The 57,671-nt window shown below is 38.8% G+C and carries 52 protein-coding genes and 3 pseudogenes (2 of these 55 cut by a window edge); 33 read left to right on the top strand and 22 right to left on the bottom strand.

Annotated elements, in window-relative coordinates:
• The 4 genes from ilvD (HLH14_RS11980) to HLH14_RS11965 form a co-directional block, all read left to right on the top strand.
• On the top strand, positions 1-1,088 hold the 3' portion of the coding sequence (gene ilvD, locus HLH14_RS11980; RefSeq protein ID WP_086193977.1) for a dihydroxy-acid dehydratase. The gene continues 742 nt to the left of window position 1, outside the view; the window shows 1,088 of its 1,830 coding nt (coding positions 743-1,830); its start codon lies off the left edge, out of view; the stop codon is at positions 1,086-1,088.
• A 388-nt stretch (positions 1,089-1,476) separates the two neighbouring features.
• A complete protein-coding gene (gene ilvD, locus HLH14_RS11975) occupies positions 1,477-3,162 on the top strand; it encodes a dihydroxy-acid dehydratase (RefSeq protein ID WP_086193976.1) in 1,686 nt (561 codons plus the stop codon).
• A gap of 70 nt (positions 3,163-3,232) precedes the next feature.
• Complete coding sequence (locus tag HLH14_RS11970) at positions 3,233-4,543, top strand: hypothetical protein (RefSeq protein WP_086193975.1); 1,311 nt, start codon at positions 3,233-3,235, stop codon at positions 4,541-4,543.
• On the top strand, positions 4,524-4,811 hold the full coding sequence (locus tag HLH14_RS11965) for a chorismate mutase (protein ID WP_067725683.1): 288 nt from the start codon (positions 4,524-4,526) through the stop codon (positions 4,809-4,811). Before HLH14_RS11970 ends, HLH14_RS11965 begins: the two co-directional genes overlap by 20 nt.
• Before the next feature lie 78 nt (positions 4,812-4,889).
• Here the strand turns inward: HLH14_RS11965 and HLH14_RS11960 are convergent, their stop codons facing one another.
• Positions 4,890-5,381: a peptidoglycan amidohydrolase family protein gene (locus HLH14_RS11960; protein WP_086193974.1), complete on the bottom strand. Its 492-nt coding sequence runs from the start codon at positions 5,379-5,381 to the stop codon at positions 4,890-4,892.
• Positions 5,382-5,882: 501 nt separating this feature from the next.
• On the opposite strand from HLH14_RS11960, the gene HLH14_RS11955 reads away from it, so the two are divergent.
• Entirely contained in the window at positions 5,883-6,620 is a 738-nt protein-coding gene (locus HLH14_RS11955; protein WP_171533141.1) for a sulfite exporter TauE/SafE family protein, read from the top strand.
• Between the two features lie 35 nt (positions 6,621-6,655).
• Here HLH14_RS11955 and HLH14_RS11950 read toward each other — a convergent pair whose 3' ends face one another.
• The 4 genes from HLH14_RS11950 to HLH14_RS11935 form a co-directional block, all read right to left on the bottom strand.
• On the bottom strand, positions 6,656-7,558 hold the full coding sequence (locus HLH14_RS11950) for a LysR family transcriptional regulator (RefSeq protein WP_086193972.1): 903 nt from the start codon (positions 7,556-7,558) through the stop codon (positions 6,656-6,658).
• A 104-nt stretch (positions 7,559-7,662) separates the two neighbouring features.
• Positions 7,663-8,964 (bottom strand): solute carrier family 23 protein, encoded by a 1,302-nt coding sequence (locus tag HLH14_RS11945; protein ID WP_086193971.1) that lies wholly within the window; start codon positions 8,962-8,964, stop codon positions 7,663-7,665.
• A gap of 301 nt (positions 8,965-9,265) precedes the next feature.
• Entirely contained in the window at positions 9,266-11,950 is a 2,685-nt protein-coding gene (gene ppc / locus HLH14_RS11940) for a phosphoenolpyruvate carboxylase (RefSeq protein WP_086193984.1), read from the bottom strand.
• A gap of 161 nt (positions 11,951-12,111) precedes the next feature.
• Positions 12,112-12,735, bottom strand: a complete 624-nt coding sequence (locus HLH14_RS11935; RefSeq protein WP_086193983.1) for a TetR/AcrR family transcriptional regulator — start codon at positions 12,733-12,735, stop codon at positions 12,112-12,114.
• A 146-nt stretch (positions 12,736-12,881) separates the two neighbouring features.
• Here HLH14_RS11935 and HLH14_RS11930 point away from each other — a divergent pair, with 146 nt between their 5' ends.
• The 4 genes from HLH14_RS11930 to dnaJ all read left to right on the top strand — a co-directional run bounded on the left by HLH14_RS11930 (position 12,882) and on the right by dnaJ (position 18,874).
• Positions 12,882-13,988: an efflux RND transporter periplasmic adaptor subunit gene (locus HLH14_RS11930; RefSeq protein WP_086193970.1), complete on the top strand. Its 1,107-nt coding sequence runs from the start codon at positions 12,882-12,884 to the stop codon at positions 13,986-13,988.
• Positions 13,989-13,996: 8 nt separating this feature from the next.
• Positions 13,997-17,143, top strand: coding sequence for an efflux RND transporter permease subunit (locus HLH14_RS11925; protein ID WP_086193982.1), 3,147 nt, complete (start codon positions 13,997-13,999; stop codon positions 17,141-17,143).
• 133 nt (positions 17,144-17,276) lie between these two features.
• Positions 17,277-17,654 (top strand): hypothetical protein, encoded by a 378-nt coding sequence (locus HLH14_RS11920; protein WP_067725693.1) that lies wholly within the window; start codon positions 17,277-17,279, stop codon positions 17,652-17,654.
• A gap of 107 nt (positions 17,655-17,761) precedes the next feature.
• Positions 17,762-18,874, top strand: a complete 1,113-nt coding sequence (gene dnaJ, locus HLH14_RS11915) for a molecular chaperone DnaJ (RefSeq protein ID WP_067725695.1) — start codon at positions 17,762-17,764, stop codon at positions 18,872-18,874.
• Between the two features lie 69 nt (positions 18,875-18,943).
• Here the strand turns inward: dnaJ and HLH14_RS11910 are convergent, their stop codons facing one another.
• Together HLH14_RS11910 and HLH14_RS11905 are read right to left on the bottom strand one after the other, a co-directional pair.
• Positions 18,944-19,192, bottom strand: a complete 249-nt coding sequence (locus tag HLH14_RS11910; RefSeq protein ID WP_086193969.1) for a hypothetical protein — start codon at positions 19,190-19,192, stop codon at positions 18,944-18,946.
• Between the two features lie 28 nt (positions 19,193-19,220).
• Positions 19,221-19,367 (bottom strand): hypothetical protein, encoded by a 147-nt coding sequence (locus HLH14_RS11905; RefSeq protein ID WP_171263082.1) that lies wholly within the window; start codon positions 19,365-19,367, stop codon positions 19,221-19,223.
• Positions 19,368-19,472: 105 nt separating this feature from the next.
• Between HLH14_RS11905 and dapB the strand changes: the two genes are divergently transcribed.
• The 3 genes from dapB to HLH14_RS11890 all read left to right on the top strand — a co-directional run bounded on the left by dapB (position 19,473) and on the right by HLH14_RS11890 (position 22,257).
• Positions 19,473-20,294, top strand: coding sequence for a 4-hydroxy-tetrahydrodipicolinate reductase (dapB, locus tag HLH14_RS11900; protein WP_086193968.1), 822 nt, complete (start codon positions 19,473-19,475; stop codon positions 20,292-20,294).
• Between the two features lie 58 nt (positions 20,295-20,352).
• Entirely contained in the window at positions 20,353-20,997 is a 645-nt protein-coding gene (locus HLH14_RS11895; RefSeq protein WP_086193967.1) for an START domain-containing protein, read from the top strand.
• A 369-nt stretch (positions 20,998-21,366) separates the two neighbouring features.
• On the top strand, positions 21,367-22,257 hold the full coding sequence (locus tag HLH14_RS11890; protein WP_067725703.1) for a LysR family transcriptional regulator: 891 nt from the start codon (positions 21,367-21,369) through the stop codon (positions 22,255-22,257).
• A 100-nt stretch (positions 22,258-22,357) separates the two neighbouring features.
• Here the strand turns inward: HLH14_RS11890 and ahr are convergent, their stop codons facing one another.
• The 12 genes from ahr to HLH14_RS11830 all read right to left on the bottom strand — a co-directional run bounded on the left by ahr (position 22,358) and on the right by HLH14_RS11830 (position 33,073).
• Positions 22,358-23,380, bottom strand: coding sequence for an NADPH-dependent aldehyde reductase Ahr (gene ahr / locus HLH14_RS11885; RefSeq protein ID WP_171533140.1), 1,023 nt, complete (start codon positions 23,378-23,380; stop codon positions 22,358-22,360).
• A gap of 30 nt (positions 23,381-23,410) precedes the next feature.
• Positions 23,411-23,983: a DNA-3-methyladenine glycosylase I gene (locus HLH14_RS11880; RefSeq protein WP_171533139.1), complete on the bottom strand. Its 573-nt coding sequence runs from the start codon at positions 23,981-23,983 to the stop codon at positions 23,411-23,413.
• 21 nt (positions 23,984-24,004) lie between these two features.
• Positions 24,005-24,250, bottom strand: coding sequence for a hypothetical protein (locus HLH14_RS11875; protein WP_171533138.1), 246 nt, complete (start codon positions 24,248-24,250; stop codon positions 24,005-24,007).
• Positions 24,251-24,267: 17 nt separating this feature from the next.
• The gene (locus HLH14_RS11870) at positions 24,268-24,771 is read right to left on the bottom strand and encodes a M23 family metallopeptidase (RefSeq protein ID WP_171533147.1); all 504 of its coding nucleotides are present in this window, start codon (positions 24,769-24,771) and stop codon (positions 24,268-24,270) included.
• 101 nt (positions 24,772-24,872) lie between these two features.
• Positions 24,873-25,907 carry an A/G-specific adenine glycosylase gene (gene mutY / locus HLH14_RS11865; RefSeq protein ID WP_171533137.1) on the bottom strand — a complete coding sequence of 345 codons (1,035 nt, stop codon included), beginning with the start codon at positions 25,905-25,907 and terminating at the stop codon, positions 24,873-24,875.
• A gap of 117 nt (positions 25,908-26,024) precedes the next feature.
• The gene (locus tag HLH14_RS11860; protein WP_067725715.1) at positions 26,025-26,387 is read right to left on the bottom strand and encodes an HIT family protein; all 363 of its coding nucleotides are present in this window, start codon (positions 26,385-26,387) and stop codon (positions 26,025-26,027) included.
• Positions 26,388-26,473: 86 nt separating this feature from the next.
• On the bottom strand, positions 26,474-27,214 hold the full coding sequence (locus HLH14_RS11855; protein WP_067725717.1) for a dienelactone hydrolase family protein: 741 nt from the start codon (positions 27,212-27,214) through the stop codon (positions 26,474-26,476).
• A 359-nt stretch (positions 27,215-27,573) separates the two neighbouring features.
• Positions 27,574-28,275, bottom strand: a complete 702-nt coding sequence (locus tag HLH14_RS11850) for an FKBP-type peptidyl-prolyl cis-trans isomerase (protein WP_067725719.1) — start codon at positions 28,273-28,275, stop codon at positions 27,574-27,576.
• 49 nt (positions 28,276-28,324) lie between these two features.
• Complete coding sequence (locus HLH14_RS11845; RefSeq protein WP_171533136.1) at positions 28,325-29,029, bottom strand: FKBP-type peptidyl-prolyl cis-trans isomerase; 705 nt, start codon at positions 29,027-29,029, stop codon at positions 28,325-28,327.
• Positions 29,030-29,341: 312 nt separating this feature from the next.
• A complete protein-coding gene (locus tag HLH14_RS11840; protein WP_171533135.1) occupies positions 29,342-31,558 on the bottom strand; it encodes a polysaccharide biosynthesis tyrosine autokinase in 2,217 nt (738 codons plus the stop codon).
• A 17-nt stretch (positions 31,559-31,575) separates the two neighbouring features.
• Entirely contained in the window at positions 31,576-32,004 is a 429-nt protein-coding gene (locus tag HLH14_RS11835; protein WP_067725723.1) for a low molecular weight protein-tyrosine-phosphatase, read from the bottom strand.
• Position 32,005: 1 nt separating this feature from the next.
• Positions 32,006-33,073: a polysaccharide biosynthesis/export family protein gene (locus tag HLH14_RS11830; protein WP_213033038.1), complete on the bottom strand. Its 1,068-nt coding sequence runs from the start codon at positions 33,071-33,073 to the stop codon at positions 32,006-32,008.
• Between the two features lie 298 nt (positions 33,074-33,371).
• On the opposite strand from HLH14_RS11830, the pseudogene HLH14_RS11825 reads away from it, so the two are divergent.
• The 16 genes and pseudogenes from HLH14_RS11825 to HLH14_RS16265 all read left to right on the top strand — a co-directional run.
• Positions 33,372-34,167 (top strand): annotated as a pseudogene (locus tag HLH14_RS11825) (DegT/DnrJ/EryC1/StrS family aminotransferase); the annotation flags it as partial.
• A gap of 72 nt (positions 34,168-34,239) precedes the next feature.
• Complete coding sequence (locus HLH14_RS11820; protein ID WP_067725725.1) at positions 34,240-36,108, top strand: polysaccharide biosynthesis protein; 1,869 nt, start codon at positions 34,240-34,242, stop codon at positions 36,106-36,108.
• Between the two features lie 127 nt (positions 36,109-36,235).
• A complete protein-coding gene (rfbB, locus tag HLH14_RS11815) occupies positions 36,236-37,294 on the top strand; it encodes a dTDP-glucose 4,6-dehydratase (RefSeq protein WP_171533134.1) in 1,059 nt (352 codons plus the stop codon).
• Positions 37,294-38,172: a glucose-1-phosphate thymidylyltransferase RfbA gene (rfbA, locus tag HLH14_RS11810; protein ID WP_171533133.1), complete on the top strand. Its 879-nt coding sequence runs from the start codon at positions 37,294-37,296 to the stop codon at positions 38,170-38,172. The genes rfbB and rfbA overlap by 1 nt, the downstream gene beginning before the upstream one ends.
• A complete protein-coding gene (locus HLH14_RS11805) occupies positions 38,169-38,570 on the top strand; it encodes a sugar 3,4-ketoisomerase (RefSeq protein ID WP_171533132.1) in 402 nt (133 codons plus the stop codon). The genes rfbA and HLH14_RS11805 overlap by 4 nt, the downstream gene beginning before the upstream one ends.
• A complete protein-coding gene (locus HLH14_RS11800; protein WP_067725732.1) occupies positions 38,567-39,289 on the top strand; it encodes an N-acetyltransferase in 723 nt (240 codons plus the stop codon). Before HLH14_RS11805 ends, HLH14_RS11800 begins: the two co-directional genes overlap by 4 nt.
• A 408-nt stretch (positions 39,290-39,697) precedes the next feature.
• The gene (locus HLH14_RS11795; RefSeq protein WP_067725734.1) at positions 39,698-40,813 is read left to right on the top strand and encodes a DegT/DnrJ/EryC1/StrS family aminotransferase; all 1,116 of its coding nucleotides are present in this window, start codon (positions 39,698-39,700) and stop codon (positions 40,811-40,813) included.
• A gap of 1 nt (position 40,814) precedes the next feature.
• Positions 40,815-42,071 carry an O-antigen translocase gene (locus HLH14_RS11790; RefSeq protein ID WP_067725952.1) on the top strand — a complete coding sequence of 419 codons (1,257 nt, stop codon included), beginning with the start codon at positions 40,815-40,817 and terminating at the stop codon, positions 42,069-42,071.
• Positions 42,068-43,219, top strand: coding sequence for a glycosyltransferase (locus tag HLH14_RS11785; RefSeq protein WP_171533131.1), 1,152 nt, complete (start codon positions 42,068-42,070; stop codon positions 43,217-43,219). The genes HLH14_RS11790 and HLH14_RS11785 overlap by 4 nt, the downstream gene beginning before the upstream one ends.
• A 16-nt stretch (positions 43,220-43,235) precedes the next feature.
• A complete protein-coding gene (locus tag HLH14_RS11780) occupies positions 43,236-44,303 on the top strand; it encodes an EpsG family protein (RefSeq protein WP_171533130.1) in 1,068 nt (355 codons plus the stop codon).
• Positions 44,304-44,319: 16 nt separating this feature from the next.
• Positions 44,320-45,462 (top strand): glycosyltransferase family 4 protein, encoded by a 1,143-nt coding sequence (locus HLH14_RS11775; protein WP_171533129.1) that lies wholly within the window; start codon positions 44,320-44,322, stop codon positions 45,460-45,462.
• 87 nt (positions 45,463-45,549) lie between these two features.
• Positions 45,550-46,170: a sugar transferase gene (locus HLH14_RS11770; RefSeq protein WP_171533128.1), complete on the top strand. Its 621-nt coding sequence runs from the start codon at positions 45,550-45,552 to the stop codon at positions 46,168-46,170.
• Between the two features lie 19 nt (positions 46,171-46,189).
• Positions 46,190-47,086: a UTP--glucose-1-phosphate uridylyltransferase GalU gene (gene galU, locus HLH14_RS11765; RefSeq protein ID WP_171533146.1), complete on the top strand. Its 897-nt coding sequence runs from the start codon at positions 46,190-46,192 to the stop codon at positions 47,084-47,086.
• 14 nt (positions 47,087-47,100) lie between these two features.
• Positions 47,101-47,187, top strand: a pseudogene (locus HLH14_RS15995) (hypothetical protein); the annotation flags it as partial.
• 131 nt (positions 47,188-47,318) lie between these two features.
• Positions 47,319-47,522, top strand: a pseudogene (locus HLH14_RS11760) (NAD-dependent epimerase/dehydratase family protein); the annotation flags it as partial.
• 45 nt (positions 47,523-47,567) lie between these two features.
• On the top strand, positions 47,568-47,660 hold the full coding sequence (locus HLH14_RS16265) for an IS3 family transposase (RefSeq protein ID WP_378321247.1): 93 nt from the start codon (positions 47,568-47,570) through the stop codon (positions 47,658-47,660).
• 137 nt (positions 47,661-47,797) lie between these two features.
• On the opposite strand, the gene HLH14_RS11755 is transcribed toward HLH14_RS16265, so the two are convergent.
• The 3 genes from HLH14_RS11755 to HLH14_RS11745 are packed head-to-tail and all read right to left on the bottom strand — an operon-like array spanning position 47,798 to position 51,551.
• Positions 47,798-49,999: a polysaccharide biosynthesis tyrosine autokinase gene (locus HLH14_RS11755; RefSeq protein ID WP_171533126.1), complete on the bottom strand. Its 2,202-nt coding sequence runs from the start codon at positions 49,997-49,999 to the stop codon at positions 47,798-47,800.
• 18 nt (positions 50,000-50,017) lie between these two features.
• Positions 50,018-50,446 carry a low molecular weight protein-tyrosine-phosphatase gene (locus HLH14_RS11750; RefSeq protein WP_171533125.1) on the bottom strand — a complete coding sequence of 143 codons (429 nt, stop codon included), beginning with the start codon at positions 50,444-50,446 and terminating at the stop codon, positions 50,018-50,020.
• Position 50,447: 1 nt separating this feature from the next.
• Positions 50,448-51,551 carry a polysaccharide biosynthesis/export family protein gene (locus tag HLH14_RS11745; protein WP_378321244.1) on the bottom strand — a complete coding sequence of 368 codons (1,104 nt, stop codon included), beginning with the start codon at positions 51,549-51,551 and terminating at the stop codon, positions 50,448-50,450.
• Positions 51,552-51,855: 304 nt separating this feature from the next.
• On the opposite strand from HLH14_RS11745, the gene tviB reads away from it, so the two are divergent.
• The 5 genes from tviB to HLH14_RS11720 form a co-directional block, all read left to right on the top strand.
• Positions 51,856-53,133: a Vi polysaccharide biosynthesis UDP-N-acetylglucosamine C-6 dehydrogenase TviB gene (gene tviB / locus HLH14_RS11740; protein WP_171533124.1), complete on the top strand. Its 1,278-nt coding sequence runs from the start codon at positions 51,856-51,858 to the stop codon at positions 53,131-53,133.
• Between the two features lie 155 nt (positions 53,134-53,288).
• Positions 53,289-54,806 (top strand): MATE family efflux transporter, encoded by a 1,518-nt coding sequence (locus tag HLH14_RS11735; protein ID WP_171533123.1) that lies wholly within the window; start codon positions 53,289-53,291, stop codon positions 54,804-54,806.
• A gap of 50 nt (positions 54,807-54,856) precedes the next feature.
• A complete protein-coding gene (locus HLH14_RS11730) occupies positions 54,857-55,858 on the top strand; it encodes a nitroreductase family protein (RefSeq protein ID WP_171533122.1) in 1,002 nt (333 codons plus the stop codon).
• Entirely contained in the window at positions 55,851-56,978 is a 1,128-nt protein-coding gene (locus HLH14_RS11725; RefSeq protein ID WP_171533121.1) for a polysaccharide pyruvyl transferase family protein, read from the top strand. Before HLH14_RS11730 ends, HLH14_RS11725 begins: the two co-directional genes overlap by 8 nt.
• Before the next feature lie 6 nt (positions 56,979-56,984).
• Positions 56,985-57,671, top strand: the 5' portion of a protein-coding gene (locus HLH14_RS11720) for a glycosyltransferase family 2 protein (RefSeq protein WP_171533120.1). 288 nt of this gene lie beyond the right edge of the window; the window shows 687 of its 975 coding nt (coding positions 1-687); the start codon lies at positions 56,985-56,987; the stop codon falls past the right edge of the window.

The raw sequence follows: 57,671 nt of genomic DNA, 5'->3' as shown, positions 1-57,671 counted from the left end.
AACAAGACGATTACAGCGTTCTTCCTCGTTCAATTGCCACCAAAGCATCGTATGAAAATGCCATGACTTTGGATATTGCGATGGGTGGTTCAACCAATACGGTTCTGCATTTGCTGGCTGCTGCAAATGAAGCGGGCGTTGACTTTACTATGGACGACATCGATCGTTTATCGCGTAAAGTCCCTGTACTGTGCAAAGTGGCGCCTGCAAAACAAGACGTGCATATGGAAGACGTACATCGTGCCGGGGGCATTATGTCGATTCTTGGCGAGCTTGATCGCGCAGGTCTGTTAATCACTGATGTTCCAACGGTTCATGAAAAAACCTTAAAAGATGCTTTGGATAAATGGGACATCATTCGTACTGAAGATCCTGAAGTGTATCAATTCTTCCGTTCAGCACCAGGCGGTGTACCAACGCAAACAGCATTCTCGCAAGATCGCTACTATCAAACTTTAGATGGTAACCGTGAAACCGGTGTAATCCGTAATGCAGAACACGCCTTCTCGAAAGACGGTGGTTTGGCTGTACTTTACGGCAACATCGCGCTGGATGGCTGTATCGTAAAAACTGCCGGTGTCGATGAATCTATTTTGAAATTCAACGGCACAGCACGTGTCTTTGAAAGTCAGGATGCTGCTGTAGATGCAGTATTAGGTGGTGTCATTAAAGCCGGTGATGTAGTGGTGATCCGCTACGAAGGTCCACGTGGTGGCCCGGGTATGCAGGAAATGCTGTATCCAACCAGTTACCTCAAATCGAAAGGTTTAGGTAAAGAATGTGCCTTATTGACTGATGGTCGTTTCTCTGGCGGTTCATCAGGTCTTTCTATTGGTCACGTATCACCAGAAGCTGCTGAAGGCGGTGCAATTGGTTTGGTTGAAGATGGCGACATCATCGAAATTGATATTCCAAATCGTACTATTCACTTGGCTGTGGATGAAGCAACCATGGCTGCGCGCCGTGAAGTGCAAGAGCAAAAAGGCTGGCATCCAGTGGAAGAACGTCCACGTAAAATTTCGAAAGCATTGAAAGCATATGCTATGCACACCACAAGTGCGGCGAAAGGCGCGGTACGTGAAATCTAAGCTGTAATTTTTACAGATTAAAAAAGCACTCTAAATGGGGTGCTTTTTTTATTTGAGATTTATACGTTCAGCACGACGGAGTCTTAAAGGAAATTGTTTAATTGCAGTTTATAACCTTCGGTTCGACCTACTTTTGTTTTGGCAAAAGTAGGCAAAACCATTTTCATCTGCAAAACTCGTCCGAAACTAGCATTTTTCACTTATATCGCAGAAACAGTAAATATTAATTGTAGTCCTGCCTCGGACAGTTGCAGATAACTTTGGCATGTATCAAATGCTAGAGAAACAGCTGAAAGCTGTATTGCGCAGTTTTAATTCTATACAATGATCTTAGAATAAATTGCTACAGACTGAAGCGTAAAATCGGTCATCGTCAAGGAATAAAATAATGAGTAAAGATAATATCCGCGAGCATTCCGCACCGGTTTATGAAGGGATTGAAAATGCACCGGCACGTTCCATGATGCGTGCCACAGGTTTTAAAGATGCAGACTTTACCCGTCCATTTATCGGTATTGCTTCGACTTGGGCCAATGTCACGCCATGTAATATGCACATTGATGGTTTGGCACGTGAAGTGGAAAAAGGCGTCAATGCTGCTAACGGTAAAGGGATTATCTTCAATACCATTACTATTTCTGACGGTATTTCCAATGGTACCGAAGGCATGAAATACTCACTGGTCTCTCGTGAAATTATTGCAGATTCGATTGAAGCAGTAGTCGGCTGTCAGGCTTATGATGGCGTGATTGCGATTGGGGGTTGTGACAAAAACATGCCGGGTTGCATCATGGGACTTGCGCGTTTAAATCGTCCGGGTCTGTTCATTTATGGTGGAACGATTAAACCGGGCGCGGGTCATACCGACATGATCTCTGTATTTGAAGCCGTGGGTCAGTATGCCAAAGGTGAGATCAACGAAATTCAAGTGAAACAGATTGAAGAAGTGTCACTGCCTGGTCCAGGTTCATGTGGTGGAATGTACACTGCAAACTCGATGGCATCTGCCATTGAAGCACTCGGCATGAGCTTGCCTGGTTCATCTGCACAAGAAGCGGTTTCAGAAGAGAAAAAAATTGACTGTCTGCGTGCGGGCGAAGCGGTGATGAACCTGTTACGTCTGGACATTAAACCGCGTGACATCATGACCAAGGCGGCATTTGAAAACTCCATTAAAGTGCTGATTGCACTGGGTGGCTCGACCAATGGTGTGCTGCATTTATTGGCCATGGCACATACTGCAGGCGTTGAATTGTCACTGGATGACTTCGTGCGTATTGGGCAAGACATTCCTGTGGTGGCAGACGTGCGTCCATCAGGTAAATATCTGATGTCTGAACTGATTGCGATTGGCGGTATTCAGCCTTTAATGAAACGTATGCTCGATGCCGGTATGCTGGATGGTTCTTGCCTAACTGTGACTGGTAAAACTCTGGCGGAAAATCTGGCGGATGTTGAAGATTATCCTGAAGGTCAGCAAATCATCCTGCCATTTGATGCGCCGATCAAAAAAGACTCGCACCTTGTGGTATTGAAAGGCAACTTGTCACCAACCGGTGCAGTAGCAAAAATCACCGGTAAGGAAGGTCTGTATTTTGAAGGGCCGGCACGTGTATTCGAAGGTGAAATTGGTGCGATGCGCGGGATCTTGGACGGTGAAGTGCAAGAAGGCGAAGTGGTGGTGATTCGTGGCGAAGGACCGAAAGGTGGTCCCGGTATGCCAGAAATGCTCAAACCCACCTCTGCCATTATTGGTAAAGGCTTGGGTAAATCAGTTGCACTGCTGACAGATGGTCGTTTCTCAGGGGGGAGTCATGGTTTTGTGATTGGTCATGTGACCCCTGAAGCCTATGAAGGCGGTCCCATCGGTTTGGTCAAAAATGGCGATAAAATTTCCATTAATGCTGAAACCCGAGAAATGACATTGCATATTTCCGATGAAGAAATGGCAGCACGTAAAGCCGCTTGGGTGAAGCCAAAACCCAATTACACCTATGGAGCTTTGGCGAAGTTTGCCAAATTGACCACAGGGGCTGAAAAAGGGGCAGTTACGGATCTAAATTTAGATGTATAATTGATCATTCCCTAACAAATTGTTATAAACCCTTGTAGCACTACAAGGGTTTTTTTTCGAGGCTTATCTCATGTCACTGTTGCGCCGTTGGTTTGATCCACTTCGATCGCGTTGGTTTTACCAAAAGCCGACTCGTAAAGTGGTGTTATCTACGGAACAGGGTTTAAGTATCCATTTACGTCTGGATGATGTGTACAGTTATTTGGCTGTGCAGCAGTTACCTGAACTTGAAGAAATTTTGAGTGATGAACTCAAACCTTTAAAAGTCATTATTTCCAGCCGAACGGCAGAACCCCCCAATTATATGTCTGCAATTGAGTGGCAAAATTACTGCTTAAACGATGCCAAAATTCTATCTAAACAGCATCGCTTTAGTTTCCATGAAACCCCAGAACAACCGCCCACTGAGGCATTAAAACAAGCAGAAACCATCCTTCGCAATACCCCATTACGCGGCCAAGATTTTCTCTATTTACTCGAAGATGTATTTCACATGCTGTGGCAAAAACAGTATGGAAAATTACGTACATTACATGCCATGGCCAGCCGACATCATAGTGCTCAAGACTTTCCAGAACGTATTTTTAACGATGATGAAGTTCTTGCCAGCTATTTCGAATTTGGCGAGCGTAAATACCATGCGGTCGATGATTTGCTTCGCCTGATGCGTCGTTTAAAACAACAAAAATTGCTGACCGGAAATCCAATCTTCCTGATTAATCATATTGATTGGTGTGAACATTTAATTAGTGATGCTGAAGAACTGAATGAAATTCAGGCGCTAGACCCTGAACTGGATTTGTATATTGCGCTTGAAGATCCAATCTCTTGGTTATTGTTGGCCTATATTAAAGAAGAACTGGCGAACTATTATAATATTCACCTGAATGTCTATCCGCTTTCTTATCATGGACGCGATCTATTTGACTGGAGTTTGGCGACTCGTCTTTCAAAACGAACAGAAGTGACATTTACCCCGTTTTGCCGTCCCACACAGCAAGCCACTTTTGAGATGGCACAATTGTTTTATAGTGTGCCTGAAGAGCAGCGTGTTGAAGCGATGTATAGCATTTTGCAGGCGGTATGGACCAAAGGCAAGGACATGTCGTTTAAATCACATTTCGATCAGATGCAGCGTGATTTAGAGATCGATGAATTAACCCATGAAGATATTACTGCCAAACTGAAAGAAAATGACATACTCTGTGAAATGAAATCACAGCCTGATTTCCCTGTGCTTGAACTGCGCATCGATGGTCAAAGTTATGTGTTTAATAGCTTGTATCGGGTCTGGATGATTGAAAGTATTTTTAGTAATGTTTTAGAAGACCAATATAAAAGTGAAAATGATGATAGAAAAGATGAAGAAAGAAAAATGTGAGTCTTTAGAACAAGTCCGTGAAAAGATTGATGCCATTGATACTGCACTGATCGAAATGATTGCAACGCGTCAATTTTATGTTGATCAATCGGTACGCTTTAAACGTACTGTGCAGGATGTACAGTCACCGGAACGTGTTGAGCAGGTGATTAGCAAAGTGCGCGCACAAGCGGTTGAATTGGGAACCGATCCGGATTTGGTTGAACACTTATATAGAGAAATGATTCAGCGTTTTATTCAACGCGAGTTGAAAGAGATTAGACCCTAATTTGATTGAGTCTAATGCCCAACATACTATAAAAAAGACACCTTAAAAGGTGTCTATTCGAACTGCGCTGTCTATCTATTACACAAGTCGGTAATAGGTATAGTTCACCTGATCATTCTTATAAACCGCATGACTGTTTTGGCGGAAATCAGAAACCCATTGGCGACCTGTATAGGCAGCAATATGACCATAAACATGCTTTTGGGTTCTATGAATAATATAAATATCGCCTTCTTTCGGATTATTAAAAGAGGGATTGATTTTTTTATAGCCAATCGTCTGAAGCGTATTTCCCCAATCTGCAGCTGCCACTGGATGGTTCACAATTCTGGCACCTGCTGACTGTAGTGCAATACGAATACTTCGTGCACATTTTTTAGTACTGGAAGCTGACGACATACTATGTAACTTTTGCGTGAATTTACGCACATCAAGATAAGGGATACCTTTATTCTTCTGTGGATTCTTGGCTCTTAAACCTGCTTGATTATCTTGATATTTCTGGGAGATCACTGCAGTGTTCTGGTTTGCAGCATTAATCATATTGCTATGATGTGCATCATAAATCATTCTTAAATCTCTACCTTATCTTCAATTGCTTTTAGAAAAAAATAGACAGCATTTTTCAGAACTGAAATACCAATATTTTTTCCTTAAAGTTATTTAAACGATATGTTATTACATAGCGTCTACTCATCAGGAGTGCGTACTTTAAAGTGATTTTGTTCGAAAATCCACCCGTTTTGCTCTTCAAAAAAGAAAATATGGGGCGAAAAAAGCGCTAAAATTGCTACGAGCAGGCCAGAAAACAAACACAAGATAGCTCATAAATCATACAGTTAAGATAAGCTTAACAATATGTTATTAATTGATGTAATTTTTATGTAAACATGCAATTAATTGATCAATTAACAATCAAAACTTAACATTTTGTCATATTTATAGTCCATGTTTTTAACATTCAAGTATCAAAAAGCCTCAATTTTTCCTTGAGGCTAACTCCAAAAAACAATGATTTTTCAACTTTCCCGATTCATTTAGCATAGCGCTACGATTTGGAGAGTGCTGAGCATGGTTGGGTTTGTCATTGCAGTATTTGCTATTGCCGGCATGATTAAAGGCACTATTGGCCTAGGTTTACCCGCTGTTTCCATGGGCTTGTTGACGATTTTTATCAGCCCATTTCAAGCTGCAACTTTGCTTATTGTTCCCTCGATGGTCACCAACTTTTGGCAACTGTTTGCAGAAGGTCATGTACTCAAATTGGTTCGCCGCTTTTGGCCCTTATTGCTCGGTATTATTGTCGGTTCGATCTGGAGCATTTTCCCTACACTCGGACATGGTGAATTTCAAAGTGAAGCTTTGCTCGGTGGAATGCTGGCATTGTATGGGTTGTACGGTCTATTTTCTAAAAATATGCCGAACCTTGCACCGCATGAAAAATGGCTATCTCCGATCATTGGCTATCTAGGTGGTGCGCTGACGGTGGCAACCGGTGTGGTGGTGATCCCGGTGGTCCCTTACTTGCAATCGCTACATTTAAAACGTGATGATCTGGTGCAATCATTAGGTTTGGCTTTTACTACTTCGACCATTTGCCTTGCAGTTTTTTTGCATCAGAATCCAGTCGAGGATATTCCCATCGACTATAAAATGTCGTTGATTGCGTTGCTACCGGCATTGGTTGGTATGTGGTTGGGCACAAAAATTCGCTATCGCATTCCAGAACAAAAATTCCGTAAAGTGTTCTTTTGTAGCTTGGTGGTTTTTGGTGGCTATATGCTGTTGCATCAGTTTGGAATCATCTAAATTCGTGCTTAAACAGCGATAAGTAATAACTTACATTAAATTAATAATTTGGACGTTTTTGAAAGTAAAAACTGACTGAAATGTTGATAGGATACGGGTAATTGATCAAAGTTTTTAGCGGCCAATAACAGTTTACGGTTCGCCCAGTCTCCTGTTAATTCAATGTGATGAAATGCATAAACTGTCTTTAAACGAATGGCAGCGCGTTTCGGCATAATCGCAATACCGACCCCATTGGCAACCACTTGTGCAATCGCTGCAAAATTGGGTAAGCGTAAACGGTATTGAATTGCACAGCCGAGTAATTTTGCCTGCGTTTCAATGGATTGTTGCAGGGAATGATATTGCATTAAACCGACAAAGGGATAATTCAGGATATCCACTAATTTTAGTTCGGATTTGTCTTTTAGTTCGTGATTCATCGGGCAAATCAGCACTAAAGGATCATCGGAAAATTCCAGCGTTTGTAAATGATCAGAATTAAAAAAGCTCGAAATTAAGCCCAATTGTGCCGTGCCTTTTTCCAGTGCCTGAATAATATCGTTCGTTTCAGCTTCTTTTAAATCAATCTGTATATTGGGGTTTTCGACCAGATATTGCGGAAGGAGTAGGGGGAGATATTCACTTTGTGCCGACGAGTTACACCAGAGCGTCATTTGCGAATTTAAGCCTTCGGAAAAAGGTGCCATGACCTGCTGCAATTGCCTGCTTTGCTGGATGAGCAACTGTGCCTGCTCTGCAAAAGCTTGCCCCGCGATGGTCAGTTTGACCCCAACAGCATGCCGGGTAAATAGAGGTACTGCAAACTGTTGTTCTATTTTTTTAATCCGTTCACTGGCGGCTTGCAGGGAAATAGAAGAGCGTTCTGCACCTTTGGTTAAACTGCCTGTGTCCACAATATTTAAGAACAGCTGTAGATCAAAAAAGTCCAGTCGCATAGAGGGTGTCATCTAAGTGTAATTCACCTCATCATACTAAAATTTTTTAAATATCTGACATAAAAAAAGCAGCCTTGCGGCTGCCTAAAAATGTGTATTTATATTTATGATTTATCGCCTAAGCTAAAGAACCAGTTGAGAATCAGTGCTGCAAATGTAGCGGTACCAATACCACCGAGGTTAAAGTTACCGAATTGCAGCGCAAAGTCACCCGTTCCTAAAATAATGGTCACCGCAGCCACCATCAGGTTTTTGTTTTTAGAGAAATCAACTTTGTTTTCAATCCAGATTTTCGCACCGGCAATGGTGATCAAACCGAATACAACAATAGACGCACCAGTTAAAATTGCAGTCGGAATGGTGTGAATAATTGCACCAAACTTAGGAGATAAACCTAAGAACACGGCAAATACACCGGCAAATACAAAGATGATGGTGGAATAGACACGGGTCACTGCCATCACGCCAATGTTTTCGCCATATGTGGTCATCCCCGGCCCTCCGACACCACCAGATAATGTGGTGGCAATACCATCTGCAATAAAGGCTTTACCAATATGCGGGTCGAGGTTTTCACCGGTCATTGCGCCCACAGCTTTAATATGACCCAGGTTTTCTGCCACCAGAATCAAAGCAATCGGGGCAATGATGAGCATGGCATTGATATCAAATACAGGCGAATGGAAAGTTGGGACACCAAACCAGTCTGCCTGTTGAATCGGGGTAAAGTTAATTGCTGTGCCGTAACCCATCACATTGGAAACAATGTAATACGTCAGGTAAGCCAGTAATAAACCCACCAATAACAAGAGACGTTGCAATAAACCTTTGGTGAATACGGCAATCGAGCCCATACACAGCACGGTCACCAGTGACATCCACATGTTAAAGTCATTGCCTGCCACACCTTTCACCGTAACGGGTGCAAGATTTAAACCGATAATCATCACCACAGCACCGGTGACGACTGGAGGCATCAGTTTTTCAATCCAATTGGTGCCGGTCGCCATGACAATAAAGCCAAAAATGGCATACAGCACACCACAGGCCATGATGCCGCCAGCAGCTACGGCTAAATTGGCATTTGGTGCACCTGTACCAGACGCGGCATAACCGGTAGCGGCAATCACCACCCCAATAAAAGCAAAACTTGAACCTAAATAACTCGGTACGCGACCACCTGTGATTAGAAAAAACAGAATGGTACAAATACCCGACATTAAAATGGCCAGATTCGGATCAAAACCCATTAAAAAAGGTGCAAGAACCGTTGCCCCAAACATGGCAAAAGCATGTTGTACACCTAAGACCACACTTTGAGCAGGAGGGAGATACTCATTGGTACCGACTGGACGTGCATCGATTTGACCTGAATAAGGACGCCATTTGGGAAACCAGCTGGACATAAAATGAGCGCTCAAAAGATAAATTGTGCACATCATACTCTTGTTTTTTAGAAGATTTAATCTCTTTAACAATATTTTTGTTCAAATTAATGTACTGACTTTTCTTGTTTTTTTACCGGATGGTAAAAGTTTTATTATTGTAAAATTAGCGTTAAATCAGCGCATTAATAGAGTAATTGAGCCAGCCCATTATTCATAACTGATACTTATTTTACTTATAAACAATATGATATTTTCTGCTAATAGGTGAGCAATAAAAAAGCACATCCTGAAGATGTGCTTTGCGGTGCAGATGAAATGCTTAACCAGTATTACGTAAACCTGCGGCAATTCCGGCAATACTGACCATCAAGGCGTGATCGACTGGGGTATGTTCGGCCTGACATTCCGCTAAATAGCGACGACGACGTTTCATCAGCTCGGCCTGTAATAAATGCAGTGGCAGTAAATACGGTTTACGCACTTTCATGGACTGATCCAGTACCTCGTTACTGCTGAGCAGTTGCGATTCACCTTTTAAAGCCAGTAGCGTTTGTACCGCATCTTTTAAGCGTTGGCGCAGTTGTTCACCCAAGATTTTTAAATCTTCATCATCGGTTAAATGCGATTCATAATATAAAGCCACATGACTGTCTGCTTTAGACAACACCATTTCCAGCATATCAATCAGGGTCTGGAAATAAGGCCATTGCTGCAACATTTCATCGAGCAAGGCTTTTTGACCTTGATCAATCACTTGATTAATCGCAGCACCTGTACCAAGCCAAGCCGGAAGCATCAAGCGAATTTGGGTCCATGCAAACACCCACGGAATGGCACGTAAGGATTCAATGCCCCCGCTGACTTTACGTTTCGCTGGGCGTGAACCGAGTGGCAACATCTGCAATTCAAGTTCTGGAGTGACAGTACGTAAGTATTTTACAAAATGCGGATTCTCGCGCACCGTTTCACGATAGACCTGTACCGATAAATCGGTCATGGTATGCATCAACTGACGCCATTCATCTTTAGGCACTGGCGGTGGCAACAAGGTTGCTTCCAAAGTAGCTGCGGTATAAATCTCTAAATTTTGAAGTGCGATACCTTCCAGACCAAACTTAAAGCGAATCATTTCACCTTGTTCAGTGACACGAATTGCACCTGAAATAGAACCCGGTGGTTGTGAAAATAAAGCTTGCTGAGTGGGTGCACCACCACGGCTGATCGAACCACCACGACCATGGAACAGGGTAAGTTGCACAGCATGCTTTTGCGCAACTGCCGTGAGTTCTTCTTGCGCCCGGTATTGCGCCCAGTTGGCAGACATAAAGCCGGCATCTTTGGCAGAATCCGAATAGCCGATCATCACTTCATGTTTGCCCTGAATATGCTGTTTGTACCAATGCATATTGAACAGGGTATTCATGGTGTCGGCTGCGCCATCCAGATCTTTCAGCGTTTCAAATAATGGAACCACACGTAAAGGATGTTTAATACCGGCTTCTTTTTGTAGTAATAACACCGCCAATACATCGCTTGGATATTCAGCCATCGAGATAATATAAGCACCCAAGCTTTCTTCAGGCTGTTCTGCCAAGGTGCGCATAGTGGCAAACACTTCTTGTACATCGGGATGTTCAATCAGGCTTTGTTTAGGCTCATTTAAATGCTTCGGCAGCAATGGACGTTTGCTTTGTAATTCTTGCAACAGGAAGTTTTGACGTGCTTGTTCGGTCCAGGTTTCAAAATTGCCCAAACCTAAATATTCAGTAATGGCTGAAATGGCTTGGCGATGACGACCTGATTCCTGACGAATATCCAGTTTTAGCAATTCAATGCCAAAACAGTTCACGCGATGAATAAAGTCGAGCAGTTTGCCATTGGCAATTTCAGGCAAGTTGCAGGCAATCAGTGAACGGTAGCAAAGTAACAACGGCTGTAATAATTCATCTTTGCTTTTAATCACCAGACTGTCGTCGGCCTCTTGTCCTTGTAATTTTTGAGCCAGCCAGTGACGGGTTGCTTTTAGACGCTCACGAGTATCACGCAGATATTCACGGTATGGTTCGGGATGTGAATGTCCCAGCGCCTGCATCAATTCATTACTTGCGTTCTGAATCGACAATTCCCAACGCAAGTCTTCAATATCACGCAGGTACAAATCAGCCGCTTTCCAGCGTGAGAGCCAAAGCACTTCTTGGGTAATGTTATGCGTAACATTCGGGTTACCGTCGCGGTCACCGCCCATCCATGAAGCAAAACGAACTGGTGCAATACTTAAAGGTAAACGCTGACCGCAGTGCTCTTCCACCATTTCATCCAGTTCACGAACGAACTTCGGTACTGCATTCCATAGGGTTTGTTCAATGGTGGTAAAGCCCCATTTCGCTTCATCGACCGGGGTTGGGCGGTGCTGACGAATTTCATCGGTTTGCCAGGCTGAACAAATCAATTGTTTGAGTTCTTCGAGTACCGCTTTACGTTCACGTGGCGTCAGTTTTTGTTGATCTGCCTTAAATAGGCAATCATTAATATCGTCATATTTTTGAATCAGGGTACGCCGGCTGACTTCTGTCGGATGTGCCGTGAGCACCAATTCAATTTTCAGTTCACAGATTTGCTTGAATAAGGTGTCTGATGAAATTTCATGCTCTTTAAATTTTTGGAACAGATGATCGAGCGGATTCGGTGAAGGGGCATTTTCATCAAATTCACTCTTACGACGGCTACGAACCACATTGTATTGTTCGGCAATATTGGCAAAATTCAGAAAATGGGTAAATGCACGTGTCAGGGGGAGAATTTCCTCATCTTCCAGACTTAAAAAAAGTTGTTCGAGTTGTTTTTCTGCTTCAACCTGACCATCACGTGCACCTTTAGACAGGGCACGAATTTGTTCGACCTGATTAAACAAATCTTGTCCTGCATGTTCCTTGAGGGTCTCTCCCAGTAAGTTCCCAAGTAAGCGTACGTCCTCACGCAGTGGAGCATCAATTTGTTGAATCATTTTTTTCATTCTCCTAGGCTTCTCTTTTGAATATACCCCGATTCGATGACATTCCAAGTAGGGGGCAGACAAAAGTATGTAATCTGTTGCTGCTAAAAATAGCAATTGATCTGCCAGTTGAGCTTTTCGGAAAATGAAGGGCGATTTTTTAAATGATCGTTTTAAGTAGTTTTTTGATATTTCAGCATAAACAATTCGATGCTACTCAAGATAATTTGCTGTTTTTCTTCAGCAGTAGGAACATCCCGAACGCCGAGCAGGACTTCATGATGGCGCATGCCAAACAGCAAAGACACGATCAGCATCGTCAGCGTTCTTAATTCTTCAGCTTGAATAAAACCCAGATCAATCGCTTGTTGAAAGAAGTTTTCCCACACAGCATTCATGCGCAGGTGCGAAGCCTCATAAAACTTTTGTGCCAATGGATTTTGTGCAGCCGCCAGTTCCACCAATAACCGTTCCAGTTTAATGGCTTCAGGCAAGTTGGTGATATTGAGCGCCAGCTCGCAGGCATGCACGAATGCATGATGAAAATCACTGTCGGGCTGCAAATTCAATGGACGCGCGCTGATCAGTTCCTCGCAGGTCACCGCAATGGCACAGACAAATAAATTGGCTTTATCCTGAAAGTGATTATAGACCGTCAGTTTGGTCACGCCTGCTTCTTGCGCAATCTGATTCATGCTGGAACCATGATAACCACATTTTAAAAATAGATTTCTTGCCGCATTTAAAATTTGCTGACGTTTTTCCAAGTCCTTCGGGCGACCGACATTTATTTGCACAATTTTTTCCAAAAAAATCAAAAAGGTCATTGCTTTGACCGATGAGTTCTAATTAATGTACCAGTGAGTATATTAATTAAAAAATAGACAATTTAAGATACTCGTTATTTTGCCCTAAAAAACATTTTTAAATAAGAGCGAATTTCATGAGCATAATTAAGACCGCAGTTGTCAGCATGATCATCGTTTGCAGTGTGACCTTATGGGGATGCAGCACGGATGCAACCGAAACAGAACAAGTCCCCTTTGTCATGGTGACTCAACCGAATAGCACCCATAACGAGCAGAAAAGTTATGCCGGTGATGTACAGGCACGTCAGCAGACGGCTTTGGCATTCCGGGTTGGGGGGCAAATTATCGAACGTTATGTCGATGTCGGTGATCAGGTCAAAGTCGGTCAAGTGCTGGCCAAACTGGATGTGAAAGATGCACAGCTACAACTGAATGCGGCCAATGCTCAACTGGAAAGTGCGCAATCTGCAGCAAAAAATGCCGAAGATGAACTGAAACGCTTTAAGCAGTTACTCCCCATGAATGCGGTCAGCCGCTCGCAATATGATGCGGTTGAAAACCAATATAAAGCAGCGCTCTCGAACTTAAAACAGGCGCAATCCAATTATGACGTCAGCCGTAACCAAACCGGTTATAACCAGTTGGTGGCGAATAAAAATGGCGTGATTACTGCGCGTAATATTGAAGTGGGGCAGGTGGTTGCTGCAGGACAAGCAGCCTATCAAATGGCGATTGCCGGTGATCGTGAAGTGGTGATTGGGGTTCCTGAACAAGCGATTTCCGAGATTAAAGTCGGTCAAACCGCATGGGTAACCTTGTGGTCTAAACCAGAAGATAAATTTGCAGCCTATGTTCGTGAAATTTCACCCGCAGCCGATCAGTCCCGTACTTTTAGCGTGAAGGTTGCATTACGTGAAGGCAATGCTGCGATTCAACTGGGGCAAAGTGCGCGGGTATTTTTTAACAACACCCAAAACAATGTATTAAGCGTGCCTTTATCCAGTGTCTCTGCCAATGATCAACATGCCTATGTTTGGGTGGTGAAACCGGATCAGACCATTCAGAAAGTCTTTGTGACCTTAGGTGCTTATGGTCGTGACAGCGTACCGGTATTGTCCGGCTTGAATCCGCAAGATTATGTGGTGATTGGCGGTGTGCATTTATTGCGTGAAAAACAAAAAATCCAGCCGATTGACCGTGAAAACCGTGCCGTGAAAATTCAGGCAGGAGCACCCTCATGAAACAAGACATGAAGTCTGAATCACGTTATAACCTGTCGGAATGGGCACTGAAAAATAAAGGCTTAATCCTTTATTTTATGCTGCTGTTAGGCATTGTCGGAATCGTCTCATACTCCAAACTGGCACAAAGTGAAGATCCACCGTTTACCTTTAAGGTGATGGTGATTCAAACCTATTGGCCGGGTGCAACTGCTGAAGAGGTTTCCTTACAGGTCACCGATCGTATTGAAAAAGAACTGATGAGCACCGGCAACTATGAACGCATCATGGCGTTTTCACGTCCGGGTGAATCGATGGTGACTTTTGTGGCTAAAGATTCGTTACGCTCAAGTCAAATTCCCGATGTGTGGTATCAGGTCCGCAAAAAAGTTGGGGATATCAAACAGCAATTACCCAGTGGTGTACAAGGGCCGTTCTTTAACGATGAGTTTGGCGATACCTTCGGCAATATTTATGTCCTGACCGGCAACGATTTTGACTATGGGGTGTTGAAAGAATATGCCGACCGCTTACAACTGCAATTGCAACGGGTGAAAGATGTCGGCAAGGTCAATCTGGTGGGCTTGCAAGACCAGAAAATCTGGATTGAACTCTCCAATACCAAAGCAACTCAACTCGGTATTCCGGTCACGGCTATTCAGCAAGCCCTGCAACAACAAAATACCGTGGCCAGTGCCGGGTTCTTTGAAACGGGCACTGACCGTATTCAGATGCGGGTCAGCGGTCAGCTGCAAAATGTTGAAGAATTAAAACAAATACCACTCTTGGTGGCAGGCAAGACCATTCAACTGGGCGATGTCGCAGAAGTCTATCGTGGCTTTAGCGAGCCGGCTCAACCGCGTATGCGCTTTATGGGTGAAAACGGGATTGGCATTGCGGTCTCGATGCGTAAAGGTGGAGATATTCTGGCTTTAGGTAAAAACCTCGAAACCGAGTTTTCCCGTTTACAAAAGTCTTTGCCTTTAGGCATGCAGCTGCAAAAGGTTTCCGATCAACCGGTGGCGGTGAAACACAGCGTTAATGAATTCATGAAAGTGTTGGCTGAAGCGGTGATTATCGTTTTACTGGTTAGCTTCTTCTCACTCGGCTTCCGTACCGGACTGGTGGTGGCATTTTCGATTCCCTTAGTATTGGCGATGACTTTTGCCGGGATGAATTTATTCGATGTTGGGCTGCATAAAATTTCATTGGGTGCACTTATTTTAGCACTGGGTTTATTGGTCGATGATGCCATTATTGCCGTCGAGATGATGGCGATCAAAATGGAGCAGGGCTATAGCCGGCTTGAGGCTGCGGGCTTTACCTGGAAGACCACCGCTTTCCCCATGCTGACAGGGACTTTAATTACCGCAGCAGGTTTCTTGCCGATTGCAACCGCAGCATCCAGTACCGGTGAATATACGCGTTCCATTTTTCAGGTGGTAACCATTGCGCTGATTGTGTCATGGTTTGCGGCAGTTCTTTTTGTGCCGTATTTGGGCGATAAACTGCTGCCGGACTTTGAAAATCTGCCACAAAAAGCGCCATGGTATCAGCGTCTTTGGGCACGTTTGCGTAAGCAACCTGAACCTCAACCAATACAGCATCATGCCGGTGAACATCATGATCCGTACCAGACCAAATTTTATCAAAAATTTAGAAATTGGGTGGATACTTGCCTGACCTATCGTAAAACGGTGATTGCAGCCACGGTGGGGATTTTTGTGTTGTCGGTATTGATGTTTAAACTGGTGCCGCAACAGTTTTTCCCACCCTCCAACCGTGCCGAAATTTTGGTGGATTTGAAACTGGAAGAAGGGGCATCGCTCACTTCAACTGAAAATGCGGTGAAAAAAGTCGAAAAACTCTTATCGACCAAAGAGGGCATTGATAACTATGTGGCCTATGTCGGCACAGGTTCAACCCGTTTTTATTTGCCACTGGATCAGCAATTGCCACAGGCCAGTTTTGCCCAGTTTGTGGTTTTGGCTTCATCCTTAGATGATCGTGATGAAATTCGTCAATCTTTAGATCAGGAAATTCGTAAATTGTTGCCGGATGTTCGTACCCGCGTATCGCTATTAGAAAATGGTCCGCCAGTTGGCTATCCATTGCAGTATCGTATTTCAGGTGAAGACTTGCATTTGGTCCGTCAGTGGGCGCATAAAGTTGCTGCTGTAATCGGTGATAATTCCAATACCAGCAATGTGCATTTGGACTGGGGCGAGCCAAGCAAAGTCATTCATTTAAATATCGACCAGGACCGTGCCCGCCAAATGGGGGTGTCGAGCTTGGATTTAGCCAATTTCTTAAATAGCTCCATTAGTGGTGCAACCATTCATCAATATCGTGAAAAACGTGAATTGATTGAAATTCGTCTGCGTGGTGATCAGGCTGAACGGATTAATGTTGAGGCCTTATCCAGTCTGGCAGTACCCACAGCAAATGGGGGTTCCGTTCCGCTGGCGCAAATTGCAAAAATTGAATATGACTTTGAAGATGGTCTGATTTGGCATCGTAACCGTTTACCGACTATTACCGTGCGCGCCGATATTCGCAGTAAATTACAGCCGGCAACTGTGGTCGGTGAACTGGCTGAAAAAATGGATAAACTGCGTGCTGAATTGCCAAGTGGTTATCTGGTTGAAGTGGGCGGAACCGTGGAAGAGTCGGCACGCGGACAAAACTCGGTGAATGCCGGTATGCCATTTTTCTTGGCGGTGGTGATGACGTTATTGATGATTCAGCTCAAGAGCATGTCACGTGCGTTCATTGTCTTGTTAACGGCACCGTTGGGTTTGATCGGGGTGGTGTTATTCCTGTTATTGTTCAATAAACCTTTTGGTTTTGTGGCGATGTTAGGCACGATTGCACTTTCCGGCATGATCATGCGAAATTCTTTAATTTTGATTGATCAGATTGAACAGGATATTCAAGAGGGACATGATCCATGGTCTGCGATTGTTGATGCAACCACGCGCCGTTGTCGTCCGATTGTGTTGACGGCATTGGCTGCGGTACTGGCGATGATTCCTTTATCGCGCAGTATTTTCTTTGGTCCGATGGCGGTTGCCATTATGGGCGGATTGATTGTTGCAACCCTGCTGACGCTGTTCTTTTTACCTGCATTGTATGCACAATGCTTTAAAGTTAAAAAAAATAAGCAAAGCACATAATTTTTTGACAATAACCAGGTGCGAAATATTGAAAATTTCAATATAGTAGCACTGGATATTTGTATACATTTCTATAAAGCAATTTACTGCATATTAAAATACTAAGCGTGTAGTAAATGGGGTTAAAAAGCACATGAAGCAAGATAACTTAAGCCGACTTCGCCGTTCCATTGCGACTTCTTATGTCTTCATGTTTTTTGCTTTATTTACTGTGATTAGTGGTGTATTTGCCTACTGGTATGCGCGCAAAGTCACACAAGTGGATGGAGTGGAAGTGTGGCTTGAAGCTCAAGCGCTTTGGGTGATGCGAAATATTGTGATTTATTCTATTTTGGTGTTATTTGCTGCACTTTGGTTTATTCCGCTGATTTTCTTTTATTGGGATAGCGCACTTTGGGTAACCGGTTGTACGGTTGCTGGTGTAGTATTTACGATGATCGCCTTTTTGTTTTTGCTCAATGCTTGGCTTAAAGGTATCTCTCGATTTTTCAAAAATAAAGCCGTTTTCTAATCTGGCTAAATTTTTTCCTAACATTCCCCTTGTAAAATTTGGATTGACCCCCAATTTCAGTCCACAGTTAAGCATTAAATCAAATTCCGTGAGGAGCATCGCCAGATATGGCTAAACGTGATTATTATGAGGTTTTGGGCGTCGCTAAAACCGCTAGTGATGATGAAATTAAAAAAGCCTACCGTAAGTTGGCGATGAAATATCATCCGGACCGCAATCCAGACAACCCTGAAGCTGAAGATAAATTTAAAGAAGCTGCTGAAGCTTATGAAATTTTATCCGACGGCGAAAAACGCAGCATGTATGACCGTATGGGGCATAATGCCTTTGAAGGTGGTATGGGCGGCGGTGGCGGCTTTGGTGGCGGTTTCAATGCAGAAGATATCTTTAGCCAGTTTGGCGATATCTTTGGTGGCGCTTTTGGTGGCGGTGGTCGTCAACAACAACGTGCACGTCGTGGATCAGACCTTCGCTACGTCATGGAATTGACCCTTGAAGAAGCAGTCAAGGGCGTGAAAAAAACCATTACGTTTACTGCACCTGCACCTTGTGATGCGTGTGATGGTAAAGGTTCAAAAAATCCTAAAGATGTAGAAACCTGTAAAACCTGTCATGGTGCAGGTCAAGTGCGCATGCAACAGGGTTTCTTCTCTGTTCAGCAAACCTGTAGCACCTGTCGTGGTCAAGGTACCATCATTAAGAACCCATGTAATAAATGTCATGGTTCTGGTGTATCAGATCGTCAACAAACGCTGGAAGTTACCATTCCTGCGGGCGTGGACAATGGCGACCGCGTACGTTTAACTGGCAAAGGCGAAGCAATTCGTGATGGTCAGTCAGGCGATTTATACGTTGAAGTTGTGGTTCGTGAACATGAAATCTTCCAACGTGATGGTGCAGACTTGTATATGGATGTGCCTGTCAGCATTGCTGATGCAGCTTTGGGTAAAGAAATTCAAATTCCAACCCTCGATGGTCGTGTAAGTTTGAAAATTCCTGAGGGAACTCAAACTGGTAAAATGTTCCGCTTACGTGGTAAAGGGGTTAAACCTGTGCGTACCAGTATGCAAGGCGATTTACTCTGCCGCGTCGTGATCGAAACACCGGTGAATTTGACTGCTCGTCAACGTGAGTTGTTAAAAGAATTGCAAGAAACGATGGATGGTGAGGACAGTAAATCATCTCCAAAGAAAAAATCGTTCTTCGGTCTGTTTGATTAATTTCAGACACAGTTTGAAAAAAGGGGGGAATATTCAATATTCCCCCCTTTTTTATGCGCGCTTAATCAGTTATTTGATGATGGGTTGATCAATCGCATCGACATCTACCATTTGCGCTGAGAGTTCGCCAGTCGATTCCTGCTTGGTTGCTGCCTGATTATTTTTAGCTGGAGCCGGTGTAGCGCTATGGGTACGAATATTTATTTTTACTTGCGATAAGCTTTCTAAAGTATCTCCCGCTTGGATTGCAGGTTCTGCCCACGCTGTGCTGACGATGGTTGCCATAAAAATGGTTAACGCGATTTTTTTCGAATGCATGCGGATCTCCTTATAATTCATCTTTTGATCATTCGTGTCGCGTAGTCTGCGCAGTGATGTTTACAGGGAGATGAAAATCAGCAGCAAAATCATTTATTTTTAACGCTGAACTTTCAATACAGCAACCGGCTGGGGCTGAGCCATTTCCTTGTGCTTTGGCATAAGCATTCGCCATGACCTGTTTCTCTTTTTTAAATAAAAAATTTCAGGCTGAAACTTAGTCTCGGTACAGAGTTTTGATATAGTAAGAACAATTTAGAAGCAACATTAGGAATATGTTATGTCAGCAGCTCCACGCATTGGTGTATTGGGTGCAGGCGGTCGTATGGGACGCATCCTCATTCAAGCCGTAAAAGAAGCGGGTTACCAGCTTGCAGCGGCAGTTGAACGCCCTGAAAGCAGCTTGATTGGTGCAGATGCAGGCGAGCTTGCCGGTATTGGTGCTGTGGGGGTTAAGGTTGTTGGCAATCTACAAGACGTATTAAAAGACTGTGACGTGGTCATTGATTTCACAGCGCCTGTCGCGACTGAACAGCATTTAAAATTGTGCCGTGAAGCAGGGGTTGCCATTGTGATTGGTACCACAGGCATGAATGACCAACAAAAAGCATTTTTAGATGACAGCGCGACTCAAACCCCTGTGGTCTATGCAGCGAATTATTCGGTTGGGGTAAATGTATCAATCAAACTGTTAGAACTTGCGTCTAAGGTTTTTGGTGACACGGTAGATATTGAAGTGATCGAAGCACATCACCGTCATAAAGTGGATGCACCATCGGGTACAGCATTGATGATGGGTGAAGCGATTGCGGGTGCTTTGGGTCGTAACTTAAAAGAAGATGCTGTGTATTGCCGTGAAGGGCATACAGGTCCGCGTGAACGTAAAAGTATTGGTTTCCAAACTATCCGTGGTGGAGATATCGTAGGTGAACATACTGCAATGTTTATTGCGGATGGCGAACGTGTTGAAATCACGCATAAAGCAACCAATCGCATGAACTTTGCTTCAGGTGCTGTACGTGCTGCTGCATGGGTCGTGGGTCGCGAAGCACGTAAATATGACATGAAAGATGTACTTGGATTTAATGATATTCAAGTATAAAAAATCATCAAAATCATTTATAACAATACAACAAAATTAAAATAAGATGTTCAACGGAATGAAAAAAGTGATATTGATGGCTTGTACTGTAGCAATGTTGGCTACAGTACAGGCTAAACCTGTTGATAATGCTAAGCTCAGCATTAATAAAAATAATATTAAAGTTTGGACCTTTCAAAATAGTCAAAACCCGGTATTTTTATACAAAGCTGAAACCACCTACGATACTGCGCTCGAAAAAGCAGTCAGTCTGATTTTAGATGTCGACCATGCGGTGAAATGGGTGCCGTATATGGGCAGTATCAAAGTCCTTTCGCGGGATGACAAAAAAGGCGAATTTTTATTGTATATGGTGCTGGATTTTCCTTTTCCGCTGAAAGATCGTGATTTGGTGGTGCAAGGTAAAATGATCAAAGATGCCCAAGGCATTATCACGATTAAAAATAAAGCCGTCGATAAAGGCTATGCCAAAAATCCGGATTATGTACGTTTAACTCATTATGAAGGCGATTGGACTTTTCAGAAACTCGCCAATAATAAAATCAAAGTTTCGACTTATGGTTATGCCAATCCCGAAGGCTCTATTCCTTTGACCTTTGTGAATATGTTTGTACAGCAGCAACCGTATCAGATGCTGCAAAAAATGAAGATGGAACTCGGCAAGCCATCCAGTATTCCTGCCTTGCCTGAAGCTTTGCGTTAATTCAAACCATTAAAAAGTCCGCATGATGCGGACTTTTTTCTTCACAGTATTTTATGAACAGGTCTGATAATCATCCAGTGCTTTGTCAGCTGCAAGTTTCATCTGAATAAGCATCCATATTTACTGAAGAAACCCAGTCTGGAGCATCATGAGTCACAAACATTGCAGGTATTTGTAGTATCGAATTGTCGAAACCACGACAAAAGCCACTGCATTCCAAATAATGAATGCCAATGCAGTCGATGGATTACTGGGTTAATTCAATCTTTAAGTTTTCAAGATAAGCATGATTTTGATGCTTTTATTGTTGCTAAAAAACGCAGTAATTTGCAAAATATTATTGACTGAAAATCAATAAATGAGTGGCAGATGAAATCGACCATCGAAGAACTACACACTTTTGTGACCATCGTGGATAGTGGCTCGATTGTGATGGCAGCAGAGCGTTTAGGCCAGACTACCTCCGGTGTGAGCCGTGCCTTACAACGGCTTGAGAATAAACTGAATGTGACGCTATTGGAACGTACCACGCGTAAGCTGAAATTGACCCAAGAAGGGCAACTTTTTCTGGAAAAATCCCGTAAAATTTTAAATGATTTAGCCGAAGCAGAAGATGCTTTACTCAAGTCAGATATCGATACCTCTGGGCTGATTCGGGTCGATTCTGCAACGCCTTTTGTCTTGCATGTAATCGTACCTTTAATTCAGGAGTTTATGCAGCAATATCCCAATATCGAAATTGAACTGAGTAATCATGATCAGGTGATTGATTTACTGGAACATAAAACCGATGTTGCGATCCGTTTTGGTGAACTACACGATTCAAGTTTACACGCCAAATTATTGTGTCGCAGTCGCTTATATATTGTGGCCAGTCCTGCCTACTTGGAACAAAATGGAGTACCACAATCTCCAGAAGATTTATCGCAACATGCTTTACTGGGTTTTAGCCAGCCGACCCATTTAAATACCTGGCCGATTCAGTTTAATGGGGATGACTTTATAGCTCATCCGAAAATAAAAGCATCCAATGGCGAAACGGTACGGCAGCTGGCTATACAAGGTGTCGGGATTACTTGTTTATCACGGTTTTTGATTGAAGATGATTTACAAACTGGTCGCCTGAAAGCTTTATTTGAAGATCAAATTCATCTGCATTATCAAAAAATTCATGCAGTTTATTATCGACAAGAGCATCTACCCAAACGCGTACGTTTATTTATTGACTTCTTGGCGCAAAAGCTTGCTGTATATTTATAAGATATTAAGAGGTAATTCAGTAAGAATGAATAATAAAAATCTGCCAAGCACTCACAGTGCTTGGCAGATTAAGTTACAAGTGAATTAAAGCGAAAATGAATTAAAAATCAGCTTTTAACACAATCCGGTAACGTGCGTTTCCTGAATGTAGATGTTCAATCGCTTCATTGAGCTGCGACATTGGGAAAACTTCAATTTGTGGCGCAATATTTTTACGCGCTGCAAACTTGAGGAGTTGACGGAGTGCAGCAGGGGAGCCGGTAGGCGAACCTGTGACTGATTTTGCACCGCCAATCAGCATGCCAGCTGGAATTTGCATTGGCTCCAAAACTAGGCCCAACATATGGAGTGTGCCATGCGGTGCCAGACTGTTTAAGTAAGCAGGCCAATCTAAAGTGACATTCACCGTGCAGAGTAATAAATCAAATTTTCCGCGTTGATCTTTTAATGCGGCTGTATCGCGACTATTTACCACATGGTCTGCACCCATGGCTTTCAGTTCTTCGCTCTTGTCTAAATTTGATGTGAATGCAGTAATTTCACAGCCCCAGGCTTTCAGCAGTTTAATTGCCATATGACCCAAACCGCCAATCCCAATCACTCCAACATGATGAATGGCTTGAATCTGGTGTTTAAGAATAGGATCAAATACGGTAATCCCACCACAGAGCAGTGGACCGGCACTTTCAGGATCTAAATCTTCAGGCAGCGGGATGATCCATTGCCAACCGGCACGAACCTTGTCGGCAAAACCACCGGCATGTCCAACAATGGTCGCGGTTTGTCCACCAGTACACATGACTTGTTGACCGGATACACAAGGGTCACAGTGCTGACAACTTTCTGCTGTCCAGCCGATGCCCACGCGTTGACCCACTTTCAAGCCTTTGGCTTCTGAACCCAACTGGGTAATGGTGCCAATAATTTCATGCCCTGCAACTACAGGATAAACCGAAGATTTCCAGTCATTATTGATCACTGAAATATCAGAATGGCATAAACCGCAATATTCAACTTTGACTTCAACTTGATGAGCTTGTAATTCTCCAGCATCAAATTGATAGGGTTCAAGTTCTGCACCAGCCTGCATGGCTGCATAAGCATTGATGATGTTGTCACTCATGGGTGAATCCTTTTATTATCTTGTTGTGCTTTAAAATGATTTAAAAGAGCAGTGATTTTCATGATCATCGACCATACCGACAGCCTGCATAAAGGCATAACAGGTGGTCGGTCCGACGAATTTAAAGCCTTTCTTTTTTAAAGCTTTGGAAAGGGCAACACTGATTTCTATTTGGGCGGGTGCCTGACGATAATCTGGAACATCATTGTGTAGGGTTTGATCTGCAACAAAACTCCATAACCAGTCGCTGACATTGATCTGCTGTTGTTGTAATTCTTGAGTTAAATGTTGCCAAGCTATGGCATTGTCACGAATGGCCTTGAGCTTGCCAATGTGCCGAATCAATCCAGCATCTTGGAGTTTATCTTCAAGATCAGCATCACTAAATTGGGCAATATCCGCAATGGCATATTGAAAGAAATGCTGACGATAGCTTTCGCGTTTTCTTAGTACGGTAATCCAGGACAAACCCGCTTGTTGTCCTTCCAGACACAGCATTTCAAATAAATGAGCTTCATCATGAATGGCTTTGCCCCACTCATGATCATGATAAGCGATGTAAAGAGGATCATTCGAGCACCAACCACAGCGTTGAATCGACATTTTTGATGCTCCTGAAGCGGCTTAAAGCTTAAATTCAGCCCATTGATCTTGTTGATTATCCCAGTAATAAAGCTCTGCCTGGGGCAAATCGGTGAATTGAATCCACATATCTGTTCCAGTTTTTTCGGCAAAACCGGTACTAATCAAAAGCGCTTCTTCAGTGATTTCCATCACCCAACCTTGATGGTTTTGTCCAGCCAAAACAATTTTCTGTTGATTGCCTGATTCAGCAAATTCGACCAAACGATTGATCAGCGCTTCTGACATGAATAGTTCCTAAAAAGTTAACGTAAATAAGGGTAGGGGTTGACCACACCACGACCTTTACCATCAAGGTAAATACCATAGTGCAAATGCGGTGCCGTATGACGTGCGTTGCCCGTATTGCCGACATAGCCAATCAGATCACCTTTTTTGACATAATCCCCGACATTTAAGCCGCGTTTATGCTCATCCAGATGGGCATAGTAATGCCAGGTTCCGCCAGGCCCCATAATCCAAACCACTTTACCACCCAAATTGTTATTGCGTAAGTCAGCAATTAAACCTTCTGTGGCACTCAGTACTTTTGTTCCACGTGGAGCCATGATGTCAATGCCTTCATGCTTGCGTCCATTACTTCGTGAAGCAGCCCAGGTATCGCGTAACTGTTTGGCTTTTATATTTTGCACTGGAATAGGCAATGACGATTTCAGCTGCATACTTTTCAGCTTTTGTATCTGAGCAGGCGAAAGGGGTGTCGTTGAGGACTTTTTAGGACTTGATGTACATGCAGCAATCCATAGCATGCTAAAACCAAGTAATAATGCATAAATAAAACGAAGCACTGTTCATCCTTTTTTCATTCTAATCTATGTGAAAATTATTTGAATAACAGTGCCTGACTATGTCATAAATTTATGGCAGAGATCAATTTTTTCATTGCCGTGGGAATGCCCATTTCGGTTGCAATTTGTGTAGCTAACCAGATACCGCCTAATTCAATGGAAAGATGTTCTTGTTGCTCCGCATCCACCTCAAAACAGATGGCTTCAAGTTGCCATGTGAAATGGGTAAAACTATGCGTGATTTCAGCGCGTTGAATGACTTTTTTGAGTCCTAAGGTTTGGCACACACTTTCAAACTCAACTGGATTTTCAATAACCGGCAAGCACCATAAACCACCCCATAAACCACTATTCGGACGTTGCTGCCATAACCATTGATCATTCGACTGAATCACTAAAACCTGTGCTGATTTGACCGGCACAGGTTTTTTCGGTTTTTTAAACGGCAGTTCAGTTTCTAAACCTTGTTGATGCGCTTTGCAGTGTGGCTGCATCGGACAATATAAACACAGCGGTTTTTTCGGGGTGCATACGGTTGCACCCAAGTCCATAATGGCTTGGGTATAGTCGTGATTGCGCTCAACAGGGCAAAGCTGTTCTGCCAGTTGCCACATGGCACGTTCATGTACGGGTTTAGTCAGATCATCTTCAATGGCAAAGAAACGCGCTAATACTCGTTTGACATTGCCATCCATAATTACGCCGTACTGACGTAAACCCAGCGACATAAGTGCACCGCCGGTCGAAGGGCCAATCCCGGGAAGCTCAATCCATTGTTCTAATGTGGCTGGAAAATGACCCTGACGTGCCACAATTCCCGCAGCTTTATGTAAATTTCGTGCGCGTGCATAGTAACCGAGCCCAGCCCAATAAGGCGCAACATCATCCCAACTGGCGAGGCCTAAATCGTTAACTTTTGGAAAGCGAGCTATAAAACGCTCAAAATATTGCAGTACGGTTTTGACCTGGGTTTGCTGCAACATAATTTCAGATACCCAAACCTTATATGGATCATCTACCACTTGCCACGGCAAATCATGACGACCATGGACATCGAACCAGGAAAGAAGAGCATCGGAAAAAGAAAACTGTGACATGCGAACCGCGTATTTGGAATAGATGAATAGTATAGCGAAAACTGTGCAGCATTGCGGTTGCGAACAGACATAAAAAATGATGCCACAGCATCATTTTTGAATCAGTAGGATCTATTTTTATTTACTGGTCATGCCCCAACGCTCATCCAGTTTTAAGGTTTGACCTTCATAGCGTGGAATAATATGAATATGTAAATGTTCAGATGCTTCACCAAACACACTGCCATCATTGAAACCAATATGAAAGCCAGAAGGGTGGTGGCGCAACTGAAGCTCATTACGTGCAAGCTCAAGTAAAGACATTAAGCTTTTACGTTCTTTGTCGGTAACGTCGAAAAAAGAGCTGACATGGCGTAGAGGAACAATGACAGAGTGACCTTTAGATAATGCATTCGGCTCAGGAAAAATCACACCAAAGTCATTTTTATCAATGATGTCATATTCATCAAAGTTGCAATATGGGCAGTTGTTTTCAGTCATTATTCTATCCTCTTTAAAAATACAATTTTTAAAATATCCAGCTCACTGGATGGGTAAAGATGGCACAGCCATATTTACCTTCATTGCTATTCACCAAGTCGCTTGTTTAATAATTCGTACATGGCAGATAAGCCTTGTTGTTCTGCGGCTGCATTATAGCCAAGATCAACACCATTGGCTTTGGCACGTTCATCTGCAAGTGGGTTACTAAAGCCATGTTTGGCACCTTCAAAGATCATCACTTCATGCTCGACTTGAGCCGCCTGCATTTCTTCTTTAAAGCGTGCAACATCATCTAAACTGACCATGCTGTCGAGTTCTCCGTGGAGAACTAAAATTTCAGCTTTTACTTTTCCGGGCTGTGCTGGTGCTTTCGGAATCAATGTGCCGTGGAACGTGACCACCGCTTGTAAAGGTGCACCAGAGCGTGCCAGATCAAGCACAACTTTGCCACCATAGCAGAAGCCTACAGCAGCCAGTTTATCTGCATTTACTTCTTCTTGCGCTGCTAATGTCGCTAAACCTGCAGACGCACGAGTCACAATTGTTTCAGGATCTTCAAAGGTTTGCATCATCCATTCACTGGCTTGTGGTACTGCAGTGGTTACTTTTTTATCACCATACATATCAATAGCAAGCGCTGCATAGCCATGTTCAGCAAGCTCACGTGCACGCTGTTCAGTGTATTCATTTCGTCCCCACCATTCAGGCGCTACAATCACGCCCGCGACTGGTATTTCTGATTCAGGCGCTGCAAAGTATCCAATTAAATGAGTTCCATCTGCAGCAGTGTACTGAATTTCGCGAGTTTTGATTGTTAGAGCCATTGATTCAATCCTTATTATTCGTGAAGAAAGTGTATTGATTAAAATATAGAAATAAAACATCTTTGATGATTGTACAAGATAGCTTTATTTTGATTGCATACTATTATCAATAAATTGCAACATGCTATTAAATAAGATGATTTAAAAATATAAGGATTTAATAAATATAGGTTTTTATTGTTTTATGCTTGTTAAGCAGGGTGATATGCATGGCTTTAAAAAGAAGAAATGCTTTTATATTGAAAGCCAATATTGGGAAATAGATTGATTAAATCATGAAAAATAGCGAGGAGTGAATGAGCATGATTTTTTGCTCAAATTGACCTGCCCGCTACTTTTTAATATGGGTTAAATAAGGGTTATTTAGTCGATTTAGGTAAGACTTCAAGAAGTTCTACATCAAAAATTAAAGTGCTATTCGGTTCGATTACATCACCTGAGCCAATTTGACCATAGCCAAGTTGTGCTGGAATAAAGAAGCGATACTGAGCACCTTCTTTCATCAGTTGTAAGCCTTCAGTCCAACCTTGAATGACTTGGCTAACCTGAAATTCAGCCGGTTGATTCCGTGCAATTGAGCTGTCAAAAACTGTACCGTCTATTAAACGACCTTCATAATTGACTTTGACAACGGAATTGGCTTGAGGGGATTTCCCTGTGCCTTGTTTTAATATTTGATATTGCAAACCTGATTTAGTGGTTTGCACGCCTTGTTTTTTAGCATTGGCTTTTAAAAATTCTGCCCCGATTTTGGCATTGGCATCTGCTTTTTGTTTCAGCTCGATAAGCTGTTTTGCATCACTTAATTTTTTATGTTGGGTGAGGACGCGTGCCATTTCCTCATCGGTGAGGGCAGATTTACCGCCTTGAGCTGCGGTCTTTAAACCGAGCATGAAAGCATCTAAGTCCAAATCTTTTACAGATTCAGCATTGCTGCGCCCCATTAAGTAACCAAAGCTGTAGCCGACTTGTTCATTTAAGCTACTGGTATTGGTCACAGGTTTTGCAAAGCTAGCCGTGGTAAAAAGGCAGAAACAAAGCAATGTTATAGGTGTTTTCATTCTCTTATCCCAAGATAAATAAGGAGAGCAAAAGCTCTCCTTGAATTTTTTATTTTACTTTAATCAGTTCAACATCAAAAATCAGGGTACTGTTGGCAGGAATCATTCCTGGAACACCTTGTTCACCATAGCCCAATTTTGAAGGGATATAAAGAGTCGCTTTACCGCCTTCTTTCATCAATTGAAGACCTTCAGTCCAACCCGGAATGACTTGATTCAATGGAAATTCAATCGGTTCACCGCGTTCAATTGAGCTATCAAATACTTTACCGTCAACCAATTGGCCTTTGTAATGTACGGTCACCATAGAGTTGGCAGCAGGTTGTTTACCTGTACCTTCTTTGATGATTTTGTACTGTAAGCCTGAAGCCGTGGTTTTTACACCTGGTTTTTTCGCATTTTCAGTTAAAAAAGAATCGCTAGCTGTTTGTACTTGCTGTGCTTGCTGAACTTGCTTCTGTTGCATTTCCTTTTGGAATTGCTCATAAGCTTGTTGAAGTTCTTGTTCTGTATAAGCTGGTTTATTTCGAGCGTGACCTTCACGTACACCGGTAACAAAGCTATTGATATTTAATTCAGGTGGTGTTTGATGTGCAACTTCGTAGCCTAAAGCATAACTAATTTTCTCAACAGCAGAAGCATTCTTTGATGCTTTTGATGTTACAGAAGCTGGGTTTTGAGTTGCATAATAAACAGGTATAAGTGCAGCACCGCCTAAAAGAACAGCGACAGCGATGGGTAAGGCTTTACTCATAGGTTTTCCCAAATTCATTTTATATTCAAAAGTTGCATTAATTTTAGCAGACTTTTCTATCCAACACGTTTAGAGGAAGCCGTATTGTACAGAAATCCAATATATTCTTATCAAGCCAGTTATTCTATAACAGACTGAATATATAAAACATTTTTAATACAATTAAATATCAATTTTTTATCTACTTTAGAGAGTGAATTATAAATTTTTTGCTTTGATCCTGATTTGTTTATAAACCAAATTATTTTTAGATTAAGATCATCTTAAAAAGAAAAAGCCAGTGAAAATCACTGGCTTTCACAATAAATAATTTCAATTGAGATGAACCAAATCTGTTTTATCCTTGTCTTTCGAGGCTTTATAGCCATAGGCATAGTTATAACCATAACCATAACCGCGAGTACCACGTTGAATATTATTCAGAATAAAGCCATTCACTTTAACATTGGCCTGTTCAAAACGATTCAAGGTTAATTCCAGTTCTTTCATCTGTGATTTTGCATAACGCGCAATGACTAAATTAACGCCGGCATATTGTGAAATGATAATCCCATCGGTCACGGCCAGTACCGGGGGAGTATCAATAATAATATGGTCATAGTTGGGTGAAAGTTGTTCTAGCATGGCTGCAAATTTTGCCGAGCTTAAAAGTTCGGAAGGATTCACCGGACTCTTGCCACGCGTCATCACCTCTAGATTGTGAACTTCAGTGGGCTTAATAATATTTTCAAGACTTTGCTGGGTATTATTTAAATATTCAGCCAGACCCGGTTGGTTGTCATGGTTGAAATATCGATGCAAATAACCCCGGCGCATATCGCCATCAATGATCAGGACGCGTTTATTACTTTGCGCTAAAATCGTGGCCAGGTTGGTAGAAATAAAGGATTTGCCTACTTCGGGCGCAGGACCTGAAATCATAATGATATTGTTTTTCGCCTGACTCATGGCAAAGTGAATCGCGGTACGCATGCTGCGTAAGCTTTCAATCGCAATATCGTCCCCATTTTTAATCGCTAAAATAGGCACATGTTTTTTCTTTTTCAGCAGTTTAATACGGCTTTCTTGAATCGGTGAATGAGGAACCGTGGCATATACCGGTAAATCCAGCTCATTTTCAATCTGACTGGAATCCTTAATGCCCGAACGCATCATATTGCGCACTAGAGCTACCAAGGTACCCAAGAAACCACCCGCAAAAAGAGAAAGAGCTAATACTATGAGTTCTTTAGGTTTAATAGGTTCAATAGGAAGGACCGCAGTATCCACAACACGCACATTACCAATTTCACCTGCTTTGGCAATCCGCAGTTGCTGGTAAGAATTGAGCAATGCGGTATAGAGCTGGGTTTTAACCTCAACCTCACGGTACAACTGTAAATAGCGACGTTGTAAATCAGGCAGTTGTTTTAAGGTCTCATTCAACTCGCCAATTTTTTTATTAATCGCTCCCAGCTGGGCATTCATTTGCTGCATCGCGGGATGTTCGTTGGTATATTTGGCCGCCATTTCAGCCTGTTGCTGTTCCAATTGTGATTTTTGCGTCTCTAAGGTAATACTTTGGGTTAAATACAGTTCAGATTCTTTGGTTACATCCACGGTATTATATTGCTGACGGAATGTATTAAATTCACGTTCTGCAAGATCCAGCTGCTGTTTTAATTCAGGCAATTGTTCATCGAGAAATTTAAGCGTTTGGGCGGTTTCAGCAGAACGACGTTCAATATTTTGTTGGCTATACGCCACCAGAATGGAGTTCAGAACTTTGGTGATATGTTCCTTGTCCTGACCTTGATAATTCAGACCTAAAATACCGGTCAATTTGCCTTTTTCAGCCACTGAATAATTCTTTGTAATAGCAAGCATCGCCCCAGGCAAAGACATTTTTTGGATATTATAAGTGCCTTTAAGTGGGTCTGGGGTATAGATCGCCACTTTCCAGGTGCCATGGGCTGAAGCATACTGGCTTTCCTGATTGGTCGGGGCACTAAACAGGATTTGCTTGGTTTTTTTATCGGTTAAGGTAAATTTACTGGCATTAAAATCCAGCAGAAGATCCTTGTCCAGGTAATACGCTGGAACTTCAAATTTTCGAACCTCGAAAGACTTGGCATCATCCTGGAATATAACGGATTTGGCCTGATAGTTGGTTTGATAATCATGCGGGCTGAGTAACCGGTCAAAAAAACGGTTTTCTGTTCCGGAAATTTTTACATCCAGATTGAGGTTTTTAATCACCGAACCCAGCACTAACCGTGATTTCAGCAGTTCTATTTCAGCTTGAGCCGGCTGTTTCTGCTCAATCATGCTGGACAGATCACCCAATAACGCGGCAGAGGTGCCTTTGTTTTCTTCGACTTGTACCAATGCATCGACTGAATAAGTATCCGGTGTGGCTCTTAAATATAATAATGCACACAATAAACTTAAAATCACACACAGTGCGATGAGTTTCCATTGAGCAATGAGTGAAAAAAACAGCTCTTTTAAATCAATGGGATCTTCGGTTAAACTATTTTTTTCGTTCATAATTATTATTCAAAAAGTTAAATATGTTGTTTCCAATCAGCAATACAATTTTGTATGAGCTGACACGTCTCATCAAACACAGCCTGATCGTGTTTGTACGGGTCAGGTACATTCTTGCTTTGCCAATACCCCAGACGGAAAGTCTTGCCTTTAGCAAAAGGCCAGATTTGTTCTAAATGCTTTTGCTGATTTTGGCTCATCACCAAAATCAAGTCCGCTTTTTTAATAAGCTCGGTATTCAACTTTTGGGCAATATGCGGCTGCATATCGATGCCTAAATGCTGCATACATAATTGTGCTTTTTTATCTGCAGCATGGCCGATCAAACCGGAAATACCAGCGGACTCAATATGAAGCTGCGGATACTGCTGTTTTAAAAAGTATTCCGCCATCGGGCTGCGGCAGATATTGCCCACGCACACCACAAGAATATTGCGAATATTCATGTTAATTGCCCAAATAATAGGCAGTATTAACAAGGCTGGAAAAAGGAACGATTTGATTAATCACACGTTGCCAACGAGCCAAGCCTGAAGCATCGACATAGACAATATCATTGCTGCGCATTTTGAATTTATTGGCTAAACCAAAATCAGCAATGCTGGTTAAATCCAAGTGATAAATTTCTGTCATCGGGTTGCTTGGACTGCTGCGGACCACATAGATTTTACTGCGGCTGGCAGAGAGCGGATTCAAGCCTAAACTTTCACCCAAAACATCACTTAAGCTCATGCCTTGATCACGAAGTGGAACAGGTTGATTTTGCCCGGATTCCCCCATGACATAAATTTTTTGATTTTCTTTAGAGTTTACATAAATGGTGTCATTGGGTTGAATCAACAGGTTATGTAAAGAGTAGCCTGATTTTTCCAATTCAATGCTATTTAATGTAAAGGTTTGACCCTGGCGTACCAGCGTGATCGAAGTATTGTCACCCAATTGTGTGTTTACACCTCCGGCTAAGCCTAATGCAGTATAGAGACTTACAGGCTGGTCACTTAAGTAAAACTGTCCACCACGCATAACATTGCCTTGCACAGAAAAGCGCTGACCTTGATAGGACAGTACGCGTGCAATCACATCGGGTGTTTTTAAATAACGGGAAAGCTGGCTACGTAATTCCTGATTGACCTGGGTTAATGATTTTCCGGCAGCCTTATAACGACCAATCATAGGAAACTGGATATAGCCATTCTGGTCAATTTGATAACCATTGGCTTGAGCTGATTGCTCACTACTCACTGAACTTGTAGAAGGAGTTATATCTGGATAAGCCCAAAGATAAATAGAAAGAATATCGCCAGGACTTAAATAGTAGTGGCGAGGCTGAACATTAAATAAATGCGCAAAGTTTTGCTGATTATATTGGACTAGTTGAATTGCAGTAAGTGTTTCCTGAGATAAGCGGACGACATTGACTTGAGTGCCTAAATCTGTTTGATAAACGCCTTGTAAAGGTAAATCATAGGTTTGCAGACCAGAAGTAATTGCGCAGCCGGTCATTCCCAATGTCATTGCTGCAATTAAACTATAATGATATAAGTTCACTCTATATAAAATCCCATTTATAAAAATTATTATGTGGTTGTAATTTGTTTATTTTGCTAATTTAAATTTGTATTTTTTATAGCTTTATTTTCTTGAATATATCAAAATTACGATTAAATTATAAGCTTTTTAATTTAAAAAATATGGGGCAAATTGTAAGAAATTTTCTCAGAATTATGTGGATATATGGTTTTTATCTTATTTTATTGATTTTTAATAATAAATTTTATTTTATATTTAGTGAAGCTTGTAGGGTAAGATTTATCTAATCACATCGAATACGAAAGCGATTATTTGTGTGCATTTGATGGACTGGATGTGTGAGATGGATCCAATCATGCAATTGGCTGAGAAAAAAGCTTATTCGTGAGTGAAGATTGTGCCCAAGTGCTTGGCGCGATGTATAAAGGCAAATCTGCCGGTTCAATTGGTCATATCGGTGCATGGTCATTCTGCCAAGATCACGACCACTGACGGTGAAAGCGGTATGGTCACCACCAATGACGAAACGCTTTGGAAAAAATGTGGTTCTATAAAGATCATGATAAAATTTTGACAGCGTGTATCACAAACAGCATCCGTCAGGATTCCGTTAGCTGCATGATTCATTTGGCAGCAACTGGCGCATGATGGAAATGCAAGCTGTGATTGGTCGTCTTCAGTTGAAAAAGATACCGGAATGGACTGGGAAACATAATGCCAGCATGGCATTGATTCAAGCGGCTTTTGAAAAACAGTCCTTATTTTAATGTAGCAAAACCACCATCAGATTATTTGCATGCAGCCTATAAATATTATGTACAGGTGAATATTAATGCCTTCCTAAAAGGCTGGTCTCGTGACCGTATCGTGGCAGAAATCAATGCGCTAAGGGTATCGTATTTTAATAGGTCATGTTAGAAGTGTATTTGGAAAAAGCCTTTGACGGGACACTGTGGCATCCTGAGTAGAGCCTTACCAATGCACAGCAGTTGGGTGGAACAAGTTTAATATTTTTGGTGCATCTAACTGTGTTTGAAAAAAATCTGCAAAAAAAAACGGTTGATACCATTCAAAAGTGATCAGCTAAATTTAAAATTATGGGGACGTATACTCTACGCCATAATGTATTTATTTCTTCCTTCGAGCCCTTTGTGAAAGACATTATTGGATATTTAGCATCTTTGCCGCGTCGTCAAAAACAGATCGTGTTAATGGCGATGGATATCTGTGTTTTTCCATTCATGATGTGGTTAGCCTATGCTATTCGTCTGGCGCGCCCGAATGTTGAAGTGATGCAAGGACTGGATTTTTGGTATTCTTATGTTGGGATTTTGGGTATTCTGATTTTTGCCTTGCTCGGCATTTATAGTGCGATTGTCCGTTCATTTAATGAAGATTATTTGCTGCAGATCTCCATCGGTACATTTATTCAAATTGTAGCTCTATATACCATTAAAAAATTAGGTTGGGCTTTTATTCCAATGAGTATTCCACTCATGTACGGCTTTATGCTGTTTTCATGGATGTGGTGGAGTCGGGCAGTCATTCGTTATGCCACACTGAAAACCTTTGCAAAAAAACAAAATCGTAAACGCGTCGCGATTTATGGTGCGGGTCTTGCAGGTCAACAAATTGCCGCAGCTTTAAATCGCTCAGATGATTATTTACCAGTGTGTTTTATTGATGATAAATCCTCACTCCAAGGTCAGTCTTTAAGTGGTTTAAAAATTTATTCACCAAAGCGAGCTTCAAATAAATTAGGTAAATTTGCGATTGAAGAAATTTTATTGGCGATGCCCTCGGTAGGTCGAGCACGAAAAAAAGAAATCATAGAATCCTTTGAGCTGGCTGATGTCAAAATCATGGAATTACCGGGTGTGACCCAATTGATTGATGGTCAGGTACAAGTTTCAGATATCCATGAGGTTGATATTATTGACTTGCTTGGTCGTGATCCTGTACCGCCAAAGCCAGAGCTGCTCGAGAAAAATATTAAAGATAAGGTAGTGATGGTCACAGGGGCGGGGGGATCAATTGGCTCCGAACTTTGCCGTCAAATCGTGAAACATCAGCCGAAACTTTTAGTGTTGTTTGAGATGTCGGAGTTTGCACTGTATTCCATTGATCGTGAATTACAGAGCTCGGGTATTCAAGTGATTCCAATATTAGGTTCTGTCACCAATCAAGCCAAACTTGAAATAATTATTGATCAATATCAAGTACAAACTGTTTATCATGCGGCCGCGTATAAGCATGTGCCTTTGGTAGAGGCAAATCCTTTTGAAGGTATTTACAATACCTCTATTGGTACTGCACGCAGTGTTGATGCAGCGGTGAATCAAGGTGTAGAAACCTTTGTCTTAATTTCCACAGATAAGGCTGTGCGTCCAACGAATGTGATGGGTGCCTCTAAAAGGATGGCGGAATTATATTGCCAAGGTTTAGCTGCAACTAGCCCTAAAACACAGATCAGCATTGTACGTTTTGGTAATGTCTTAGGTTCTTCTGGTTCTGTTGTGCCGTTGTTTAAAAAGCAGATTGCGCAAGGTGGACCCGTTACTGTTACTCATCCTGAAGTGACGCGTTACTTTATGACCATTCCTGAAGCTGCGCAGCTCGTGATTCAAGCAGGTGCTATGGGTACAGGCGGTGATGTGTTTTTATTGGATATGGGTGAGCCAGTTAAGATTGTAGACTTGGCTAAACAAATGATTCGTCTTAGTGGCTTTAGACCAATGGATGAAAATGGTACTGGAGATATTGCAATTCAGTTTACCGGCTTGAGACCCGGCGAAAAGCTGTATGAAGAACTGCTGATTGATCATGAAGAGGTTCAAACCACAGGCCACGAGCGGATTTTAAAGTCTTTTGAAAAACATGCTTCACTAGATATGCTCCAGCCGATTTTTAGACAACTTGATAATATTAAAGAGGATCAAAAAAATCTTGAATGGTTGCTGAATCAATTAGAATATTTTGTAGATGGATATAATTGTCGAAAAAGTGTACACATTCATTAGATTTTCACATACAATCTTTATAAGTATTAAAAATTAAAAAAATTGATTAAAAAAATTCAAGTTAAGTATAAAAAAATTGCATTATTGATTGTTTTTTATTCAATACAAGAAAAATAAGGTTGAATTTATGAAAATAATAATTACTGGAGGCGCAGGTTTTATAGGATCTGCAGTAATCCGTCATATCATTCAGACTACAAACCATGAAGTATTAAATGTAGACAAGTTAACGTATGCGGGTAATCTTGAATCACTTAGTTTGGTAGATCAAAACCCTAGATATCATTTTAGCCAAACGGATATTTGTGACCGTGTTGAATTAGATAAATTATTTGAAATTTTTCAGCCTGATGCAGTGATGCACCTGGCAGCAGAGTCTCACGTGGATCGTTCAATTTCAGGTCCTTATACATTCATTAAAACCAATATCATTGGAACCTATACTTTACTTGAAGTAGCGAGAAAGTATTGGTTACAGTTGGATGAAAAGCGTCAGGCTGAGTTTAAGTTTCATCACATTTCAACAGATGAAGTTTATGGTGATTTGGGAGGAACAACAGATCTGTTTACTGAAACAACATCTTATGCCCCAAGCTCTCCTTATTCTGCAAGTAAAGCAAGCTCAGATCATTTAGTGCGAGCATGGCATAGAACTTATGGCTTACCGACTATAGTGACCAATTGTTCAAATAATTATGGTTCTTATCATTTTCCTGAAAAGCTCATTCCTTTAGTTATTCTAAATGCTTTAGAGGGTAAATCTTTGCCTATTTATGGTAAAGGAGATCAAATTCGTGATTGGCTGTTTGTTGAAGACCATGCTCGAGCTTTATATAAAGTCGTGACTGAAGGTATTGTAGGACAAACTTACAATATTGGTGGTCACAATGAAAAGCAAAATATAGAAGTGGTTAAAACCATTTGTAAAATATTGAACGAGTTAAAGCCACAGTCAAATGGTCAGCAATATGAATCACTAATTACATTTGTTAAAGACCGTCCTGGGCATGATTTGCGTTATGCGATTGATGCTACAAAAATTGGTAATGAACTGGGGTGGAAACCAAAAGAAACGTTTGAGACAGGTATTCGTAAAACTGTTGAATGGTATTTGAATAATTTAGATTGGTGCCGTCGAGTTCAAGATGGTAGTTACCAACGTGAAAAATTGGGTAGAAGTGCATAATGAATACAAAGGGTATTATTTTAGCAGGCGGTTCGGGTACACGTTTATATCCAATTACTAAGGGTGTATCTAAACAATTATTACCAATCTATGATAAACCAATGGTTTATTACCCTTTGTCAGTATTGATGCTTGCTGGTATTCGAGAAGTTCTCATTATTAGTACACCAGAAGATATTGACGACTTTAAACGGTTATTAGGGGATGGTTCTCAATTAGGCATTGAATTAACTTATGCGGTTCAACCTAGTCCAGATGGTTTGGCTCAGGCCTTTATTCTTGGAGAAGAGTTTATTGGCGACAGTAATGTTTGCTTAGTCTTAGGTGATAATATTTTCTATGGTCAAGGTTTTACACCGATGTTACGTCAAGCTGTTTCTCGCCAAAAAGGTGCAACAGTATTTGGTTATCAAGTCAAAGATCCGGAACGTTTTGGGGTGGTTGAATTTGATAGTGAAAAACGCGCAGTTTCCATCGAAGAAAAACCGAAACATCCAAAATCGAACTATGCTGTAACGGGTTTGTATTTTTATGATAATGATGTGATTCAAATTGCTAAACAGGTCAAACCATCCGATCGTGGTGAACTAGAAATTACAACAGTAAATCAAATGTACTTAGAGCGCGGCGACTTAAATGTAGAGTTACTTGGTCGTGGTTTTGCTTGGTTAGATACAGGAACACATGCAAGTTTGTTAGAAGCTGCACAATTTGTAGAGACCCTTGAAAAGCGCCAAGGTTATAAAGTTGCATGTTTAGAAGAGATTGCTTTGAATAATGGATGGCTATCTAAAGAAAAAGTTTTAGAAATTGGTCAAAACATGAGTAAAAATGATTATGGGCAATATTTGATTTCATTGATAGGTGAAGATTTATGAGTCTCGTAGAATGGATTCAACTTCCTAACTTGGGAGATCATAGAGGGGCTTTAGTCGTTGCTGAGGCTGATAAACATATCCCTTTCGAGATTAAAAGACTCTATTATATTTTTGGTATTCAACCTGATCTTCCACGCGGCTTTCATGCTCATAAAGAACTTCAGCAAGTTGCTTTTTGTATTCAAGGCAATTGTAAGATGTTGATGGATAACGGTATAAAAAAGGAAGAAGTTTTGTTGAACCAATCTAACAAGGGGTTAAAAATTCCCCCAATGGTTTGGCATGAAATGCATGACTTTTCACAGGACTGTATTTTACTTGTGCTCGCAAATGAGCATTACGATGAATTTGACTATATTCGTAATTATGAAGACTTTAAGATGAGGGGGACAAAATGACAATTCATCATACAGCTATTATATCTCCAAAAGCTAAAATTGGTGCAAATGTTGAAATAGGGCCGAACACTATTATTTATGACAATGTAGAGATTGGTGATAATACGATTATTGGAGCATTTTGTGAGATGGGTGTTGCAAATTGTCTCTCGAAAGGGGTGCCTTTGATTATTGGTAAAAATTCGAATATACGCTCCCATAGTATTTTTTACGAAGGTTCAACTTTTGAAGAAGGGTTGATGACTGGTCATCGAGTGACCGTGCGAGAGTTGGTAAAAGCAGGAAAAAATTTACAAATTGGTACTTTGTCGGATTTACAAGGACACTGTGAAATTGGGGATTATGTGAGATTTCATAGCAATGTTCATATTGGGCAACATAGTAAAATCGGTAATTTTGTTTGGATTTTTCCTTATGTTGTTTTAACGAATGACCCCCATCCACCAAGTAATACTATGTTGGGTGTTACAGTTGAAGATTATGCATTAATTGCAACTATGAGTGTAATTTTACCAGGAGCGGTAATTGCTGAAGGTTGCTTGATTGGAGCACATAGTTCAGTGAAAGGGAAAACTGAAAAGCATAGTATATATGTGGGTAGTCCAGCTAAAAGCGTAGGTCCTACATCTAGGATTAAATTAGAGGATGGATCTGATGCATATCCTTGGACAAAGCATTTTAAAAGAGGTTATCCAGAGGATGTGATTAAGAACTGGTAATTTGAATAATTAAGGGAAAATAACTTACAAAGTATTTATACATCTGAACTCTGATGTTCAACTTAATAAAAAAAGTGCAAGTATTGGTGCAAATACCACCATATTGTCTGATATTACAATTGATAAAAAAGCTTTAATCGGAGCTGGTGTTTTAGTTACCAAAGATTGCCCAGACTTTGCAATTGTTGTCAGCATCTAGCAGGCGTTAAACCAGATAGAAACTTTATAAAAAGTAAGTGAAAAATCTATTAAATAAAACTAACGTAATTTTTAAAATTTATCGATGCTGAAATTTCTATTCACTATAAGGTCGAAAAAACAAAGATTTTGAATTAAAAAATAACTGTTTAGATCGTATAAATGTCAGTTTAACCCCATAAAATCAATTATTAAAGGGTATATTGAAAAATGATCCCATTTTTAGATTTACAAAGTATTAATAAACAGTATAGAGCTGAATTGATCGAAGCATGTACACGAGTGATTGACTCGGGCTGGTATATTGGTGGAAAAGAGCTGGAACAATTTGAGCATAAATTTGCAAACTATTGTGGAACACAATTTGCGATTGGTGTTGCAAATGGTTTGGATGCATTAATTCTGACACTTAACGCTTGGAAAGAATTAGGAAAGTTAAAGGATGGTGATGAAGTTATCGTTCCATCGAATACTTATATTGCAAGTATTTTAGCGATTACGGCAAATAACTTAACTCCAGTTTTAGTTGAACCAGATAATCAAACTTACAATATTGATCCTATAAAAATTGAAGAAGCAATAACTTCTAAAACTAAAGTAATTTTACCCGTTCATTTATATGGTCAATTGGCTCAAATGCCAGAAATTATGGAGATTGCAGATAAGTATAATTTACTTGTTTTAGAAGATTCAGCACAATCACATGGTGCTGAAATAGATGGAAAAAAAGCAGGAAATTGGGGCGATGCTTCAGGTTTCAGTTTTTATCCTGGTAAGAATTTAGGGGCTTTAGGCGATGCCGGTGCTGTAACAACGAATGATCAAGAACTTGCACAAATGTTATATGCATTGCGCAATTACGGCTCTCATGAAAAGTATAAAAATTTAGTGCCTGGCATGAACAGCCGGCTAGATGACATTCAGGCAGCGATGCTGGATATTAAGTTAAATTTTTTGGATAGAGAAGTGAATCATCGCCGTGAGATTGCCAATTTATATTTAACACAAATTAAAAATCCTGAAATTATATTGCCTCTGTCCAATGTAGATGCAACTCAATATCATCAGCATGTTTGGCATTTGTTTGTAATTCGTTCAAAAAATCGTATAGCGTTGCAAAAATATTTAGCAGATCATGGTGTACAAACCTTAATCCATTACCCGCTTCCTCCGCACAAGCAGCAAGCTTATAAAGAATGGAATAATTTAAGTTATCCAATCTCTGAACAAATTCATGAAGAGGTGATTAGCTTACCTATTAGCCCAACTTTAAGTTTGAAAGAGGCTGAAAAAGTGATTCAGCTTTGTAATGGTTTTAAAGTCTGAAATGACTTTATTCAAGACCAGTATATTAAACGGGATTGCTGTATTAATTAAAACAGCAACCATGTTTATATTGAATAAAATATTAGCTGTATATGTTGGTCCTTCAGGTTATGCAGCGATAGGTCAATTTCAAAACTTTATTCAAATGATCACGACTTTTGCTGGAAGTGCAGTGAATACAGCAGTGGTTAAGTACACTGCTGAATATCATGAAGATGAAACAAGGCAAAGGGCAGTCTGGAAAACAGCAGGCAGTTTTGTCTCAATCTTTAGTTTTATTTTTACTTTTCTGGTATTAATTTTTCACCAAAAATTATCATTGTTGATATTTAAAACAGAAGCTTATGGTTCTGTTTTAATATGGTTTTCAGTATTTCTGATTTTTTTTAATTTAAACGCACTTTTACTGGCGATCTTAAATGGTAAAAAAGAAATAATAAAGCTGGTTGTGGCAAATATTTCTGGCAGTTTATTTTCTTTGGTGATCACTGGGGTGCTTGCAGTAATGTTTGGATTGTATGGTGCACTGGTTGCACTGTCTATTTATCAATCACTGAATTTTATTGTGACTTTATATTTAAGCTATAGGTCGGAATGGTTTGATTTTTCATATTTTTTTGGGAAAATTGATCGTAATATTGCAAAAAAAATTATTGCTTTTGCTGCAATGGCATTAATTAGTGCCATTTGTGTACCATTATCTCAAATGGTGATTCGCGGTTATCTCATCCATGAATACAGTGCTGCGTATGCAGGTTATTGGGAAGCGATGATACGTTTAAGTACTGGGTATCTCATGTTGGCCACTACAACATTAGGTGTTTATTACTTGCCAAGGTTATCAGAGCTGACAAATGTGCAAGATATTAAAAAAGAAATTTATTTGGGTTATAAACTAATATTTCCTTTGGCTGTATTTGGTGGAATCATTATATATGCAATAAAAGATTGGATTATTCAATTGCTTTTTAGTGCTGCATTTTTACCTATGCGCGAGCTGTTTCTATGGCAGATGATGGGTGACTCACTTAAAATTGGTAGTTGGATTTTAGCTTATCTGATGTTGGGTAAGGCTATGACAAAGTTGTTTATAGTTACGGAAATAACCTTTACCTGCAGTTCTATTGTTTTAACTTATTTATGTACCCAATATTTTGGTTTTAAAGGTGTTTCTATTGCACATTTAGTAAATTATGCGCTGTATTGGGGAAGTCTAAGTTATTTTATATTTGCAAAGATGGGTGAAAAAAAATTATGAAAATATTGTTGATTGGTGAATATTCTGGTGTACATACTAATTTAGCAAAAGCATTGAAAAATAAAAAAATAGAACTTACTACAGTAAGTGATGGTGATGCATATAAAAAATTTCCTGCAGATATATTTATAAAGTATGATAGAAAAGAGCTAAAAAATAGGCATTTAAATTATATATTTAAATTTTATTATTTGATATTGATTTACACAGGTTTATTAGGTGTTTTTCAAATTTTAAAATATGTGGAAAAGATAAAATCATTAAAAAATTATGATGTTGTACAAGTAATAAATCCTATTGCATTGTCTGGTTTTGGTTCAATAGTGAATCTATTTTTTATGAAATTTATTATAAAAAATAATAAAAAAGTTTTTTTATGTTGTTTAGGGGATGATTATGTGTGGGTTAAGGGTAGTATAAAAAACAAAAAATTTAAGTCTATGTTTCACTTGATGAGTTTGAAAAATTTTGAACAATATGTACCATCCTTCAAATATACTCATGGGTTTTTATATAAAAAATTAAATTTTCTTTTAATAAATGAAAGTAAGAATTTAATACCTGGTTTATATGATTATTATCACCATTATAAAAAGTTTGAAAAGTGTACTGAAATACATCCAGTCCCAATTGAAGTTGATAATAATATATTAGCATTAAATTTTACAAAATATCCTATTAATATTTTTCATGGTTGGCAACCAAACAAAGAGTATAGAAAAGGAAACTTTATTTTTGATGAAGCTGTAAGGAAGCTGTTAAAAAAATATCCAGATAAAGTTATTTACAATGTAGTAGGTGGGCTACCTTATGAAGAATATATTAAGACTTTTAATGATGCTCATATTTTCTTAGATCAATGTATGAGTATGGATCAAGGTGTTAATGCTTTAGTTGCGATGTCTAAAGGTAAAGTTGTTTTCTCTGGATTATGTGACCAATTAAAAGATTATTATAATTTAAGTGAAAATGAACTTCCAGTAGTTAATTCTATACCAGATGTAGAGTATTTATATAAAAAGCTCGAAGATTTTGTTCTTAATCCTAATAAATTAGAAAGTTATTCATTTAATGCAATAGAGTTTATAAAAAATAAACACAATATGGAGAAAGTAGCGGACATGTATTTAAATGTTTGGTCGAAATAATTTTTGAGGAATTATAATGGCTATTTATTGGGTTCTTTGGCTGTTTATAGTGTTTTTTTCATTTATTGGTACTTCTAAATATTACGAATTAAAAATATTATTTTTTTTATTTAATTTTGTCTTATTTTTATTTATTGGTTTTAGGTTTGAAGTTGGGGGGGATTGGTTCAATTATATAGAAATGTACGAGCTTTTTAAGAGTAGTTATAGCTATGAGTCAATTTTTTTGACTGATATATCATATGGATTAATAAACTATATAAGTGTTTTTTTAGGTTTTGATGATACTATTTTTGTAAATTCGATATGTGCGCTAATTATTATTTTATGTATACTTTTTTCATCACTTGATTTTAAGAATCGATGGGTATTACTTTTGGTGTTGTTTCCATATTTTATTATCGTTGTAAGTATGGGGTATACGAGACAAGCCGTAGCTGTAGCAATATCTTTTTTATTTTTTAAAAGTATAATAGATAAAAAGATAATAAAATCTTTGATTTTATTTTTATTTGCTATTTCTTTTCATAAAAGTGCAATGTTTTTATCTCTATTTTTTCCTTTGCTTTTTTTATATAAATATAGTGGGTTTAGGTTTTTTGTTTATTTTTACTACTTTTTTATATTTATTATTTTAAATTTTTTAATATATTATTTTATTGACTATGGTAATCAATATTTATCGGTTGATGGTGAAATGCAATCCAGTGGTTTTTATTTTAGGATGTTATTTTACTTCATACCTGCTATTTTGTATTGGTTTTATATTAGAAATAAATTTGATAATTATATGAGAATGATATTTGATTTATTTTTATTTTTATTTTTATTTTTATTAATATTGGGGTGGGTGTTTTCTACTCTTGCTGACAGGTTTAGCTTGTATCTTATGTTTTTTAATTTTTATGTAATTGGTAAAACACTGAATTATGGTAAGGCAGATATTCGATATTCTTTAATAATTTTTGTTTCTATATTTTATAGTTTATATATGTATGTGTGGTTTAGTTTTGGAACATGGTCTTCATCTTGGATACCATACTCTAATTATCTTATAAATTTTATATCTGAAAGTGTATTTTAATAGGGTAGAATTAATAATGAAAAGTATTGTTATAATTGGTACAACCTCATCAAACCTGTATCTATTTAGGAAAGACTTTATAGTGTCATGTTTAAATAAGGGGATGATAGTACATACTTTTGTATCTGAACCGCATGATTATTGGGATGATAAAATTGAAAAAACTGGTGCAATTTTGATTAAGTATCAAATGAATCGAGGAGGTTTGAATCCATTTTCGGATCTTTTTTCATTATTTCAATTGAAATCAAGTGTTAATAAAATAAAGCCAGATATTGTTTTTTCATTTTTTACAAAGCCTGTAGTTTATGGTTCATTGGCTGCTAAACTAGCAAAGACTCCAAAAATTATTGGTATGATTGAAGGTTTAGGATCTCCTTTTACTGAACATAAAAATGGTTATAATTTTAAAATGAAATTGGTAAGATTTTTCCAAGTTTCACTTTATAGAATTGTCTTTCCATTTTTAGATAAAATTATTTTCTTAAATAAAGATGATCCTATTGACTTAATTAATAATAATAAAATTTATCATAAACCAAATGCCGTAGAAGTTTTAGGTCCAATAGGTTTAAATTTGGACGATTATCCGTACAAGCTTTGGGATGAATCACAAGAAGTTTCTTTTATTTTTGTTGCGAGATTACTTGTTGAGAAAGGTATTTACGAATATTTAGAGGCAGCTCAAATAGTAAAAGAAAAATATCCGAATATTATATTTAAAGTTGTTGGTGGAATTGATTCACAAAACCCATCTGGACTTACTAAGCAAGAATTAGATAAAATTATTGCTACTGGTATTATTCATTATATTGGTTTTAGTAATAATGTAGCTGAAGAAATTAGAAATAGCACAGTTTTTGTTCTCCCTTCATATAGAGAGGGTGTGCCAAGGAGTACACAAGAAGCAATGGCCATAGGACGCCCCATTATTACTACTGATGTACCTGGTTGTCGCGATACAGTGTTGGATGGAGTTAATGGTTTTCTGGTTCCCAAATGGGATGTAAAAGCACTTGTTGATAGAATGTGCTTTTTTATCGGAAATCCTGAACAAATTAACATTATGGGTAAAGAAAGTTATAAAATTGCTTGTGCGCAGTTTGATGTTGATAAAGTGAATAAAAAATTATCTAAAATTATGGGCATCAATGATTAAAAAGAAAGTTATAAAGTTGCTTGTGCACAGTTTGATGTTGATAAAGTGAATAAAAATAAATAAAAATTATAGGTGTAAATTATTGATATGAAACGTTTAATTGATATAATTATTGCGCTAACGGCATTGCTGATCTTATCGCCTGTATTTATTCTAGTTGCATTTAAAGTACGGAAAAACTTAGGTTCGCCAATTTTCTTTTACCAAGAACGTCCTGGTAAAAACGGTACACTTTTTAAAATGATTAAGTTCCGTTCTATGAGGGATGCAGTAGATAAAGATGGCAATCCTTTACCTGATAAATTTCGTATCACATCATTTGGACAAAAGTTGCGTTCTACGAGCTTAGATGAAATGCCTCAGCTTATTAATGTTTTAAAAGGGGATATGAGCGTTGTTGGACCTCGTCCTCAAATGAAAGAATTTCTAGAACATTATACAGCTGAACAAATGCGACGACACGAAGTAAAACCTGGTATGACAGGGCTTGCTCAGGTGAGTGGACGCAATAATTTATCTTGGGAAGAAAAATTTGAATTAGACGTGCAATATGTTGAACAGCATACAGTTTGGCTTGATTTTAAAATTATGTTTAAAACCGCTAAAGTAATGTTAACTCAAGAGGGAATTAATGCTCCTGATCAGGAAGTTGGCGCTGCACGGTTTTCAAGTAAAAGTATTACGGACACCAAGTTATTTAAAAAATAGGTAAATATATTTTCTTTTAATTTTCAAATATTTAAATAGAAATCTCAAAAAATCGATTCTCCCTGTTGCTGGATTAGGCACACGTTTTTTACCCGCAAGTAAGTCGATTCCTAAAGAAATGGTCACGGTGGTTGATCGTCCGGCTATTGAATATGTGGTGAAGGAAGCTGTTGCAGCTGGTATAGAACAAATCATTTTGGTGCCCCATTCTTCAAAAGCATCGATTGAAAACTATTTCGACCGTAACTTTGAGCTGGAAACGACATTAGAAAATAAAAAGAAACTTGATCTGCTTAAAGAAATTACTGAAATTTTACCACCGTATGTCAGTGTGATTAGTGTTCGTCAGCCACAACCTCTTGGTTTAGGTCATGCAGTGCTCTGTGCCAAAGCAGTGATTGGTGAAGATGACTTTGCTGTATTGCTTCCAGATGTGTTGGTGAAAGATTCTGATACTCCAAATGACTTAAGCCTGATGATTCAGCGTTTTAATGACACTCAAGCATCGCAAATTATGGTGGAAGCGGTTCCTGATCGTCTGGTGGATCAATATGGAATTGTTGACGTTAAGCATTCACCGAATGAAGGTGAAAGTATCGTGATGCAGGGTATTGTTGAAAAGCCTGCAATAGGTACAGCACCATCCAATCTTTCAGTGGTTGGTCGCTATGTTTTGCCTGCAAAAATTATGAAATTACTTGAAAATACACCAAAAGGTGCTGGTAATGAAATTCAACTGACCGATGCTATTGCCCTGCTTCAGGAAACAGAAACTGTTGAAGCCTATCGTATGAAAGGTCAAACCTTCGATTGCGGTAGCAAATTAGGTTATTTAAAAGCAGTATTGCATAATGGTGTAGATCATCCAAAATTGGGTGAAGATTTTAAAGCCTTAATTAAAGAACTCGAATTATAAAATTAGGGGCTTCTATGAAAGTTACAGTATTTGGACAAACCCTTTATGCAGGTGTAATGGCAGCTTTATTGGCAGAGTGTGGACATCAGGTTTATTGGTGTGATGTATTAAAAAAGTATCATTGAGGAAATTGCCAACCAGTTGTTACCGATTTTAAATGGTGATGTGTAAGACATTTATGGTTTAGATGTCTCTACTCAAGGATTAATTTAAATATTACTGGGGAAAACACATGGCTAAAATTTTAGTGACTGGGGGGCTATATTGGTCGCATACCTGTGTGGAACTGTTAAATTCGGGACATGAGGTTGCTGTTTTGGATAATCTTTGCAATAGTTCAGAACAATCCCTGAACCGTGTGCAGGCGCTGACAGAAAAAACTCCAGCTTTTGGTGAAGGCGATATTCGTGATGCACAAGTTTTCGATCAAGCTTTTTAGCAATATGCAATTGATGCAGTAATTCACTACCAAGCAAAATGAATTATCTTTCGTTTTATAGAACAATACTACAATAAGAAAAGGCTTCAAACTGATTTGGACTGTATGAGTCCAAATCAGTTTGAAGCCTTATAGCCTAGCTTATTCTCTTAACTATATATCCAGAAAAGTTGACTGGCTCCAAAAAGTCGCTTAATCAACCGTTCAACTTTCTTGGGGGCAGATCAAAATAACTCGCTCTTAGAATAAACAAATTCAATTGCAAATCTGTTTTAATCATTATCTTTTGAAGCTTTATAGCCATAGGCATAGTTATAACCATAACCATAACCATAACCATAACTGCCAGTACCGCGTTGAATATCATTCAGAATAAAGCCATTCACTTTAACATTGACCTGTTCAAAACGATTCAAGGTTAATTCCAGTTCTTTCATCTGTGATTTTGCATAACGCGCAATCACCAAATTCACACCCGCATATTGTGAAATGATAATCCCGTCGGTCACGGCCAGTACCGGGGGAGTATCAATAATAATATGGTCATAGTTGGGTGAAAGCTGTTCTAGCATGGCTGCAAATTTTGCCGAGCTTAAAAGTTCGGAAGGGTTCACCGGAATCTTGCCACGCGTCATCACCTCTAGATTGTGAACTTCAGTGGGCTTAATAATATTTTCAAGACTTTGCTGGGTATTATTTAAATATTCAGCCAGACCCGGTTGGTTGTCATGGTTGAAATATCGATGCAAATAACCCCGACGCATATCGCCATCAATGATCAGGACGCGTTTATTACTTTGCGCTAAAATCGTGGCCAGGTTGGTAGAAATAAAGGATTTGCCCACTTCGGGTGCAGGACCTGAAATCATAATGATATTGTTTTTCGCCTGACTCATGGCAAAGTGAATGGCGGTACGCATGCTGCGTAAGCTTTCAATCGCAATATCGTCCCCATTTTTAATCGCTAAAATAGGAATATGTTTTTTCTTTTTCAGCAGTTTAATGCGGCTTTCTTGAATTGGTGAACGAGGTACTGTTGCATATACCGGTAAATCCAGCTCATTTTCAATCTGACTGGAATCCTTAATGCCCGAACGCATCATATTGCGCACTAGAGCCAGTAAGGTTCCGAGGAAACCACCAAGGAAGATGGATAAAATCAGAATCTGTAATTTCTTCGGTGCAATTGGTTTAATTGGCTCAACCGCAGTATCGACAACACGCACATTACCAATTTCCCCTGCTTTGGCAATCCGCAGTTGCTGGTAAGAATTGAGCAATGCGGTATAGAGCTGGGTTTTAACCTCAACCTCACGGTACAGTTGTAAATAGCGACGCTGTAAATCAGGCAACTGTTTTAGCGTGTCATTCAACTCACCTATTTTTTTATTAATCGCTCCCAGCTGAGCATTCATTTGCTGCATCACGGGATGTTCATTGGTATATTTGGCAGATGCTTCAGCGACTTGTTGTTCTAGCTGTGATTTTTGCGTCTCTAGGGTAATACTTTGGGTTAAATACAGTTCAGATTCTTTGGTCACGTCAACGGTATTATATTGTTGACGGAATTTGTTAAATTCACGCTCTGCCACATCCAGTTGTTGTTTTAATTCAGGCAATTGCTCATCTAAAAATTTAAGCGTTTGAGCTGTTTCAGCAGAACGGCGTTCGACATTTTGTTGGCTATATGCAACTAAAATAGAATTTAAAACTTTCGTGATATGTTCTTTGTCCTGACCTTGATAATTCAGCCCTAAGATACCGGTCAGTTTGCCTTTTTCAGCCACTGAATAATTCTTTGTAATTGAACCCATGGCTGCAGGCAAAGACATTTTTTGAATAGTATAGCTGTCTTTGAGCGGGTCTTGCGTATAGATCGCCACTTTCCAGATGCCATGGACTGAAGTATGCTGGCTTTCCTGGTTGGTTGGTGCAGTAAAAACGACTTGCTGGGTCTTTGCATCGGTCAGGGTGAATTTATTGGCATCAAAATTCAGCAGCAGATTCTTGTCTAGATAATAGGCTGGAACTTCAAATTTTCGCACCTCAAAAGACTTGGCGTCATCCTGGAATAAAACAGCGTTTGCCTGATATTGAGTTTTATAGGCATGCGGGCTCAGTAAACGGTCAAAAAAGCTGTTTTCTGTACCTGAAATGTTTAAATCCAGGTTGAGGTTTTTAATGACCGAACCCAGCACCAAACGTGATTTCAGCAGTTCGATTTCAGCTTGAGCTGGCTGTTTTTGCTCAATCATGCTGGACAGGTCACCCAGCAACGCGGCAGACGTGCCTTTGCTTTCTTCGACTTGTACCAGTGCATCGACCGAATAAGTGTCAGGTGTGGCTCTTAAATACAATAACGCACAGACCAGACTTAAAATCACACACAGTGCGATGAGTTTCCATTGCGCAATGAGTGAAAAAAACAGCTCTTTTAAATCAATTGTATCTTCGGTATTGGGGGTTTGGCTCATAATTTTGCTATCAAAAAGTTAAATATGTTTTGTCCAGCCGCTAATACAATCTTGTATGAGCTGACAGGTTTCATCAAAGACCAATTGTTCGTGCTGGTAGGGGTCAGGTACATTTCTACCTTGCCAATGCCCTAATCGGAAGGTCTTGCCTTTAGCAAAAGGCCAGGTTTGTTCCAAATGCTTTTGCTGATTCTGGCTCATGACCAAGATTAAATCGGCTTTTTTAATCATGTCACTATTTAGCTTCTTGGCAATATGCGGTTGCATATCGATGCCTAAACGCTGCATGCATAATTGTGCTTTTGGGTCTGCGGCATGGCCGGTTAAACCGGAAATACCTGCCGACTCAATATGAAGCTGCGGATACTGCTGTTTTAACAGATATTCGGCCATTGGACTACGACAGATATTGCCCACACAAACCACAAGAATATTTTGAATATTCATGTTAATTGCCCAAATTATTTGCAGTATTCACAATGCTGGAAAAAGGAATAACCTGATTAATCACACGTTGCCAACGAGCAAGTCCAGAAGCATCAACATAGACAATATCATTGCTGCGCATTTTGAACTTGTTGGCTAAACCAAAATCGGCAATGCTGGTTAAATCCAACTGATAAACTTCTGTAGAGGTGTCGACGGCATTGCTACGAACCACATAAATTTTACTGCGACTGGCAGATAGCGGATTTAAGCCTAAACTTTCACCTAATACATCACTTAAACTCATGCCCTGATCACGCATAGGTAAGGACTGGTTTTTACCCGATTCGCCCATCACATAAATTTTCTGGTTTTCACGTGAATTGACATACAAAGTATCATTCGGTTGGATTAATAAGTTGTGTAAAGAGAGTCCGGCTTTTTCCAGCTCAATGGTATTGAGTTTATACGTACGGCCTTGTCTGACCAGAGTAATCGAAGCATTATCACCTTGCTGAGAGTTCACGCCACCTGCCATACCTAAAGCGGTATATACACTGACAGGTTGATCGCTCAGTGCGAATTGCCCGCCCTTAGTGACATTACCTTGCACAGAGAAACGCTGACCTTGATAAGACAACACCCGTGCAATCACATCAGGGGTTTTTAAATAACGGCCAAGCTGGCTACGTAATTCCTGATTGACTTGGTTTAATGACTTTCCAGCTGCTTTATAACGGCCAATCATGGGAAATTGAATATAGCCATTTTGGTCAATTTGATAACCGTTGGCTTGTACTGATTGTTCATTACTAATAGTTGTTGTTGGTGGGGTAATATCTGGATATGCCCACAAATAAACAGAAAGAACATCACCCCTACTTAATTTATAATTTTTATGGGAAGTATTAAATAAATGAGCATAATCTTGACGAAGATTAATTTCGGCAGGTTGTACCGCAAATAAAGATTCTTGAGTGAGTTGAATTACATTCACCTGAGTGCCTAAATCCGTTTGGTAAACTCCTTCAGTTGGTAAATCATAAGTTTGTAAACCAGAAGTGACTGCACAACCCGTCATGGAACAACTTAAAACCAATAAAGCAGTATATTGAATTTTTCTCACTCTAAATCCTGTTGTAAAAATTATTAAAAACTTAAACTTAAACTTAAACTATTCTACCTTTCTAATTACGAAAAAAATATAGCAAATTGTAAGTTGTTTACGAGAGATAAATAGATGAAAGGTGTTGAATAAAAAAAATAAAGCTATTATTCAATGCAATAGAAATCTATTTTTCGAGAAAATATTTAGTCAATTTTTTAATGTACCTTTATATAAATTAACAACGGAAAATACTTGATTATTCTGTTAGAATTGCCCTCGTTTTATTTAACCCTTAGATTATATAAATAAGCAAGGCTCAAAAATGCTAACTTTGTCAGAACTCAAGATTGCCGTGATTGGTTTAGGATATGTCGGTTTGCCTTTGGCGGTAGAGTTTGGCAAAAAAGTTCCAGTGGTCGGCTTTGATATTCATCAAAAACGGATTGAAGAATTACAAAGTGCGCAAGATCATACCTTGGAAGTGTCGCCCGAAGAGCTTAAAAGAGCCATTCAACTCAGTTATTCTGCAAATTTAGAAGATTTAAAAAGCTGCAATTTTTTCATTGTAACCGTCCCTACACCAATTGATGATTTTAAACAGCCTGATTTAACGCCTTTAATTAAAGCTTCAACCAGTATTGCTAAGGTATTAAATAAAGGGGATGTGGTTGTCTATGAATCAACTGTATATCCAGGTGCAACTGAAGAAACCTGTATTCCTGTGCTAGAGCAAGTGTCTGGTCTTAAATTTAATCAGGACTTTTTTGCCGGTTATAGTCCAGAGCGTATTAATCCAGGGGATAAGCTACGGCGTGTCACCAATATTTTAAAAATCACCTCGGGTTCTACCCCTGAAGTCGCGGACTTCGTTGACCAGGTTTATAACTTGGTCATTGAAGCAGGGACGTATAAGGCTTCAAGTATAAAAGTAGCTGAAGCTGCAAAGGTCATTGAAAACACGCAACGTGATGTCAATATTGCTTTAATTAATGAATTGGCTTTGATCTTTAATAAACTAGGGATTGATACCGAAGAAGTATTAAAGGCAGCAGGTACAAAGTGGAACTTTTTGCCTTTCCGTCCAGGCTTAGTGGGAGGGCATTGTATTGGTGTCGATCCATACTATCTAACCCATAAAGCACAGTCCATTGGGTTGCATCCAGAAATTATTTTAGCGGCACGACGTTTAAATGACCGTATGGGTGAATATGTTGCCACTCAGTTAATTAAAGAGATGGTAAAAAAACGTATTCAGGTCGTTGGTTCAAAAATTTTAGTCATGGGTTTAAGTTTTAAAGAAAACTGTCCTGATATACGTAATACCAAAATTGTAGATATGGTCAATGCTTTAAAAGAATATGATCTAGACCTAGATATTTATGATCCTTGGGTGGATATAGATGAGGCTAAACATGAATATGGTTTAACGCCCATTACCCAGTTACAAGAGCATCATTATGACGCAGTAATATTGGCTGTTGCACATGATGAATTTAAAAATATGTCGATAGCAGATTTTAAAAGATTGTCTAGAGAAAACTATGTGCTATATGACTTGAAATATATTTTGGATAAAGCAGAAAGTTCAATTCGTTTATAAGATAATATTTTTATTAGTTTTGATACTCATCAAAAATGGATTGAATAGTTATGTGCTAGAAAAGATGTTATTTGAAAAGCTTTACCGATAAGCTTGGGAGAATTATCTAATGTAAATATATTCTAAGTTTAAATAATTGAAAGAGTTGTTAATTAATGACAAATAACAGTCTAATTGTAAGAAATTCTATTTTTTTAGCAATGCGTACTATTGTCATTAGTATTGTTGGCTTGTTTTCAGTGCGTGAATTATTGGTAATACTTGGTGCTGAAGAATACGGGTTATTTAATCTCGTTTTTGGGGTTGCTGCTTTATTTGCATTTATAAATGGTGCGATGGTTTTATCTACTCAAAGATATTTGTCTTATTATATTGGTAAAAAAAATAATCAACTATTTGAAGATGTTTGGAGTAGTAGTTTATTTTTACACTTATTAATAGCAGTAACTGTTTCGGTTATTCTGCTAAGTTTAAAAAATTTAATGTTAAATAGAGTATTATCTATTGATTTAAGCTATATAAAATCTGCAAATTTTGTATTCTACTTTGCAGTGATTTCTATTTTTATTTCGATATTTCAAGCCCCTTTTAATGCACTAATACTAGCAAAAGAAAAGATGTCTTTTTATGCAGGATTATCTCTGTATGATGCTGTTTCTAAATTGGGAATAATTTATTGTTTGTATTTTATGCAAGAGCCATTGTTGGAAAAATATACAGTTTTGTATGTGAGTTCAAGTTTGGTGGTCTTTGTTATATATGCTTTATATTGTTATAAAAAATTTAATAAAAAAATACAGTTGAAAGTTTCAAATTTCCCTTTACTAAAGGGAATGTTTTTTTATTCTTCATGGAATATTTTTGGTAACTTTGCTGCCGTAGCCAAAATACAAGGTGTAAATATTTTATTGAATATTTTTTTTGGCGTTGTTTTAAACTCTGCATATGCAATTGCAAATACTGTGACTGGAATAGTCGGTGGATTAATCAATACGATCACGATAGCTAGTAATCCCCAAGTATATAAAAGTTATGCAGAGGGGGATAATGATCGAAATATTTTACTAATTCATACTATTTCAAAATTTAGTTTCTTTTTTTGTTTATTGGTAATTTTACCTATTTTATTTAATACTCAATATTTATTGAAATTGTGGTTACATGATTTTCCGAGTTATTTGACGATTTTTTTACAGATGGCATTGGTTGCTTTACTTATTGAAAGTCTTTCGGGGGTATTAATGACAGCAGTGCAAGCAACAGGAAATGTGAAAAAATACCAAATTGTATTAGGCTTTATAATATTTTTAAATTTACCTATAAGTTATTTTGCTTTGAAAGTATTTACAGAAGCTCTTGTTGTATATTGGGTTTCTATTTTAATTTCAATTATTTGTTTGTTATTTAGAATGGTTTTTTTAAAGAATTTATTGAACTTCAAAGTAACTTTTTATTTGAAAAATGTCATTTTGAAGATTTCTTTGGTTACAATAGCCTCAGTAATGTTAGCCTTGTTTTTCAAAAATAATATAAATCTATCAAATGATTTTTTGTCATTTATTTTTTTGTCTTTTACAATTATCATTAGTGTGCTAATTAGTATTTTATTTTTGGGATTAAATAAAATAGAAAGAAATTATATTTTATTAAATCTTAAAAAATATATGAAATAATTGTGTTTTTTTAAGTTTAATGAACTCGTGAATATTTTTTGGATTTTTTAATGACTAGGATTTTAAAGAAAATTATACCTAATGTATTTAAAAAAATAATACATTTAACCATTAACTATGGAAGTGATTTTTTAAAATATTGGAAATATTCTACTGTTAATAAAGTAGATAGTTTGGAAAATAAAGAATGTGAGCTTATTTTAAACTATCACTCTATTGAAAAAGGAATGTTGTTTAGTCCTATGAAGCCAAAATTTGCTATGCAAAGAGTGATCAACTTGCATAGTTATTTAAATGATTTTGATATCATGGAAAATGCTAGTAATTCTCAAATTTTTATTGCATATAAAGTAGTCATTGAATATTATGAATTACATGAAAATGCTGGAATTGATATTTCAGACTATTATACATTAGAACAATACGATAAATATAAGAAAATAATTAAAGATGTGGGATTGGATTTCAATTCTGGTAAGGTATGTTACTTAAAAAATGACTTTTATAAGAAAAATGCAAACTTTTTTGATTTTTCCTTTTCAAGGAAAAGTGTAAGAAATTTTACGGGAGAAAAAGTTAGTTATCAAAAGATTCTTGATGCTATCACATTGGCTAATAATGCCCCTTCAGTATGTAACCGTCAGGCTTCAAAAGTTTATTTGGTGGAAGATAAAAGTTTAATTGATTTTTGTCTACACGTTCAGGGGGGGCTCAATGGCTATACTGAAAATATTAATCAATTACTTATTTTAACTTGTAATAGAGAATATTTTTATACTATTGGAGAGCGGAATCAATTGTATATAGATGGGGGTATTTACTTAATGAATTTACTCTATGCTTTACATTTTTATGAAATAGCCTGCTGTCCCGCAAATTGGGGTAAAACTATTTATGAAGAAAATAAGCTTGCAGAAAAAATTAAAATAAAATCTTCTGAACAAATTATTTGTATGATACCGATTGGTTTGGCTATAGATGAATTTAATGTAACTTTATCTTATAGGAGATCAGCTGAGGAAGTTTTAAAGGTGATAAGCTCTAATGACTAAAAAAATTGCAATTTTGACTCAACCTCTCCACACTAACTTTGGTGGAACATTACAAGCTTATGCTTTGCAAAAAGTCTTAAAAAATATGGGACATGAGGTTGAAACTATAAATTATCGCTCAAAAGAGGCATCAGATTTAAGAAAATTACTCTCAGCATTTAAGCAAATTTTTAAATGCTCGGATATATTTCAATTTAATTCTAAACAGTTGGAAAAGATACAAGCACAGCATAAAAAATTTATATCATCTTATATTGATTTATCAGTCGAAATTAATAATGTGGATCAGCTTAGTGCTTATTTTTTAAATAAAAAATTTGATGCAGTTGTGGTGGGGAGTGATCAAGTTTGGAGAGCAGACTACTCTCCAAGAATTGAAAGTTATTTTTTAGATTTTTTAGAACTGAGCACACCTATTAGAAAAATAAGCTATGCAGCTTCATTTGGATTAGATACTTGGAATTTTTCTAAAGAAATGACATTAAAATTAGCAGAACATGCAGGAAATTTTAATTCAATATCAGTTAGAGAAAATTCTGCAGTTGGTCTGTGTAAACAAAATTTAAATGTGGCGGCACAGCAGGTTTTGGATCCTACTCTGCTTCTAGACCGCAATGATTATATTAAACTATTAAATAATAATAAACCTAAAAACAATAATAAAATATTTAGATATATTTTAGATATGACGGAACATAAGCAAAATATTGTAAATAAAATATCAGAGCAATTAGGCGGAAAACAGGTATTTATAAATCAACCATTAAAGAAGCATAAAGATAAATTTATTCTTAATGATTTATCTGACTATGTGTATCCTTCTATTGAAAGTTGGATAAAATCTTTTGATGAAGCTGATTTTATTATAACAGACTCTTTTCATGGTACGGTTTTTTCAATTATTTTTAATAAACCGTTTATATCAATCAAAAACAAAGAGCGTGGGAATTCAAGGTTTGAGACTCTATTAAAAATCTTTGGATTAGAGGATCGATTAATTGAAGATTTAGACGATATTGATATTAAGAAATTGAATAATATTGACTATGAAAAAGTGAATACTATTCGCAAAGAAAAGGCAATAGAGTCTTTAAGTTGGTTAAGAAATTCTTTGGTGTAAATGTGGATGAGTAATATTAAAGTTTCTATTTTTGTTCCAATGTATAATGTGGCAGATTTTATAGAAAAATGTGCTAAATCATTGTTTATGCAGACTTATGAAAATATAGAATATATTTTTGTTAATGATAGTACACCTGATAATACAATTGAAATATTGCAGAATTTATTGGAAAAATTTCCAAAACGGAAGCATCAAGTTAAAATTATTCATCATGAAGTTAATAAAGGTATTGCTGCTACTAGGAATACCGGAATTTTAAATGCTACTGGAGAATATCTACTGCAAGTAGATGGTGATGATCATATAGACATTAAAACAGTTGAGTTAATGCTGAATAAAGCTATAGCGGAAAAGGCAGACATTGTTTTATGTAATTACTATTTAGAGTTCAAAAAAACAAATATTGAAGTAAAACATGGTTTTTTAGATAAAGAACAATATTTGAAGGATGTATTATCTGCAAAAATTCCACCATCAATTTGGAATAAATTAATCCGTTTAGAAGTATATCAAAAGAATAATTTGCTCTTTAATGAAGGGGTGAATTATGGTGAGGACTATATGCTAGTTCCACAAATTATATATTTTTCAAAAAAAATATCTTCTCTTGATATACCTTTGTATAATTATATTCGTTGGAATACCAATTCCTATACTGCGCGAATTAAAGAATCACACTTAAATAACTTA

Origin of the sequence: Acinetobacter terrae, from assembly GCF_013004375.1 — a bacterium.
GTDB classification, from domain to species: Bacteria; Pseudomonadota; Gammaproteobacteria; order Pseudomonadales; family Moraxellaceae; genus Acinetobacter; species Acinetobacter terrae.
The sequence above is the reverse complement of the archived record's forward strand: the minus strand, read 5'-3'. Positions and strand labels throughout refer to the sequence as shown.

What these genes read in the sequence shown, in the direction of transcription:
- HLH14_RS11750 (WP_171533125.1), bottom strand. Translation starts at nt 50,446, where the DNA reads ATGAATATTCAAAATATTCTTGTGGTTTGTGTGGGCAATATCTGTCGT.
- HLH14_RS11870 (WP_171533147.1), bottom strand. Translation starts at nt 24,771, where the DNA reads ATGCTATGGATTGCTGCATGTACATCAAGTCCTAAAAAGTCCTCAACG.
- HLH14_RS11910 (WP_086193969.1), bottom strand. Translation starts at nt 19,192, where the DNA reads ATGCATTCGAAAAAAATCGCGTTAACCATTTTTATGGCAACCATCGTC.
- HLH14_RS11755 (WP_171533126.1), bottom strand. Translation starts at nt 49,999, where the DNA reads ATGAGCCAAACCCCCAATACCGAAGATACAATTGATTTAAAAGAGCTG.
- HLH14_RS11805 (WP_171533132.1), top strand. Translation starts at nt 38,169, where the DNA reads ATGAGTCTCGTAGAATGGATTCAACTTCCTAACTTGGGAGATCATAGA.
- HLH14_RS11965 (WP_067725683.1), top strand. Translation starts at nt 4,524, where the DNA reads ATGAAGAAAGAAAAATGTGAGTCTTTAGAACAAGTCCGTGAAAAGATT.
- HLH14_RS11775 (WP_171533129.1), top strand. Translation starts at nt 44,320, where the DNA reads ATGAAAAGTATTGTTATAATTGGTACAACCTCATCAAACCTGTATCTA.
- HLH14_RS11875 (WP_171533138.1), bottom strand. Translation starts at nt 24,250, where the DNA reads ATGTCAGAAGCGCTGATCAATCGTTTGGTCGAATTTGCTGAATCAGGC.
- HLH14_RS11830 (WP_213033038.1), bottom strand. Translation starts at nt 33,073, where the DNA reads ATGACATTGGGAATGACCGGCTGCGCAATTACTTCTGGTCTGCAAACC.
- HLH14_RS11920 (WP_067725693.1), top strand. Translation starts at nt 17,277, where the DNA reads ATGAAGCAAGATAACTTAAGCCGACTTCGCCGTTCCATTGCGACTTCT.
- ilvD (WP_086193976.1), top strand. Translation starts at nt 1,477, where the DNA reads ATGAGTAAAGATAATATCCGCGAGCATTCCGCACCGGTTTATGAAGGG.
- HLH14_RS11860 (WP_067725715.1), bottom strand. Translation starts at nt 26,387, where the DNA reads ATGACTGAAAACAACTGCCCATATTGCAACTTTGATGAATATGACATC.
- HLH14_RS11790 (WP_067725952.1), top strand. Translation starts at nt 40,815, where the DNA reads ATGACTTTATTCAAGACCAGTATATTAAACGGGATTGCTGTATTAATT.
- rfbB (WP_171533134.1), top strand. Translation starts at nt 36,236, where the DNA reads ATGAAAATAATAATTACTGGAGGCGCAGGTTTTATAGGATCTGCAGTA.
- HLH14_RS11925 (WP_086193982.1), top strand. Translation starts at nt 13,997, where the DNA reads ATGAAGTCTGAATCACGTTATAACCTGTCGGAATGGGCACTGAAAAAT.
- HLH14_RS11955 (WP_171533141.1), top strand. Translation starts at nt 5,883, where the DNA reads ATGGTTGGGTTTGTCATTGCAGTATTTGCTATTGCCGGCATGATTAAA.
- HLH14_RS11890 (WP_067725703.1), top strand. Translation starts at nt 21,367, where the DNA reads ATGAAATCGACCATCGAAGAACTACACACTTTTGTGACCATCGTGGAT.
- HLH14_RS11845 (WP_171533136.1), bottom strand. Translation starts at nt 29,029, where the DNA reads ATGAGTAAAGCCTTACCCATCGCTGTCGCTGTTCTTTTAGGCGGTGCT.
- HLH14_RS11730 (WP_171533122.1), top strand. Translation starts at nt 54,857, where the DNA reads ATGACTAGGATTTTAAAGAAAATTATACCTAATGTATTTAAAAAAATA.
- HLH14_RS11945 (WP_086193971.1), bottom strand. Translation starts at nt 8,964, where the DNA reads ATGTCCAGCTGGTTTCCCAAATGGCGTCCTTATTCAGGTCAAATCGAT.
- HLH14_RS11850 (WP_067725719.1), bottom strand. Translation starts at nt 28,275, where the DNA reads ATGAAAACACCTATAACATTGCTTTGTTTCTGCCTTTTTACCACGGCT.
- HLH14_RS11880 (WP_171533139.1), bottom strand. Translation starts at nt 23,983, where the DNA reads ATGTCGATTCAACGCTGTGGTTGGTGCTCGAATGATCCTCTTTACATC.
- mutY (WP_171533137.1), bottom strand. Translation starts at nt 25,907, where the DNA reads ATGTCACAGTTTTCTTTTTCCGATGCTCTTCTTTCCTGGTTCGATGTC.
- HLH14_RS11905 (WP_171263082.1), bottom strand. Translation starts at nt 19,367, where the DNA reads ATGGCGAATGCTTATGCCAAAGCACAAGGAAATGGCTCAGCCCCAGCC.
- HLH14_RS11770 (WP_171533128.1), top strand. Translation starts at nt 45,550, where the DNA reads ATGAAACGTTTAATTGATATAATTATTGCGCTAACGGCATTGCTGATC.
- ppc (WP_086193984.1), bottom strand. Translation starts at nt 11,950, where the DNA reads ATGATTCAACAAATTGATGCTCCACTGCGTGAGGACGTACGCTTACTT.
- HLH14_RS11855 (WP_067725717.1), bottom strand. Translation starts at nt 27,214, where the DNA reads ATGGCTCTAACAATCAAAACTCGCGAAATTCAGTACACTGCTGCAGAT.
- HLH14_RS11735 (WP_171533123.1), top strand. Translation starts at nt 53,289, where the DNA reads ATGACAAATAACAGTCTAATTGTAAGAAATTCTATTTTTTTAGCAATG.
- dapB (WP_086193968.1), top strand. Translation starts at nt 19,473, where the DNA reads ATGTCAGCAGCTCCACGCATTGGTGTATTGGGTGCAGGCGGTCGTATG.
- HLH14_RS11785 (WP_171533131.1), top strand. Translation starts at nt 42,068, where the DNA reads ATGAAAATATTGTTGATTGGTGAATATTCTGGTGTACATACTAATTTA.
- dnaJ (WP_067725695.1), top strand. Translation starts at nt 17,762, where the DNA reads ATGGCTAAACGTGATTATTATGAGGTTTTGGGCGTCGCTAAAACCGCT.
- HLH14_RS11930 (WP_086193970.1), top strand. Translation starts at nt 12,882, where the DNA reads ATGAGCATAATTAAGACCGCAGTTGTCAGCATGATCATCGTTTGCAGT.
- HLH14_RS11960 (WP_086193974.1), bottom strand. Translation starts at nt 5,381, where the DNA reads ATGATTTATGATGCACATCATAGCAATATGATTAATGCTGCAAACCAG.
- HLH14_RS11725 (WP_171533121.1), top strand. Translation starts at nt 55,851, where the DNA reads ATGACTAAAAAAATTGCAATTTTGACTCAACCTCTCCACACTAACTTT.
- HLH14_RS11780 (WP_171533130.1), top strand. Translation starts at nt 43,236, where the DNA reads ATGGCTATTTATTGGGTTCTTTGGCTGTTTATAGTGTTTTTTTCATTT.
- HLH14_RS11795 (WP_067725734.1), top strand. Translation starts at nt 39,698, where the DNA reads ATGATCCCATTTTTAGATTTACAAAGTATTAATAAACAGTATAGAGCT.
- ahr (WP_171533140.1), bottom strand. Translation starts at nt 23,380, where the DNA reads ATGAGTGACAACATCATCAATGCTTATGCAGCCATGCAGGCTGGTGCA.
- HLH14_RS11800 (WP_067725732.1), top strand. Translation starts at nt 38,567, where the DNA reads ATGACAATTCATCATACAGCTATTATATCTCCAAAAGCTAAAATTGGT.
- HLH14_RS11895 (WP_086193967.1), top strand. Translation starts at nt 20,353, where the DNA reads ATGAAAAAAGTGATATTGATGGCTTGTACTGTAGCAATGTTGGCTACA.
- tviB (WP_171533124.1), top strand. Translation starts at nt 51,856, where the DNA reads ATGCTAACTTTGTCAGAACTCAAGATTGCCGTGATTGGTTTAGGATAT.
- HLH14_RS11840 (WP_171533135.1), bottom strand. Translation starts at nt 31,558, where the DNA reads ATGAACGAAAAAAATAGTTTAACCGAAGATCCCATTGATTTAAAAGAG.
- HLH14_RS11835 (WP_067725723.1), bottom strand. Translation starts at nt 32,004, where the DNA reads ATGAATATTCGCAATATTCTTGTGGTGTGCGTGGGCAATATCTGCCGC.
- rfbA (WP_171533133.1), top strand. Translation starts at nt 37,294, where the DNA reads ATGAATACAAAGGGTATTATTTTAGCAGGCGGTTCGGGTACACGTTTA.
- HLH14_RS11970 (WP_086193975.1), top strand. Translation starts at nt 3,233, where the DNA reads ATGTCACTGTTGCGCCGTTGGTTTGATCCACTTCGATCGCGTTGGTTT.
- HLH14_RS11950 (WP_086193972.1), bottom strand. Translation starts at nt 7,558, where the DNA reads ATGCGACTGGACTTTTTTGATCTACAGCTGTTCTTAAATATTGTGGAC.